The sequence below is a fragment of the Chryseobacterium sp. genome, from assembly GCF_029240215.1.
Lineage (GTDB): Bacteria > Bacteroidota > Bacteroidia > Flavobacteriales > Weeksellaceae > Chryseobacterium.
In genome coordinates this window covers 57672-115342 of record NZ_JARBTK010000004.1, presented here as the reverse complement: position 1 = coordinate 115342, position 57671 = coordinate 57672, and the positions used below count along the sequence as shown (strand labels likewise).

49 protein-coding genes, 1 tRNA gene and 1 riboswitch (1 of these 51 only partly in view) are annotated in these 57671 nt (G+C 34.3%); of the genes, 19 read left to right on the top strand and 31 right to left on the bottom strand.

Features of this window, described 5'->3' with window-relative positions:
* From K0R77_RS10170 to K0R77_RS10160, 3 genes are all read right to left on the bottom strand, one after another.
* Nucleotides 1–472: the 5' portion of a hypothetical protein gene (locus K0R77_RS10170; protein ID WP_300351927.1), read on the bottom strand. 119 nt of this gene lie to the left of the window's left edge; the window shows 472 of its 591 coding nt (coding positions 1–472); its start codon is at nucleotides 470–472; its stop codon lies beyond the left edge, outside the window.
* A gap of 151 nt (nucleotides 473–623) precedes the next feature.
* Nucleotides 624–1139, bottom strand: a complete 516-nt coding sequence (locus K0R77_RS10165) for a hypothetical protein (RefSeq protein WP_300351926.1) — start codon at nucleotides 1137–1139, stop codon at nucleotides 624–626.
* A 90-nt stretch (nucleotides 1140–1229) separates the two neighbouring features.
* Nucleotides 1230–3509, bottom strand: a complete 2280-nt coding sequence (locus tag K0R77_RS10160) for a TonB-dependent receptor (protein WP_300351925.1) — start codon at nucleotides 3507–3509, stop codon at nucleotides 1230–1232.
* Between the two features lie 185 nt (nucleotides 3510–3694).
* On the opposite strand from K0R77_RS10160, the gene K0R77_RS10155 reads away from it, so the two are divergent.
* Nucleotides 3695–4753, top strand: coding sequence for a Gfo/Idh/MocA family oxidoreductase (locus K0R77_RS10155; protein ID WP_300351924.1), 1059 nt, complete (start codon nucleotides 3695–3697; stop codon nucleotides 4751–4753).
* An 8-nt stretch (nucleotides 4754–4761) separates the two neighbouring features.
* The gene (locus tag K0R77_RS10150; protein WP_300351922.1) at nucleotides 4762–4920 is read left to right on the top strand and encodes a hypothetical protein; all 159 of its coding nucleotides are present in this window, start codon (nucleotides 4762–4764) and stop codon (nucleotides 4918–4920) included.
* A 69-nt stretch (nucleotides 4921–4989) separates the two neighbouring features.
* On the opposite strand, the gene K0R77_RS10145 is transcribed toward K0R77_RS10150, so the two are convergent.
* On the bottom strand, nucleotides 4990–6888 hold the full coding sequence (locus tag K0R77_RS10145; RefSeq protein WP_300351920.1) for an ABC-F family ATP-binding cassette domain-containing protein: 1899 nt from the start codon (nucleotides 6886–6888) through the stop codon (nucleotides 4990–4992).
* A 115-nt stretch (nucleotides 6889–7003) separates the two neighbouring features.
* On the opposite strand from K0R77_RS10145, the gene K0R77_RS10140 reads away from it, so the two are divergent.
* Together K0R77_RS10140 and K0R77_RS10135 are read left to right on the top strand one after the other, a co-directional pair.
* Nucleotides 7004–7522, top strand: a complete 519-nt coding sequence (locus tag K0R77_RS10140) for a DUF1761 domain-containing protein (protein ID WP_367182728.1) — start codon at nucleotides 7004–7006, stop codon at nucleotides 7520–7522.
* A gap of 44 nt (nucleotides 7523–7566) precedes the next feature.
* On the top strand, nucleotides 7567–8697 hold the full coding sequence (locus K0R77_RS10135; RefSeq protein WP_300351918.1) for a GNAT family N-acetyltransferase: 1131 nt from the start codon (nucleotides 7567–7569) through the stop codon (nucleotides 8695–8697).
* Between the two features lie 98 nt (nucleotides 8698–8795).
* Here the strand turns inward: K0R77_RS10135 and K0R77_RS10130 are convergent, their stop codons facing one another.
* On the bottom strand, nucleotides 8796–9659 hold the full coding sequence (locus tag K0R77_RS10130; protein WP_300351916.1) for a GH25 family lysozyme: 864 nt from the start codon (nucleotides 9657–9659) through the stop codon (nucleotides 8796–8798).
* Between the two features lie 65 nt (nucleotides 9660–9724).
* Between K0R77_RS10130 and K0R77_RS10125 the strand changes: the two genes are divergently transcribed.
* The 6 genes from K0R77_RS10125 (at nucleotide 9725) to K0R77_RS10100 (ending at nucleotide 14614) form a co-directional block, all read left to right on the top strand.
* Nucleotides 9725–10987: an NAD(P)/FAD-dependent oxidoreductase gene (locus K0R77_RS10125; protein ID WP_300351915.1), complete on the top strand. Its 1263-nt coding sequence runs from the start codon at nucleotides 9725–9727 to the stop codon at nucleotides 10985–10987.
* Nucleotides 10984–11658, top strand: coding sequence for a tRNA (guanosine(37)-N1)-methyltransferase TrmD (gene trmD, locus K0R77_RS10120; RefSeq protein ID WP_300351913.1), 675 nt, complete (start codon nucleotides 10984–10986; stop codon nucleotides 11656–11658). Before K0R77_RS10125 ends, trmD begins: the two co-directional genes overlap by 4 nt.
* Nucleotides 11659–11928: 270 nt before the next feature.
* The gene (locus K0R77_RS10115; RefSeq protein ID WP_300351911.1) at nucleotides 11929–12861 is read left to right on the top strand and encodes an endonuclease; all 933 of its coding nucleotides are present in this window, start codon (nucleotides 11929–11931) and stop codon (nucleotides 12859–12861) included.
* 29 nt (nucleotides 12862–12890) lie between these two features.
* Nucleotides 12891–13361, top strand: a complete 471-nt coding sequence (locus K0R77_RS10110; protein ID WP_263003582.1) for an Lrp/AsnC ligand binding domain-containing protein — start codon at nucleotides 12891–12893, stop codon at nucleotides 13359–13361.
* Nucleotides 13362–13367: 6 nt separating this feature from the next.
* Nucleotides 13368–14111: a deoxyribose-phosphate aldolase gene (deoC, locus tag K0R77_RS10105; protein WP_300351910.1), complete on the top strand. Its 744-nt coding sequence runs from the start codon at nucleotides 13368–13370 to the stop codon at nucleotides 14109–14111.
* Nucleotides 14112–14311: 200 nt separating this feature from the next.
* On the top strand, nucleotides 14312–14614 hold the full coding sequence (locus K0R77_RS10100; RefSeq protein WP_300351909.1) for a hypothetical protein: 303 nt from the start codon (nucleotides 14312–14314) through the stop codon (nucleotides 14612–14614).
* A 108-nt stretch (nucleotides 14615–14722) separates the two neighbouring features.
* Here K0R77_RS10100 and dusB read toward each other — a convergent pair whose 3' ends face one another.
* From dusB to K0R77_RS10070, 6 genes are all read right to left on the bottom strand, one after another.
* Nucleotides 14723–15718, bottom strand: a complete 996-nt coding sequence (dusB, locus tag K0R77_RS10095; RefSeq protein ID WP_300351907.1) for a tRNA dihydrouridine synthase DusB — start codon at nucleotides 15716–15718, stop codon at nucleotides 14723–14725.
* A gap of 60 nt (nucleotides 15719–15778) precedes the next feature.
* On the bottom strand, nucleotides 15779–16045 hold the full coding sequence (locus K0R77_RS10090; RefSeq protein ID WP_300351905.1) for a Trm112 family protein: 267 nt from the start codon (nucleotides 16043–16045) through the stop codon (nucleotides 15779–15781).
* A gap of 4 nt (nucleotides 16046–16049) precedes the next feature.
* A complete protein-coding gene (locus K0R77_RS10085; protein ID WP_300351904.1) occupies nucleotides 16050–16679 on the bottom strand; it encodes a thiamine phosphate synthase in 630 nt (209 codons plus the stop codon).
* On the bottom strand, nucleotides 16679–17728 hold the full coding sequence (locus K0R77_RS10080; protein WP_300351902.1) for an AIR synthase family protein: 1050 nt from the start codon (nucleotides 17726–17728) through the stop codon (nucleotides 16679–16681). Before K0R77_RS10080 ends, K0R77_RS10085 begins: the two co-directional genes overlap by 1 nt.
* Nucleotides 17725–18447, bottom strand: a complete 723-nt coding sequence (locus K0R77_RS10075) for a class I SAM-dependent methyltransferase (protein ID WP_300351901.1) — start codon at nucleotides 18445–18447, stop codon at nucleotides 17725–17727. Before K0R77_RS10075 ends, K0R77_RS10080 begins: the two co-directional genes overlap by 4 nt.
* Before the next feature lie 69 nt (nucleotides 18448–18516).
* A riboswitch (TPP riboswitch) is annotated at nucleotides 18517–18606 on the bottom strand.
* A 299-nt stretch (nucleotides 18607–18905) separates the two neighbouring features.
* Nucleotides 18906–22091, bottom strand: a complete 3186-nt coding sequence (locus K0R77_RS10070) for a hypothetical protein (protein ID WP_300351899.1) — start codon at nucleotides 22089–22091, stop codon at nucleotides 18906–18908.
* Nucleotides 22092–22289: 198 nt separating this feature from the next.
* Here K0R77_RS10070 and K0R77_RS10065 point away from each other — a divergent pair, with 198 nt between their 5' ends.
* The 4 genes from K0R77_RS10065 (at nucleotide 22290) to K0R77_RS10050 (ending at nucleotide 26859) form a co-directional block, all read left to right on the top strand.
* Nucleotides 22290–23210 (top strand): T9SS type A sorting domain-containing protein, encoded by a 921-nt coding sequence (locus K0R77_RS10065; protein ID WP_300351898.1) that lies wholly within the window; start codon nucleotides 22290–22292, stop codon nucleotides 23208–23210.
* Nucleotides 23211–23334: 124 nt separating this feature from the next.
* Nucleotides 23335–24048 (top strand): hypothetical protein, encoded by a 714-nt coding sequence (locus K0R77_RS10060; RefSeq protein ID WP_300351897.1) that lies wholly within the window; start codon nucleotides 23335–23337, stop codon nucleotides 24046–24048.
* 19 nt (nucleotides 24049–24067) lie between these two features.
* Complete coding sequence (locus tag K0R77_RS10055) at nucleotides 24068–25798, top strand: T9SS type A sorting domain-containing protein (protein WP_300351895.1); 1731 nt, start codon at nucleotides 24068–24070, stop codon at nucleotides 25796–25798.
* Between the two features lie 200 nt (nucleotides 25799–25998).
* A complete protein-coding gene (locus K0R77_RS10050; protein WP_300351893.1) occupies nucleotides 25999–26859 on the top strand; it encodes a lamin tail domain-containing protein in 861 nt (286 codons plus the stop codon).
* Nucleotides 26860–26912: 53 nt separating this feature from the next.
* On the opposite strand, the gene K0R77_RS10045 is transcribed toward K0R77_RS10050, so the two are convergent.
* The 15 genes from K0R77_RS10045 to K0R77_RS09975 form a co-directional block, all read right to left on the bottom strand.
* Nucleotides 26913–29735: an aminopeptidase gene (locus K0R77_RS10045; RefSeq protein WP_300351891.1), complete on the bottom strand. Its 2823-nt coding sequence runs from the start codon at nucleotides 29733–29735 to the stop codon at nucleotides 26913–26915.
* Between the two features lie 73 nt (nucleotides 29736–29808).
* The gene (pyrF, locus tag K0R77_RS10040; protein WP_300351889.1) at nucleotides 29809–31167 is read right to left on the bottom strand and encodes an orotidine-5'-phosphate decarboxylase; all 1359 of its coding nucleotides are present in this window, start codon (nucleotides 31165–31167) and stop codon (nucleotides 29809–29811) included.
* A gap of 157 nt (nucleotides 31168–31324) precedes the next feature.
* Complete coding sequence (locus tag K0R77_RS10035; protein WP_300351887.1) at nucleotides 31325–31669, bottom strand: DUF1232 domain-containing protein; 345 nt, start codon at nucleotides 31667–31669, stop codon at nucleotides 31325–31327.
* A gap of 79 nt (nucleotides 31670–31748) precedes the next feature.
* On the bottom strand, nucleotides 31749–32288 hold the full coding sequence (locus K0R77_RS10030; protein WP_300351886.1) for a TlpA disulfide reductase family protein: 540 nt from the start codon (nucleotides 32286–32288) through the stop codon (nucleotides 31749–31751).
* Nucleotides 32289–32460: 172 nt separating this feature from the next.
* Nucleotides 32461–33024, bottom strand: a complete 564-nt coding sequence (locus K0R77_RS10025) for a thioredoxin family protein (protein ID WP_300351885.1) — start codon at nucleotides 33022–33024, stop codon at nucleotides 32461–32463.
* An 18-nt stretch (nucleotides 33025–33042) separates the two neighbouring features.
* A complete protein-coding gene (gene aroC / locus K0R77_RS10020) occupies nucleotides 33043–34113 on the bottom strand; it encodes a chorismate synthase (protein WP_300351883.1) in 1071 nt (356 codons plus the stop codon).
* A gap of 50 nt (nucleotides 34114–34163) precedes the next feature.
* Nucleotides 34164–35801, bottom strand: a complete 1638-nt coding sequence (locus K0R77_RS10015) for a hypothetical protein (RefSeq protein WP_300351882.1) — start codon at nucleotides 35799–35801, stop codon at nucleotides 34164–34166.
* Between the two features lie 56 nt (nucleotides 35802–35857).
* Nucleotides 35858–36394, bottom strand: coding sequence for a YMGG-like glycine zipper-containing protein (locus K0R77_RS10010; protein ID WP_300351880.1), 537 nt, complete (start codon nucleotides 36392–36394; stop codon nucleotides 35858–35860).
* Between the two features lie 356 nt (nucleotides 36395–36750).
* A tRNA-Cys gene (locus tag K0R77_RS10005) sits at nucleotides 36751–36821 on the bottom strand.
* 50 nt (nucleotides 36822–36871) lie between these two features.
* Nucleotides 36872–37381, bottom strand: coding sequence for an RDD family protein (locus K0R77_RS10000; protein WP_300351878.1), 510 nt, complete (start codon nucleotides 37379–37381; stop codon nucleotides 36872–36874).
* Nucleotides 37382–37414: 33 nt separating this feature from the next.
* Nucleotides 37415–38779: a DUF4403 family protein gene (locus K0R77_RS09995; protein ID WP_300351876.1), complete on the bottom strand. Its 1365-nt coding sequence runs from the start codon at nucleotides 38777–38779 to the stop codon at nucleotides 37415–37417.
* A gap of 26 nt (nucleotides 38780–38805) precedes the next feature.
* Nucleotides 38806–39189: a dihydroneopterin aldolase gene (gene folB / locus K0R77_RS09990; protein WP_300351874.1), complete on the bottom strand. Its 384-nt coding sequence runs from the start codon at nucleotides 39187–39189 to the stop codon at nucleotides 38806–38808.
* Between the two features lie 559 nt (nucleotides 39190–39748).
* The gene (gene nadA / locus K0R77_RS09985; RefSeq protein ID WP_300351872.1) at nucleotides 39749–40768 is read right to left on the bottom strand and encodes a quinolinate synthase NadA; all 1020 of its coding nucleotides are present in this window, start codon (nucleotides 40766–40768) and stop codon (nucleotides 39749–39751) included.
* Nucleotides 40769–40865: 97 nt separating this feature from the next.
* Nucleotides 40866–41438 (bottom strand): guanylate kinase, encoded by a 573-nt coding sequence (gene gmk / locus K0R77_RS09980; RefSeq protein WP_300351871.1) that lies wholly within the window; start codon nucleotides 41436–41438, stop codon nucleotides 40866–40868.
* A 92-nt stretch (nucleotides 41439–41530) separates the two neighbouring features.
* A complete protein-coding gene (locus K0R77_RS09975) occupies nucleotides 41531–42388 on the bottom strand; it encodes a DUF1732 domain-containing protein (protein ID WP_300351869.1) in 858 nt (285 codons plus the stop codon).
* A gap of 43 nt (nucleotides 42389–42431) precedes the next feature.
* On the opposite strand from K0R77_RS09975, the gene miaA reads away from it, so the two are divergent.
* Nucleotides 42432–43352: a tRNA (adenosine(37)-N6)-dimethylallyltransferase MiaA gene (miaA, locus tag K0R77_RS09970; RefSeq protein WP_300351868.1), complete on the top strand. Its 921-nt coding sequence runs from the start codon at nucleotides 42432–42434 to the stop codon at nucleotides 43350–43352.
* 215 nt (nucleotides 43353–43567) lie between these two features.
* Here the strand turns inward: miaA and K0R77_RS09965 are convergent, their stop codons facing one another.
* The 4 genes from K0R77_RS09965 to K0R77_RS09950 form a co-directional block, all read right to left on the bottom strand.
* The gene (locus K0R77_RS09965; protein WP_300351867.1) at nucleotides 43568–44980 is read right to left on the bottom strand and encodes an efflux transporter outer membrane subunit; all 1413 of its coding nucleotides are present in this window, start codon (nucleotides 44978–44980) and stop codon (nucleotides 43568–43570) included.
* A 159-nt stretch (nucleotides 44981–45139) separates the two neighbouring features.
* On the bottom strand, nucleotides 45140–48322 hold the full coding sequence (locus K0R77_RS09960; protein ID WP_300351865.1) for an efflux RND transporter permease subunit: 3183 nt from the start codon (nucleotides 48320–48322) through the stop codon (nucleotides 45140–45142).
* A 67-nt stretch (nucleotides 48323–48389) separates the two neighbouring features.
* Nucleotides 48390–49550 carry an efflux RND transporter periplasmic adaptor subunit gene (locus K0R77_RS09955; RefSeq protein WP_300351864.1) on the bottom strand — a complete coding sequence of 387 codons (1161 nt, stop codon included), beginning with the start codon at nucleotides 49548–49550 and terminating at the stop codon, nucleotides 48390–48392.
* 345 nt (nucleotides 49551–49895) lie between these two features.
* Complete coding sequence (locus K0R77_RS09950; RefSeq protein WP_300351862.1) at nucleotides 49896–50492, bottom strand: TetR/AcrR family transcriptional regulator; 597 nt, start codon at nucleotides 50490–50492, stop codon at nucleotides 49896–49898.
* A gap of 256 nt (nucleotides 50493–50748) precedes the next feature.
* On the opposite strand from K0R77_RS09950, the gene K0R77_RS09945 reads away from it, so the two are divergent.
* Nucleotides 50749–51303 carry a thioredoxin family protein gene (locus K0R77_RS09945; protein ID WP_300351860.1) on the top strand — a complete coding sequence of 185 codons (555 nt, stop codon included), beginning with the start codon at nucleotides 50749–50751 and terminating at the stop codon, nucleotides 51301–51303.
* Nucleotides 51304–51352: 49 nt separating this feature from the next.
* On the opposite strand, the gene K0R77_RS09940 is transcribed toward K0R77_RS09945, so the two are convergent.
* Nucleotides 51353–52252: an AraC family transcriptional regulator gene (locus tag K0R77_RS09940; protein WP_300351858.1), complete on the bottom strand. Its 900-nt coding sequence runs from the start codon at nucleotides 52250–52252 to the stop codon at nucleotides 51353–51355.
* Nucleotides 52253–52375: 123 nt separating this feature from the next.
* On the opposite strand from K0R77_RS09940, the gene K0R77_RS09935 reads away from it, so the two are divergent.
* The 3 genes from K0R77_RS09935 to K0R77_RS09925 are packed head-to-tail and all read left to right on the top strand — an operon-like array spanning nucleotide 52376 to nucleotide 57544.
* Complete coding sequence (locus tag K0R77_RS09935; protein WP_300351857.1) at nucleotides 52376–53605, top strand: sugar MFS transporter; 1230 nt, start codon at nucleotides 52376–52378, stop codon at nucleotides 53603–53605.
* 2 nt (nucleotides 53606–53607) lie between these two features.
* On the top strand, nucleotides 53608–55095 hold the full coding sequence (locus K0R77_RS09930) for a trehalase family glycosidase (protein ID WP_300351855.1): 1488 nt from the start codon (nucleotides 53608–53610) through the stop codon (nucleotides 55093–55095).
* Nucleotides 55096–55111: 16 nt separating this feature from the next.
* Complete coding sequence (locus K0R77_RS09925) at nucleotides 55112–57544, top strand: TonB-dependent receptor (protein WP_300351853.1); 2433 nt, start codon at nucleotides 55112–55114, stop codon at nucleotides 57542–57544.
* The last annotated feature ends 127 nt before the right edge of the window (nucleotides 57545–57671 follow it).

The following is a 57671-nucleotide window of genomic DNA, read 5'->3' as shown; positions in this document are numbered from 1 at the left end:
ATTTTACTAAACCTTCAACGCCGATATTCGGAGTGATAAAGTAAGAATATCCAGGACCTACACCAAAGTCTAAACCAGTTGTTGAGATACCATTTTCCACATTAAATCCACCTACTCCTACATTACCTTCCAAGAAGAATCTACCATGATTCAATAAATTGTCGACACCTTTTTCCCCCGGAGATAAGAAGTAACGACCTAGAGCTCCAACACCGTAATCAAATTGTGTTGATGCACCTGCACCTGGTTTAGAGAATCCTAAAGTAACGTAACCTCCTAATGCAACATTATCTTTGATAAAATATGCTGCTCTTGGCTGAAGTTTGATATCGTAACCTGCTCCTGTATTTAAACCAAAGTTGCTAGAAAGTAAGCTACTACCTACCATCCAGTTTCCTTCCTGAATTTGTGCATTTGCTGTTCCGGTCAATCCTGCAACAGCCAATATTCCTGTAAAAATTAGCTTTTTCATAAGTTTATAATTTTAATATTTAATGTTCATTATTTTGATAATGCAGTAAATTCAATAAATGTGCCACTAAATATATTTCAAATCAATTTTATGAATACTTGATAAATATCACAATACTCAGTTTAGGCTAAAATTATTACAGATATTACAATTAAATGAATAATAGTACGACTGAAATTACCAATCCCGCAATTGCAAATTTTATTCCTCTTTTAAAAGCTTTCGTCTTAGGATTAAACATCCAGAAACTTGAGATCACAAAGAAAAATAGGGATACACCGAAGAATGCATTAAGAGGTGATAAAGTATCTTTTGACTGTGACTTGTGAAGCTTCGTCATTTTATCCAACACAAAAGGAAGCTCTTTTTTAGTGTACTTTGCCTGTCCTGTTGATGTATTGTAAGTTCCCTGTTTGAATTTTAAAACATCACCTTCTTTTTTTTCAACTTCGAAATTTTTTATTTTCAGCTCTTTTCCAAGTTCTTTCTCTGAAAGGTTTATTGCGATTTTTTTATCAATCTTATTTTCTTTTTTCAAGAAGTCAGTGTCTCTGTAAATTAGCAAAACACCACTTATAGCATAAATCGCCATAATTCCGGCAAGAAAAAAGCCTAAATAACGGTGTGTAACTCTCATAAAACTTCTTGTGTCCTTGATCTTATCCATATATTATTTTTTCGTTTAAAATTTCAAAAGTGGAAACTGCAAAATTGCAACTTCCACTTTGAATTGAGAAATTATTAATGTTATAAAATTTTAAAGTCTGTATGTCAATGTAAAATAGTAATTTCTTGGTGTAATAGGGTTTACAGAGTAATTTTCGTGAACGTTGTAGTTTACAACATCAAACAAGTTACCCACTCTTCCTTGTAGAGAGATTTTTTTCCATTCGTATCCTAAAGATAATGAAACTGTTGTGTAATCTTTTAGTTCAAAACTTCTGCTCACATCTTTTCTGGTAATATTTGTAGATTTTGAATCATTCCAACCTGCAATTCTGTCTCCGATATAATAAACTCCTATTCCTGCTTTTAATCCCGGAACATAGTTTGTGAATTTGTAAAATACTGATGCATTGGCTGTCGTTGCAGGTGTTCTTACAAGTCTCTGCTTTTCTACATATCCTTTTTCAGGAGTATCTAAATAGACTGAGTTGTTATATGAAAAACCTCCGATGATAGAAAGGTTTTCTGTAGGATTTCCGGTAATATCCAATTCTACACCACGGCTTCTCATTTTTCCTGCAAATTCTTTTAAATTTGTATCTGGTGTTTGTACAGAACCTACATTGTCAACATAGAAAAAATTCTGATAAAAGTTATGATATAAAATTTGGTAAAGCGTAACGTTAACTGCTAAAGCGTTATTCCAAATATTTTTCTTAGCACCTATTTCATATTGATCTACTGTGGTAGGTTTTATTCCTTGTTTAGGTAAGGCATTTACTCTGTCTCTAACTTGTGAAATTGTTCCGGTAGTATTCAGATTGGTTATCATATCAGACATATAACCTGCATTTGTTGCGAATGAATTGGTATATGTTGCAAATGCTGAGAAATTATCATTTGGCATATATACAAAACCTACTTTTGGTGAAAAAGCGTTATCTGAAGTTGCCGAATTTGCCACTTCAAATTTTTCGTTTGCCGTAAAACGGGTTGTTAAGCTCGGCATATTTTCAAGATATGACCAACGAAGACCTGCGATTACTTTAAATTCTTTTGTTAAACTAACAAAATCCTGAGCGTAAACACCAATTCTTCTTGTCCTTGTTCTTGTCTTAGTATTTAAATTAGAGTCAGGCATTGCCAAGCTTCCATTATCCCAAGAACTTGGGTCATCCAAATACAATATGTTTGTAGGAGCTTGTATCAAATTATAAGCATTTGCGTCAGACTGACCATAATCTGCATCTGTGCCAATTAATACTTTATGATTGATTTTTCCTGTATTGAATTCTCCATTTACATTTACCTGTACAGAACCATAATTTTGTTCGTTATAAGTTTTGTTTAGTGGTGTGGTCCAAGATAATCGTGTCGCAGTAGGAGATGCATATGCCCATTGTATACGTTCCGTTGAGAAATAATCTTTAGTATAATTTTGATATGATGTAGAGGCATTCAACGCCCATTTGTCATTAATTTGATGATTAAATGTTACGTTTGTTGAAGCTTGCTGAACATTTTGATATTGCCAGTCGGTTCCAAAAAAAGTATTTCTAGGTAACCAGTCAATAAGCGAATAGCTTTGATCTTTGTTGGTAATTGACCCAATCCCGAAATCAGGAGTAAGATCATTTTTAAGATAATCAGCTTCTACAATTAGTTGAGACTTTTCGCTTAAATTAAACAAGAAAGAAGGATTAAAATAATACTTTTCAGATTTTACCACATCTCTGAAACTCTCTGCATACTCGTAAGTTCCATTCATTCTGAAAGCTACATTTTTAGAAATCGGACCATAAATATCAACCATTGGCTTGTAAGAATTCCAGCTTCCTGCGTTCATTCCTACACTTCCTCCAAAATTAAACTTTGGCTTTTTTGTAACTAAATTAATAATTCCTCCGGCTGCTGCATTTCCGTAAAGCATTGCGGTGGCTCCTTTTAAAACTTCCACTCTTTCAAGTCCGCTCACTTCAGGAAAAACGCCGCTATTCACTCTCGCTCCGTTTTTATAAATATTATCGTTTCCGAAAATAAAACCACGACCTCCGAAACTGTCTTGAGAACCACCTCTTGCGGAAGTAAGGTAAACTCCGTTTACATTTTGAAGAACATCACTCAGTTGTTTTGCCTGCTGTTGTTCGATAATCTCATGGGTAACTATAGAAATCGCCTGGGGATTTTCCATTACCGTAAGATTTGATTTTGTCGTTGCCGGTTTTGCTGTATTTGGATTTCCTGTTTTATGAAGATTTACATCTTCAATGCTTTGGATTCTGATAGTATCAGATTCAGAATTGTTTCTCATTTGAGCACTTACAGATACTGTAATAGCTAAAAAACTCAGTGAGATAAAATTTCTCTTCATTTTACTTTATTTGGAATGGATTTAAATAATGTCGCAAAAGTAAGTATTAAGTTTTGTGTTATTTAGAATTAATAAAAATAATTATTGTGATTTTTGTCATATTCAAACATAATAGATTATAGATATTCACTCTATGTTTTTCATAGAAGAGTTTTTTATAAATATATTTGTTGAAAATTAAATGTATGCAATTGATAAAAGTGGGTCTTTGCGCCTTTGGAATGAGCGGAAAAATTTTTCACGCTCCATTTTTAAAAGAACATCCCGGATTTTTTATGTCGGCGATTGTAGAAAGAACGAAAGAAGAATCAAAAGAAAAATATCACGATGCAACAATTTACCATTCAGTAGAAGAAATGCTACAGAATGCTGATATAGAAGTTGTGGTTGTCAATACGCCGGTTCAGACCCATTTTGAATATGCAAAAATGGCTTTGGAAGCCGGGAAAAACGTGATCGTAGAAAAACCATTTACGGTAAACGTCACAGAAGCTGAAGAATTGGTAAGATTGGCAGAAAGTAAAAATCTGTTTCTAAGTGTTTACCAAAATAGAAGATTTGATCGTGATTATCTCCAGGTACAGAAAATTATTTCAGAAGGAAAACTTGGAAATATCAAGGAAGTTGAGATCCGATTTGATAGATTCAGAACTGAACCAAGTGCAAAAGAGCATAAAGAAAATCCCGAATTAGATGGTTCAGGATCAGTTCATGATTTAGGTTCTCATTTGATTGATCAGGCAACTCAGCTTTTTGGTTTTCCTGAAAAACTTTTTGCAGACATATTTTCGATGAAAGGAGAAGAGTTTGCCAATGATTATTTTGAAATTTTGCTTTATTATAAAAATGATTTAAGAGTAAGATTGAAATCTTCAGTTTTTACCAAAGAGGATCATTATGCTTATAAAATTTTCGGAGATAAAGGAAGCTTTTTGCAGGAAAGAACTGATGATCAGGAAAATGAATTGGCTGCCGGAGCAATTCCAACTTACGGAAAAGACTGGATGAAACCTTTAAAAGAATCTGACGGAATTTTAAATTATTCAAATGAAAATTCTGAATCTGAAAGAATTTTAACTTCAAGCGAATCCGGAAATTACATGAATTATTATCAGCAGATCTATGAACATATCGTTTTTGGATACGCTTTGCCGTCTTTAGGAAATGAAGTTGTTCAGAATATGAAAATTATTGAAGCTGCACTGGAAAGTTCTAAGAAAGGTAAAGTTATTGAGTTAAATTAAAATTAAATATGAAAAAAAGAAGCTCAAGTTTTACAGTGATCGGTCTTTTGTTTGTAGGAATCGGTTTGACTTTGGTGAATGACAATATGTATTTGAAATACGGTTTTCTTATTCTGGGAACTGCTTTTCTCTTGTACAGTATTTCTACAATGATTAAAAATAAATAATCCTTCATATCATCATAAAAAAAGAGCTGCTCAAATTATTGAACAGCTCTTTTTTAGTATTTAAATCTTTTAATCTTGAAGTTCAAGCCATCTCATTTCGTGATTTTCGAGTTTTTCAGATAGACTTTCCAGTTCTGCAGAAAGTTTTGCGATTTTCTCGTATTCTGTTTCGTTGTTTAGCTGATCAAGAATTTTGGCTCTTTTTTCTTCAAACTCAGGAATTTCTTTTTCAATTGTTTCCAACTCGCGTTGTTCTTTGAAAGAGAGTTTCTTTTTCGGAGCTTGTGGTTTTGAAACGGTTGCTACTACAGGTGTTTCAATCGCTTTTTCAACTGCAGGTTTGCCTTTTTTCTCTTCATTCTTCTGACTTCCATCTTCCAACTTTTTATTTTCTCTGTATTCTGAGAAGTTTCCGATAAAATCTTTGATTTTTCCTTCACCTTCAAATGCCAAAATATGATCAACAATTCTGTCCATAAAATATCTGTCGTGGGAAACGATAATCAGACTTCCCTGAAAGTTTAACAGGAAATTTTCCAAAACCGTCAAAGTTGGAAGATCAAGATCGTTTGTAGGCTCATCAAAAATCAAAAAGTTTGGATTCTGATATAAAATATACATCAAATGCAGTCTTCTTTTTTCTCCACCCGAAAGTTTAGAAATCGGAGAATATTGCGTTTGATCATCAAACAAGAATAGTCTCAAAAATTGTGATGCAGAAATGGTTTTTCCATTAGCTAAAGGAAAGTTTTCAGAAATATCTTTGATGAAATCAATTACTCTTTCGTCTTCTTTATATTTTAAACCTTTCTGAGAAAAATATCCGAATTTGATGGTTTCTCCCGTTTCGATCTCTCCGGAATCTTTAGGTTCAAAACCTTGGATGATATTTAATAAAGTAGATTTTCCGGCACCATTTTTTCCTACAATTCCTACTTTTTCACCACGTTGAAACGAGTAACTGAAATCTTTCAGCAACAATTTATCACCATAACTTTTAGAAATATCTTTAAGTTCAAGAATTTTGTTACCTAATCTCTTCATTTCAAAATCGAGTTCCAAAGATTCTTTACGGGTATCGGTTTTTGCTACTTTTTCAGTTTCGTAAAAATCGTCTTGTCTGGATTTGGATTTTGTGGTTCTCGCTTTAGGTTGTCTTCGCATCCACTCCAACTCTTTTCTGTAAAGATTTTGTGCTTTGTCGATGGTAGAGTTCATATTATCCTCGCGAATCATTTTATTCTCCAGATAAGTTGCATAAGAGCCATTGTGGAAATACAGATTCTGATCTTCCATTTCCCAGATAATTCCGCAAACTGCATCAAGAAAATAACGGTCGTGTGTTACAAGAAGCAAAGTGATTTTTGCTTTATTTAAGTAGCTTTCAAGCCATTCAACCATTTCCACATCAAGGTGGTTGGTCGGCTCATCCATGATCAGGAGGGTGTGACGATGTTCGGCTCTAGTTTCTGTTAAAAGTTTGGCTAATGCAACACGTTTTATTTGTCCACCGGAAAGCATTCCCATTTTGGCGGTCAAGTCTGTGATTTTAAGCTGAGAAAGAATCTGGCTCATTTCATTTTCAAGATCCCAGGCTTTATGAATCTCCATTTCAGCTAATGCAATTTCCATTTCATCTGGATTTCCCGATAGCAATGCGTGATGATATTTTTTTAAAGCCAAAATTGGAGCAGAATCTAAAGTCATCATAAATTCTTCAATCGTCAGATCAGATTCAAAATCAATTTCCTGATCAAACAAAACCACCTGAATGTCTTTATTAATGATTACAGAGCCACTGTCTGCGATTTCTTTTCCCATTAAAATTTTCAGCAAAGTAGATTTTCCGCTTCCGTTTTTGGCAACAATGGCAATTTTGTCACCTTCATTGATGTTGAAAGAAATATTTTTAAAAAGAGTTTTAATCCCGTAAGACTTTGTAAGATTCTCTGCCGCAACGTAATTCATTGATATCCAAATTTTGTGGTGCAAAAATACGAAATATTAAAGCTTTTAATAGATAAATATATTTTTGTAAACTTTTTTAATGTAGATTTGGAAACATAAACAAAAACTTAAAATTATGATGCAAATTAACTTTTTAGCAATATTATTTGCTGCATTAGTGCCTTTGTTGATGGGATTTATTTGGTATAATCCAAAGGTTTTCGGAAAAATATGGATGAAGGAATCCGGATTGACAGAAGAGAAAATGAAAGATACAAGCATGGGAATGGTATTTATTGTTTCTATTATTTTATCAATAATGATTGGCTTTTTTCTGCAGATGGTGACCATCCATCAATTTGGCGCTTTGGGAATGGTGGGAGGAGATCCTGATTTGGCAAAACCCTCATTTGCTGCATTTATGCATGATTACGGAACTGCTTTCAGGTCTTTTGGTCATGGTGCTTTGCATTCTTTCATGACAGGAGTTTTCTTTGTGTTTCCTCTTATAGCAATTAATGCAATGTTTGAAAGAAAATCCTGGAAATATATTTTTATCAATACAGGATATTGGACGATTACGATTACCTTAATGGGAGGAATAATCTGCGGTTGGTACGCTATTGACGGATTTAATCTCGTGACTCCAAAATAAAATTTAAACCATTTAAAATATAGGCTACATTTGTAGCCTTTTTTATGTCTTATACTTTTAAAAAATACAAATTTTCGTCAGAAATTCCCAATGACTGGAACGATGTAATCGGGCAGCATAATATTATGTTGTCTAAAGAATACTTTGAGACTTTAGAAACTTCATGTCCCAAAAACATGGAGTGCTTTTATGTGGGATTTTTCTCAGCCGATGAATTGATTGGCGGTGCTTTGTTTCAATATTTAAATTTTATCCAACATAAAACTTTTCAGAGAGATGAAGTTTTGTGTGACGTAAAAAATTTTATTGCTAAAAAGTTCAGTAAAAATGTGATGATTCTGGGCAACAATATGCTCACCGGACAAAACGGGTTTTACTTTGATGCGTCAAAAATTACTATTGATCAGGTAATTCCGCTTTTGGATGAAGCTGTTCGGGAAATGCAGAAGCAGGAAGGAAAAACGTCACTCATTATTTACAAAGATTATCAGGCGAGTTTTATCAAATATTTTCAGGGTAAAAATCATCGTTCTTTTTTCAGATTTTCCGTTCAGCCGAATATGATTTTAAGGGTAAAGGAAAATTGGTTGACTTTTGAAGATTATCTCAACGCTTTTTCAACTAAATACAGAACCAGAGCCAAATCTGCCAAGAAAAAAAGAGACGGAATTTTAAAATCTGAAATGCATTTTGATGAAATTAAAAAACATCAGAAAGAAATGAATATTCTGTATCAGAATGTTGCTGAAAATGCAACCTTTAACACATTTTTCCTCACAGAAAATCATTTTGAAAGTATGAAAAAGTCTTTAAAAGAAAATTTCAGAGTTTTCGGATATTATTTGGATGAAAAACTGATCGGTTTTTATACTTTAGTTCTCAACAATAAAGATATTGATACCTATTTTCTTGGCTACGACAAAGAACTTCAAAAAGAAAAACAAATCTATCTTAATATGCTTTTAGATATGGTAGAGTTTGGAATTAATGAGAAATTCAGTCGAATTATTTTCGGAAGAACTGCTTTAGAAATAAAGTCTACGATTGGAGCAAAACCTGTTGAAATATTCGGATTGATAAAACATAGCAATCTCCTGATTAATCAATTTATAGAAAGAATCTTTACTTCACTAAATCCGGCAATAGAATGGATTCAAAGAAAGCCTTTTAAGTAGTTTTATTTATTTGGCTTACGTTATCCTTTAGAACGCTGAAAGGGTTTTAAACCCTTTCAGCGTTGAATATTAAATTTTTAAAAAATAATTATCTAAACTCAATCCAAAGTCAAACTCTTCAAAGACCAAACTCCGCCATTGTAAATATCCAGATCAACTTTGGTGTTGATGCCATACACAATTCCGTTTTCGCTGAACTGCCAGAAATCCCAGTCATCATCAGGAGAAGGAGTAGGAACATCATTGTAATTTGCTAACCAAAGCGGATAGTCGTCAAATTCGCCTTTCAGAAAGTCTTTGTAATAATGATAATACGTGTAAATGATTGGTTTTTCACCGTAAGTTTCTTCTACAATTTTGCACCAGATTTTCAGATCTTCAATCAGTTTTTTATTTGATTTTCTTCTCGGAATTTTTTCAATATCTAAAATGGGTGGCAGATCACCGCTTTCAAGTTTTACATTCTCCAGAAAATTATTTGCCTGAATGACAGGATCTTCATCAGCTCTGTAAAAATGATAAGCACCACGAATCAGTTTATGTTTCTGTGCCTGTTGCCAGAATTCGTCAAAATGTTTGTCTGCGCTTCTGTTTCCCATTGTTGCTCGCATTACAACAAATTCCAAAGGAATGGTCTTATTTCCGATACTTAAACTGTCCCAACTGATATCTTCTTTATTCTGATAATGTGAAATGTCAAAACCGTACGTTTTATCAAGATTGTTACTAAGAATTTTCTGTATTCTTAAAGTTTCATTTTCACTATTATGAAGCTTTTTATGACTGAATTTATTAAAATATAATGCGTAATAGTAACTTATTGACTGTTTGAGGTAAAAGCCTGTTCCGATAAGGGCAATGATCAATATTCCCAAAAGAATTTTTCGGCGTAAAAAATAATTCTTACGTCTTTTTTTATGGATGCTTTTGGCAGTTTTTTTGGTATACTTTTTTCTGGTCATAAAGTTTTGCAAAACTAACTTTTTGCTCCTGAAAATGCTAAATAAAATCAGTAAATTTGTGTATTATGGAAACACGCGAAAAGATCATCATCATCGGAGGAGGTTTTGCGGGGCTGCAGCTTGCGAAAACATTAAACAATAAAAACAAAAAAGTAATTGTTTTAGATAAAGTAAACCATCATATGTTTCAGCCGCTGTTTTATCAGGTTGCATGTGGCAGAATCGAACCCTCCAATATTTCTTTTCCCTTCCGGAAAATCTTTCAGAATTCCAGAAATACACAGTTTCGCTTAACGGAAGTTAAAGAGATTATTCCCTCCCAAAATAAAGTCATTACAGATGAGGCTGAATTCACTTACGATAAACTAATCATTGCAACAGGTTGCAAAACCAATTTTTTTGGAAATAAAGAACTTGAAAGTAAAGCTTTCGGGATGAAAAATACCCAGGAAGCGATCGGTATCAGAAATCACGTGCTGATGACTTTTGAAAAACTGATTCTTGAAAAAAGCCGTAGCGATGATGGAAACTGGAATATCGTCATCGTCGGAAGCGGACCGACCGGAGTAGAATTGGCAGGTGCTTTTTCTGAGATGAAGAAAGAAATTCTTCCGCGTGATTATCCGTACATGAATTTTAATAATCTTAAAATCAATTTGGTAAGTTCTACAGAAAAACCTTTGGCAGTAATGAGTCCTGAAGCTCAGGAAAAATCTGAAAAATATCTTAAAGAACTCGGCGTTAACTTTATGAGTGGAGAAGTGGTGACTGATTATGATGGTGATAAAGTATTTTTAAAAAGCGGAAAGCAGATTCCGTCGAATAATGTAATCTGGGCTGCGGGAGTTGTAGGAAATGTGGTTGAAGGTTTTCCTTCTGAAAAGCTGATCAGAAACAGATATATCGTTGATCGTTTTAATAAAGTAAAAGGATACGACAATATCTATGCTATAGGAGATATTGCCTACATGGAAACTCCGAAATATCCTCAAGGCCATCCTCAGGTTGCTAATGTTGCAATCAATCAGGCGAAAAATTTAGGAAAGAATTTTTTAAGAAAAAATCTTGCGGAATGGAACGAATATGAGTATAAAGATCAGGGTTCATTGGCAACAATCGGAAAGCACAGAGCAGTTGTAGATTTACCTTTTATAAAATTTCAGGGATTTTTAGCGTGGTATTTTTGGATGTTTTTACATTTAATGCTTATTTTGAGCGTTCGAAATAAGCTGGCGATATTTTTTAACTGGATGTGGAGCTATTTTAACAAAGATTCATCCTTGCGACTGATTATTTCGCCCAATAAAAAAAATAATATGGAACAATGAGAATTGATATAATAAGTGTATTGCCGGAACTGATGGAAAGCCCGTTTAGAACTTCTATTTTGAAAAGAGCAGTTGATAAAGGTCTGGTAGAAGTACACTTTCATCAGTTGAGAGACTGGTCGGTCAACAAACACAGGCAGATCGATGACGAACCTTACGGTGGCGGAGCAGGAATGGTGATGATGATTGAGCCTATAGATAAATGTATTTCTGAATTGAAATCTCAAAGAGAATACGATGAGGTGATTTATTTAACACCGGACGGAGTTACATTGAATCAGAAAATAGCAAACGCACTTTCCATAAAAAATAATCTTATTTTCCTTTGCGGACATTACAAAGGGATCGATCAGAGATTGAGAGATTTGCATATAACGAAAGAGATTTCGATAGGAGATTATGTATTGACAGGCGGTGAATTGGCAGCTTGTGTTTTGGCAGATTCTGTTATCCGTTTGCTTCCGGGAGTTTTGAATGATGAACAAAGTGCTTTGACGGACAGTTTTCAGGACGACCTTCTGTCACCTCCGATTTATACAAGGCCAGAGTCTTATAGAGGTTTGGAAGTTCCAAAAATTCTTTTAAGCGGAAATTCTGCAAAAATTGAAGAATGGAGACATGATGAAGCGGTGAGAATTACTCAGGAAAAACGTCCCGATCTTTTGCATTGAAAAGGTTATTTTTTGTGAAGAAAAAACAATTGTAATCGTTTTCAAACACAGTATTTTGACGTAATTCACAATGTAATGGAAAAATTTTCATGAAAATAATTTTAAATATATTAAAATTTTGATCGGAATAAATTCACAAGCTTACGATTATGGTAAATTTTATGCCTTTTACGTGGAAATTTAATTATTAAATGTGGTGTGGTACTGAAAAAAACAATAAATTTACACTCTGAAATTAAAATTTTAGACTGGTCAATACAAAAATGTTAGATGGAATTGTTTGCTTTTTATAATGTAGAAAATTTATTTTTGCCAGATCCTCCGTCTAATCATAGGCTAGATCCCACCAAATCAGGACTCAGGAATTGGGACGAAAGGAAATACAGAGATAAGTTATTCAAAATCTCTCACGTTTTCCAGCTGATGAAGGAAGAAACAGGTATTTTGCCATGTATGATTGGTCTTTCTGAGATCTCAGGAAGAAAGGTTTTGGAAGATCTTGTGGAAATGAGCCCATTCAATTCTCATTATGGCATTGTGCATTATAATTCGATGGATGAAAGAAAGGTAGATGTTGCCTTGCTGTATGATAAATCTAAAATTGAGATTCTTGATTCCGAAGCAATCACATTCTTTTTTGAAATTGTAGATAATAACCCGGAAAACTATGACACCACAAGAGATGTTTTGTTTTCAAAGATAAAGTATAAGGAAGAGATCATTAATGTTTTTGTGGCGCATCTGCCCTCCAAAAGGGAAAAAGATATCAATCAGCCAAAACGGAATTATATTTTGGGCGAGATCAGAAACAGAATTCTTCAGATCATAAATGTAGAAAAAGAAAATGTAATTTTGTGCGGGGATTTTAATGAAAATCCGGACGATGAAAATTTAGTGAAGATTCTTTTTGATGATAAAGGCAATAAAGTGATTCAAAATCCTTTTCAGGAACTTTATTCAACTAAGAATTATTCTGCATTTCATTATAAGTCTGGTTTATTATTTGATCAAATTCTGTTATCGCAGTCTTTCTTTGAGAATGACCGTCTTCTGTCTTTTTACGATGCCAGAATTTTTAAGCCGGAAAAGCTAAGGAGCCGCAATAAAATGTTTAATGAAAGACCATTCAGAACCTATGCAGGAACCCGTTATTTGGGAGGTTACAGTGATCATTTTCCTGTTTTTGTAGTATTAAAGAAATAAAATGACAATATAAAAAGTAATAATCAACGATGAAAAACTCAACAAGTACAAGCTATCACTTAGACCCTCTAGACAAAGAAATCATCTATATGTTGATGGATAATGCCAAAAGTTCATTAGCTTTCATTTCAAAGCAGGTAGGAATTTCAACTACAGCTGTACATCAAAGAATTAAAAAATTGGAACATGCAGGAGTGATAGAAAACTCTATTTCCTTCCTTAATCCGAGAAAAATAGGATATAAAGTGGTTTCCTATATCGGAATGTTTCTTGATCAGCCAAGTCATTACAATGACGTTGTAAAATCACTGAAAGAAGTAAATGAAGTGGTAGAAGCACATTATACTACAGGAAATTACACGATTTTCCTTAAAGTTTTATGCAAAGACAACGATCATTTGATGGAAATTTTAAATAAACTTCAGAAAATGAAAGGTGTTACCAGAACGGAAACTTTTATCTCATTGGAGCAAGGAATCTACAGACAGTTAAAAGTATAAGTTGTCATGAATATTGCTCGATATCTTGATTCAACATATCTGAAAACACCTGCTCAATCAGGTCTTTCGGAAGAAGAAACTTTACAGACGGATAAAGATCTTGCGCAGGTTGCTATTGATAATGGTATTTTTGCAATCATGATTCGCCCCGATTATGTTTCGGAGATCAAGAAATATATTCAGCAAAAGAATTCAGAGGTTGTCGTAGGAACGGTGATTGGTTTCCATGAAGGTACCAATTCTGTTGATGAAAAATTAGCAGAAGCTACAAAAGCAATCGAAGAAGGTGCAGACGAATTAGATTTTGTGATCAATTATTCTGAATATCTGAAAGGTAATTTAGATTTAGTAAAAGATGAATTTTTGCGATGCACAAAATTGTGTATCAATCATCATAAAGTTGCCAAATGGATCATCGAGATTGCAGCTTTAACGGATGAGCAAATTGCTGATTTGACTAAGAATATTTCCAATTGGGCAGAAGAAAATTTTTCTGAAAATGATTTATCTGAAATTTTTGTAAAATCTTCAACAGGTTTTTATGAAACCAAAAACGGAAAACCAAACGGAGCAACATTTGAAGGCATTAAAATAATGCTTGATAATGCCGGAAAACTTCCCGTAAAAGCAGCAGGCGGAGTAAGAACTCCCGAAGATGCCGAAAAGATGATCAATCTCGGTGTCAAAAGGATAGGAACCTCCTCGGCTTTAGCTTTAATTAAAAATGAATCTTCTTTGGAAGGATATTAAAATAACAAACCCATCAAAATCTGATGGGTTTGTTATTTTTATATTTTTTTTCTGACTATTTTACATTCAACCTTCCAGTGTTTCAAATGCTGGAAGGGTTTTAAGTATTAATATTTCAACCGGATACTTCTGGGAAATAAACCTTAAAAATTTATTTTAAATAAAATAAAGTAGTAATTTTAATCTAATTTTTAAATACAATGAAAAAAACAATTTCAATTCTGGCAATTTTATTGATTACATTATCTGCCAATGCACAAGAAAAGCAAACTGTAAAAGAAACAGTAAAAAAAGACGCTCAAGCTGTAGGAAATGCTGCTAAAAAAGGAGCCGACGCAACTAAAAAAGGTGTTAAGAAAGGAGCAAAATGGACAGGTAATACTGCAAAAAAAGGAGCCAAAGCTACAGAAAAAGGCGTTAAAAAAGGTGCTAATTGGGTAGGTGATAAAAGTAAAAAAGGCGCAAAAGCTGTAGAAAAAAACATATCAGGAGGTGAAAACTGATATCAAAAAATAATTTCTTTTTCCATGCATAGTAGAAATAAATAAACCCATCAGAATTTGATGGGTTTTGTTTTTATACTTAAAAGTTTAAATCAACATAAATATTGCTTAAACCTGCGCCTGATATTCTGCGTAAAATTCCTGAGTTTCTTTGATTACTTCATCCATTTCTTCCAGACTATACACTTCAAGAAATTTTCTTCTGAAATCTTTAAAATGAGGAATTCCACGGAAATAATTGCTGTAATGCTGTCTCATTTCGATCAGTCCCAATTTTTCACCTTTCCATTCTGCACTCCATTCTGCGTGTTGACGAACCGCCAAAAGTCGGTCTGAAATCGTCGGTGCATCAAGATGTTCTCCGGTTGCAAAGAAATGTTTGATTTCATTAAAAATCCAAGGATAACCAATCGCAGCACGGCCAATCATAATTCCGTCGCAGGCATATTTGTTTTTATATTCTAAAGCTTTTTCGGGAGAATCGATATCACCATTTCCAAAAATAGGAATTTCGATATTTGGGTTCTGCTTGATTCTTGAGATATGTTCCCAGTCAGCTTCTCCTTTATACATCTGTCCGCGGGTTCTTGCATGAATCGTCAAAGCTTTAATTCCCGTTTCCTGAAGACGTTCAGCAACTTCATCGATGTTGATTGAATTACTGTCCCATCCCAAACGGGTTTTCACTGTCACAGGAAGACTTGTAGAACTTACAACTGCTTTAGTCAGACGAACCATCATATCAACATCTTTCAAAACTCCAGCTCCTGCACCTTTGCAAACCACTTTTTTTACAGGACAACCAAAGTTAATGTCCACCAGATCAGGGTTTACGGTTTCTACGATTTTTGCAGACATCGACATTGCTTCTTCGTCACCCCCAAAAATCTGGATTCCCACAGGTCTTTCATAATCGAAAATATCCAGTTTTTTTCGGCTTTTCATTGCATCACGAATCAAGCCTTCAGAAGAGATAAATTCTGAATACATCAGATCTGCACCATGCAATTTACACAGTCGTCTGTATGGCGGATCACTTACATCTTCCATCGGAGCAAGCAAAAGCGGAAATTCCGGCAGTTCTATGTTGCCTATTTTTATCATGCCGCAAATTTACGAAATTCTAAACTTTCAGCATTTTGAAATTATCTATTGTTGTTATCGTCATGAAATCAACCTGAAATTCTCTATTTTTTTGCCTTCTAAATGCTTTTCCCAGCGTTGTAAAACGGGTTGTTCAAGTTTGAATTCACGGTATTCATCGGGTGACATGATGGGGATTCCGCTGATGATCGGGTAGACTCTTTTGCAATTGCCACAGATTAATAAACCTTCTGTGATATTTTCGGTTTCGTCTTGTAAAATGATCGTTAAATCTAAATCTGATCTGTCAAACGGACAGCACAGTTTTTCTATGGTTTTTATTCTCATTGCTTTACTTTTTAATTTTTTGATGATAATTTTTTATGCTTTCTGACGGATTTTCTGCACTCATTATTCCTGAAACAACAGCGATCCCGTCGTAATTTAATTCATCTAAATTTTTAAGATTATTTAAATCTATTCCGCCTGCTAAAAAGATTTTTCCATTGAAAATATTTTTAACTTTCTGAACCGTTTCAAAGTTGACCAATTCACAACTATTTGCTGTTTTTGAGGAAAACATCGAGCAGAAAGAAATATAATCGAACTGATTTTCTTCAGCGTATTTAATTGTTGAAGATTCATTATTGCAGGTGATTCCAACAATGAAGTCACGGTTGATCTCGTTTTTTATTTCATTAAAATTTTTAGGAATTTCATCGAAATGAATTCCGTTCAAAGGAATTTGCTTCAAATATTTCCAAAGGTTATTGATGATCAACGGAATGTTGTTTGACGAAGCAATCTCATAAATTTTTAAAAGCAGTTCTTCAATATTCTGATCTTCTTTAAAATTGTCCCAAATCTGAATAGCTGATATTTTTTCTTTTGCAATTAAATTTAATTTAGAAAATAGAATTTCCTCATCCATTGAAGGATCAATAATCAGATAAATTCCTGATTGTACAGTTTGCTTTTTCATTATTTCCAGCCGTTTTTATAAGCGTTAAAAAATGCTTTCCAATAAGGATCTTCTTCGAAATACATTAAATCATTTGCTTTTTCGTTTTCAATTAATTTAATTCCATTAGATTTTTCGGTCATCTTTCCCACTTCTGCGCAGGGAATTTGATTGGTTTCCAGTCTTGAAATAATCTCCGAAGCTTTTTCTTTTTTACAGGTAATAAGCATAGAACCTGCACCAATACAATATCTCGGATCTAACGAAAACAGATTGCAAACTGCTGACTGCACTTCTCCAATTGGAATTTTTTCGTTAATAATTTCAGCTCCGTTGCCTGATGCAATTGCCAATTCGTAAATCGCTCCCAAAATTCCGCCTTCCGTCACATCATGCATTGCTGTAACTCCGGAATTATCAATTTGCACTGCGGTTAAAGCATCTTTCAAAGATGAGGTTTCGTAAAAAGACGCTGAAGCAGAATAGTAAAATTCTTTACCGACTTTATTTTTTACTGTTTCTGGAAAGCTCATTGCGAGAATGGCTGTTGAAGAAAGTGCACTTGTTTTGGTCACTAAAATTGAGTCTCCAATGTCTGCATATTTTGAAACTAAAATTTTATCTTTCGGAGCAATCGTAATCAAAGTTCCGCCACCTGCGATTGTAGAATTTTGTCCTTCGATGAATCCCGTATGTCCGCCGGTAATGCTTACACCAATGTCTTTACAAAACTGATGAATGTAATTCCAATAGATTTCAAAATCATTTTTTGAAAGTTGTGCCGGAAGATTTAAAACAAACTGCCCAAACATCGGAGCAAAACCCGTCGTTGCCATATCGTTCGCCATCAGATGAACCGACAGCCACGCTGATTCTTCCAAACCCAAAGAAGGAATCAGAGACAAAGGATCACTCGTCAAAGCCATCGCTTTTCCGCCATGCAGATCTACAACGGAAACATCAACACCAAACTCAGGACCAATACGCACTTCATCACGTTTTTTTCCGCATCGCTGTTTCAGGAAATCTTCAAATTGGGAATGATTTATTTTTCCTAAAGTTTCACTCATTCCACGTCATTTAGCTGAATATACAAACCAAAAAAATCTCCAACCGGAACATTCCATTGTTGAACAGGAAACCATTTTGGTAATCCGGTACACGTCCATTCAATCGTATATTTTCTTCCGACTAAAGCTTTTTCGATAATTTCGGTCAGCATTTTCGGTGTGTAGAAAGTTGCCGTCACATAAAAAGGATTTTTTCCAAATAACTGCTGTATACGTCTTCGTGCAACTTTAGGAGAGTTTCTGTTCATCATCCCCATGGCGATTCCGTATTTGGCAACGCGAGCCGCCTCACAAATGACTTTTACAGGATCTTTGTAATATTCAAATGTTGTGATAAATGCCAATGAATCAAAAGTATGATCTTTAAAAGGCATAAAATGAGAATCTGCCATCACCAGATCGCCTTCAAAAAGATGAATCGCCTGTGAGAGCATTAGAGGCGAAATATCTCCGCCTGTTGCTTCGATCCCAATGTTTTTCCACCAACGGGTAAATCGGGTAGTGCCACAGCCGAATTCTAATAGTGTTTTTACTCTCTGATCTTTGGAAACGAGCTGTTCCATTACTTTTTTCTGCCAGATTTCGGCACGTTTGTATCGGCCTTCATACCACAATTCGTAGGTATCGGTATGTTCTCGGTTGAAAAACCATTCGGGTCTTCCTTGCCAGTTTTTGTCTTGTTGGGGAATAAGTTCTCCGGAATACTTTGTTACTTCCATTTTATTTTGAATTGATTTATTCGGTTCTGACCACAGATAAGCATGCGAACGAATAAAGCATAAAATGAAAATATTTTAAGCAGACATCCCTACGTTGGCATTATCCAAATCAGGTCATCGGGTATGATCTCAGCCTTGCGGGCACCCCGTGTATTTTATTACTGAACAAATATAGGAAATTTAAAATTTAATAATAACTAATACACTTTGTCATTCCACAGAATCTTGCCGCAATACTACTGAAATGTTGAGATTCCTCCGGAATGACAAACTTTACATTTATTTGCTTGATGATTAATTTTGACAATGAATTAATATTCTTTTGTTATTCATTACGTGGAATCTTTGATTTCCGTAGGAATCTAAATGCAGAAAAATAAAATATTAAGATTCTGCGAAATAACAAACTCGATGTTTTGATTAAAAAACAGGAATGATTACTAATTTTGTTTCTAATCTTAAAAACTAGCTTTCACCTGCATACTTCCAATATGAATCGTGCGGTCGCCTGAGTTTCTGCCTTCGTAATTTAAATTTAATTGTAAGAAAGAATTGATTGCCTGTTGAATAAACACACTCCAAACTTGGTTTTTTCCAGGTTTTAAGCCGTCAAGCATTTGATTTCCCACGATGCTGAAATTGTTTCCGGTAAAATCATTATTAATGAAAGAGAAATTTCCTCTGATCGAAGTTTTCTTACGTTCCCACTGAATTGTCCCGGTGATGTCAAAAGCTTTCAGAAGTTCTTCACCGTCTACTCTTTTCTTTTCACGATAAGCTGAAGAAAATTCGGCCTGTATGGCGTCGGTAAATTTGTAGGTTGCTTTGGGTTTGGTTTCAAAATTATTCAGTCGGTAATCTCTAGTTGCAAAAAGCTGTGAAGAGTTTTGCAAATCGTGAACAGAGTTTTCCCAATCTACCCTGAATTCTTTATTAAACCAATATCCAAGATTCACGAAATGCGAAGTCTGATTCCGTTCTTCGTTGCTGAAATTGGCATTGATGAGGTTGTCATTGGCGATGAAACGGTAATTTCCGTTCCAACCCGATTTTTCGGTAGGATTAAACTGTACGGATGCCAGAATATTCTGATTCTTGAGAATCTGGTCATCGCTTTTTTCAAACGGATTTAAAACCAAAACTTTATCTCTTTTAAAATATGAGTTTTGAGAATTTAATGAAACATTAAAATTCCACCGTTTTAAAAATTTATTTTCTGAGTTGAAAACAATTGCAGGATTAACAAATAATGCCAACTGCAGCTTGTTTTTATTGGAAGGAATATACCGGACGGAATTGGTGTAAATCCTAATGTATTGCGCCAAATCGGAATATTCTGCAATTTCAAATTCATCTAACTGCTGAACCCCGTCACCGTTGTAATCGGTCCATTTATAAATTCCCTGCCCATCGGTCACTTTAATATATTGAAATTCACGTTGCGCTTCCTGTCCGTTTCCTAATTCGTAAAATGCCTGCAGACGCATTCCGTTTTTAAATAACTGCTGGTTATAAAGAATGTTTCCTACTACAAAATCTTTATTCTGATTCATATCAACATCTTCATTTTTGTAGAAGAATTTTCTGTAATGAATTAAAGCATTTAAGGTGGTTTTTTCTGTCTTGATTAGCTGACTTTCCGCCATGAAACCTAAGATTCTGTTCATATTCTGAAGCCTGTTGTCACGTACAGAGTCATTATCTCTTACATAAACTTTAGACAAAAGTTTCGTTCTTGCGCTATCACCGATTTTTTTCTGAACAAACAATTCTTTCCAACTGAAGCTTGTGACATCCATTAATTGGGTGTCATTAAATTTCTTTTCGTTGTGCTCCATACTTCCGCCCAAAGACCAGCTTCCTTTTTTTCCTGTGTACTCCGTTGCAGCACCTCCACGGATGAATTTTGTATCCTGCAAAGTTGCATTGGTATCAAGGTATGATAAGTTTCCTTTGGTAAGGAATTTTCCTTTGATCCAGCTAAAATCTAAATCATTTTTAATTCCTTTATAAGAATCTTGTTCATCAAGGTAGTTTACACGATAGTTTAACGTTGATTTGTTGTTCCATTTATTAAGGAAATTGAATATAAATCTGTTCTGGGTTCTTCCGCTGAATTCCTGCGCCAAGTTGAAATCTCTGGAGAATTCTACATCATTAATACGGTCGAGAATATGAAATTGTTTGTCGATGTATTGATATTCAAAGCTCGGAGTTCCCTTCCAGCTGTTTTTCGTAAATGTTTTGTTCCCGAAAATTCTTGCGGCATATCCTAAATTCTGATCAGAATCTTTTGATGAAAACAAATTGAGATCATAGTTGCTTAAAGAAATGTCTGCTCCTATTTTCCCGTCTTTTAAAAGATACTCGGAATTTACGGTGTACACCTGTGATTTTTGTGGAGAAGGCAGTTTTCTAACTGCTCTGTAATCACCTGAGTTTGGACCAACGTACTCAAAAACACGTCCGTTATTTGTGGTTTGAGTGAGCTTATAATCTCCGAGATTAGCTCCGAAATAGGTGAAAGAAACAGTATATAAAGTCTGTGTAACATCCGTAGAGAATTGATAATGACTTCCATTGGTGTCTTGTACTAGGCTATAAAGTATTTTATTGACATCATATTCTGCTACAACTCCTGACGGAGCATACATCAGATTGGGATCATTGCCTGCATCTGCTAAAATCTGCTCGTCTTCTTTGGATAGATTTAAAGCTAAAGGCGCATTTTTGTTGTCATTCTCCATGAACCAGTTGAGTCCGATTTTGAATTTCTCGCGTTGATGTTCCAGTTTTCCGGTAAATAAATATCTTGAATAATTCCGGTTGGTATAATTGAAAGAAATAGTAATAAAATTCTGCTGGAAAATCGGACGGAAACTGGTAAAGGTAACTTCTCCTGTATTATAATTGATAACGTAATCCTGGTTTTCACCACGTTTCATCAAAATACCGTCAATAAAAACCTGCTCAGAACCGGAAATAAGTGTGATAAACTGCTCGCCGTTTTTTCCTGTTAAACGATAAGGTCCCTGATTTCCTTCTACTCCCTGAAAACGGATTCTGTGAAATTCACTTCGCGCTACACCCAAAGAAACATCTACAAAAGTTTTGTTTTCAGTTCCGAATTGCGTCTGAAACTGGAGTCCCATGCTTCGTCGCTGATACTTGGCGAAATAATTTTTGTCATCTAAAAGATCCAGATGTCCCGCTCGAAGAATTGATTTATCTTTAATGTTGAGCTGCATGTAGATTTTGTCAAATTCTTCAAGAGTCTGCGTATATCCATCTGCCTGAATCGGTAAGTTGTGATCAGAAATACTTGCTAAAATTGTTACATCTTTTGATAATCTTCCGGAAATCTGCAGATCCATCGAACTCTGTACAGATTGCCCCTGATTGTTCCCGAAAGTAATCCCGCGGATGATTGATCCTTTAGAATTCAATTCTCCTAAAAATCTTTTTTTATCATTTTTTGCTAATACTGCTTCGTCTACAATGATTCTGTTGCTGGTTTTCACAAAATCCATCGTGTCTTTTGCGAAAATGTCCTGTTCAAGCCTTGCCGCAAGGATACTGTCTTTTTTGATGCTGTCTTTCGGAATGTTGGGGTTTTTCCACGAGAAGATTTGAGCGTTATTCAATGATAAGCCCAAGAAAAAAAGTAAGAAAATCAGAACCGAATTCCGCAAATCTTTAAAAATAATTGGTAAAAATAACTAAAAAATGTGAGCGATAGGGCTTTTAGCGTTATTAACAGAAAATTAACCTTAATATTGTCTTAAATGAAAAAAATCCACTAATTTTGCAGTGTAAATTATTAATAATTAAAAATTTAAGTTATGAAAAAAATCTTTACTGTTTTAGGCGTTGTTGCGGTTGCAGCTTTTGCAAATGCACAAGCAACTCTACCTTATAATGAAACATTTACTTATCCAAACGGAGATCTTAATGGACAAGGTAACTGGGCGGTACAATCTGCAAATGCTACAGACAAAATTTTAGTTCAATCTGGTGTTGTAAAATTTGATGGAGCTGGTGAAGATTTGAAGCAAGCTATTACACCTGTAACTTCTGGGAGTGTTTTTTATTCAATGGATTTAAAAATAACTAATGTTACTGCTGCAACATTGGCAGATGGTGGGTATTTTGCTGGTTTTGGACAGGATAATACTACTTTTGGTGGTACTATATGGACGAAAAAAATCACTGATACTACATATAAATTAGGTATTGAGGTTAGAACTGCAGTAGGGGCAACTACAACGTGGACTACAGCGGACTATAATATCAATCAAACTTATCAGATTACCGTAGGGTATAACTTTAACCCAGGTACCTCTGATGATACAGTAAATTTATGGGTAAATAATTTATTAGCTACACCAATAGATACACATACTGGAACGGATTTAACATCAGCAAGTACTTTCTTTTTAAGACAAGATAGTGTAACTGAAACTCCATTTATTGAAATAGATAATTTAGTAGTAACAACCACGTCACCTATAGTTCTTGCTGTTTCAGATTTGAACAAAATTAAATCAAGCTTTGTAAAAAACACTTTTGTAAAAAACGAAGAAATCACTTTCGGAGCTGATGTGAAAGATGTTAAGATCTACACGCTTACAGGTCAGGTTGTGAAAACTGCTTCTGTAAAAGACGGTGCTGCTTTGAACGTTGCTGAATTAGCAAAAGGAAATTACATAGTAACAGGAACTGTAAATAACCAACCTGTTTCTCAGAAGATTTTGAAAGACTAAATAAATAACGATTGAAAATCGAATAAAAAAGCAGTTATCTCTTGGTAACTGTTTTTTTTGTTTGTAATACTAAAATTTTATTTAAATTTAAAAAAAATACATAACCTTTAAAATGAAAATTATTATGAAGAAAACTATTGTTTTACTTACAGTATTGAGCGGATTATTTGCAAATGCGCAAAATTGGTCTTTAACTGGAAATGCAGGAACAACGTCGGGAACAAACTTTATTGGAACTACTGATAATCAGGATTTAGTTTTTAAAACTAACAATATTGAGCGATTTAAAATTAGTAATCAAACTGGATTCAATGTTTCATATCCTGGTATAGGTTTTAATATTTTTGGAGGAAAGGCAAAATTCCAAATTGATGAGGTGACAAATGCTTTTACTGTCTTTAATGCTCCATGGGACTATTTTCCCATGAGAGTTGATGGAGAAAATCGGATAGTTTACTTAGAAGAGGATAGTCTTAATGATGGTAGAGTTGTTATAGGTTCCAAAACATTAGCTACCTGTTCAGATTGTAATCAATACAAACTTTTTGTAAAAGACGGCATTCGTACAGAAAAAGTAAAAGTAGATATTGCAGCCAATAATGGTTGGGCAGATTATGTATTCAAAAAAGATTATAAGCTAATGCCGTTAAAAGCTGTAGAAAACTTTATTAATGAAAATGGTCATCTACCCGAAGTTCCAACGACAGAAGAAGCTATGAAAAACGGGATAGAGCTAAAGGAAATGAACATTCTTCTTTTGAAGAAAATAGAAGAACTTACGCTATATACTATCGAGCAACAGAAAAGAATCGAAGCTTTAGAAAAAAGAATGAAATAATTTATATAAAATTGAATTTATGAAAAAATTTTATATAACATTTTTATTGATATTGCCATTGTTTGTTTTTTCTCAAGGAGAAAATAACAATTGGTATTTTGGGAATATGGCAGCTCTTAATTTCTCAAACTCCAATCCACAAATTATTACGAATAGTCAGATGTCTTCCATGATTTCATCTGGTTCGGTAAGCGATAGTAACGGAAATTTATTATTTTATACGGATGGTAATCAGGTCTGGAATAGGGATCATCAATTTATGTCAAATGGAGACATACAGCATGCAGGAAGTCAAACAGCTATTGTTAAACATCCAACTAATGCTGATTTATACTATATTTTTAGCTCAGATGTAACTACTAATAATGGTTATTTTGCATATTATTCAGTTGTCGATATGTCTTTAGGAGGTTTAATGAATGGTCAGCCATTAGGTGCCGTTTCAAATCTCAAAAAAATTCCTATATTGAATGAGTTCGGGAATATTTTTAATAATGCAAAGGGTGTAACAGTGGTTCCGCATGGAGATAATAATTCTTTTTGGGTTCTGGTGCTGACAGACTCTAAAGTCTACTCCTATAATTTAAATAGCCAAGGACTCAGCAATACTCCAATTGTTAATAATTTAATTACCTCTGGAAATAATACTTTTCCTCATATAAGTTTCATCAAAGCTTCACCTAATATAAATACCTGTAGTAATTTTACTAATTTTTTAAGTGTTTCAAATATTCAAGGATATAATGCGAATAATGAAAGCATAATTTATTCATTTAATAATTTTTCTGGATTAATAACTTCAGATTTTACCCTTTCAATAGCTAGTTTAGAGCCTTTATATTTGGAATTCAATCAATATGCAAACATACTTTACGCAGGTAAACTTCAAGGGAATCTAGTTGGGAGTATGTTTTATTCAGTAGATTTACTCAATTCAACAAATAATAATTTAATATATACGTCTGTACCGAATGCACAAGTTAATTTAGGAACAACTGGAATAATTACTTTGCAGAGAAATAAAAAAGGGGATATTTATTTTTATAAGCCATACAATGATACGGAAAAGTATTTAGGACAAATTATTAACCCGGATGTTTATGGACAGAGCTATGCAGATCTTTATGCAATTTATTTTTCAAACATGCCTTCAAATGCAATAAGCGTAGGATCTAGAAATGATCTTCCTCAATTAGTGCCAAATCTTTCAGAAAGCACCAGCTATTATTGTCTTGCTTCAATTAATTTATCTTCTCAAGAAAATAATAGCAGTCATACTTATCAAGCTAGTCAATCAATTGTAGCTGAATCAAATTATAGCATAAGTTCAGGTAAAAACATTATAATGAAGGCCGGAAATAATATTTCACTTTTACCCAATACGTATATTGAAAATGGTGCTAATTTTTTAGCAAAAATAGAAGACTGTAATTGCTCAGAAAATGTTGGTAAAAGTAAAAATACAGCTCAGAGAGACAATATGTTTTTAGATTTACGAAATTCACAAAAGTTGTACGAAGAAAAAAACATAATGGGAGTAGAGATTTATCCTAACCCTACATCAGATATATTAAACATTAAGACAAATTCGAAAATTGAAAGTATTTCTGTGGTTGGTGTTGATGGGAAAACTTTTAATGTAGTGTTAAACGAGAATAAAATAGATGTAATTGATCTTCCATCAGGTGTTTATATCATTAATATTGAAACAAAACATGGCATTTTTAAGAAGAAATTTATCAAGAAATAAATAACCAACCAATTTCTCAGAAGATTTTGAAAGACTAATCTTTAAAACAATTTCAGCATATATAGCCACTTCATTGAAGTGGCTTTTTTGTGTTATTTTAGTTAGTTTGATTTTAAGATAATTTAACAAAATTTTGATATTTTTAAGTATCTGGTATTGTTTTTGTTTTTATTTTATTAACCAAACAAAATATTATCGTTATGAAAAAAGTATTTACTTTTATCGGGCTTGTCTCGATAGCTGCATTTTTTAATGCTCAGATTGTAATAAATGAAGTCTATACCGGTGGCGGAATTTTAGGCGCAGCCATTACAAATGATTTCATAGAATTGAAAAACATTGGTACTTCTGCTGCTTCTCTTAATGGAGCGACCATTCAGTATGCATCTTCAACAGGAGCTTTTACTCAGTACAATACTTTGCCCAATATCAGTCTGGCTCCGGGGCAAACGTATTTAATTCAGCAAGGATCTGATGGATTAGGTGGACTGATTAATTTAGTCAATCCTAATCTTATTGTAAATGTTCTCTTGAATTTTGATGGTTCTCCCAGTGTTGGAGTAGGAGTTGGTCTTGCACTTACTTCAGGAAAAATTGCTTTGGCAAGCAATGCAACGCAGGTTACTGGGCCTACTTCAGCTAATGTCTTAGACTTTGTAGGATATGGCTTAGCGAATCAGTTTGAAGGGGCCGGAGCTGCTCCGTCGCCGACGATTCTAAATTCAATTACCAGAACAAACGGCGATACCAATAATAACAACATTGATTTTACTGTGACACTGCCAACTCCGCAGTCATCAGGAACTTTAGCGGTAAATGATATTACTGATGTCTCTAAGAAACCAGGATTTATTAAAAATTCGTTGGTAAAAACTGATGAGATTGTTTTCGCTTCTGATGTAGAAAACATTAAAGTGTATACATTATCGGGTCAGTTAGTGAAAACTGCTTCAGTAAAAGGAGGGTCTGCTTTAAATGTTGCCGAATTACAAAAAGGAAATTATATTGTTACAGGAACAGTCAATAATCAACCGGTTTCTCAGAAAATTTTAAAAGATTAATTTAAACTTAATTAAGATAAAAGTAAAACAGTTGTCGAGAGGCAGCTGTTTTTTTAATACCAACCTCTTCTTGCTGCATTAATAATTGTACTCAGATTCAGAATTAAAGTATATCTGATCCTTTTTCCATAATCTTTAAAACCGGGCTCAAAGCCCAGAGAAGACTGTACAGGGAAGTAGATTTCAAGAAAATCAGGAATCACTCTTACTTTTACACCACTGTCCCAGATAAACTGTGTAGGATTATTTTTGTTTTTATAAATTCCGGCATCTGCGTAGATATGAAAAATTTTCCAGACACTCGTGTCAACATTCAAGGAAGTGATCCATCGATTAACCGTTCCGGGGATAAAAGATTTAAAACCACCGTCTGCCAAAACGAATTGCTGAGACAAAATCCCGCCGGTTGCACTTTGTCCCAAAAGATTGTAAGAAAAAGAATAGTCGGAAACTCTTGAAATTCCGTAATCGAAAGTGTTGTTTCTCGTTTCATTTCTGGCAAAATATCCTCCAAATAATCTCAGACTCAGCTTTTGTCTCGGTGCAAATTCCCACCTATAGAAAGCTTCTGCGGTAATTTTATTAAAATCGTGCATTCCCTGGGTACTGATGCTAAAGCTTTTCTCGTGAATCATCTGGTTATCGGCATATCCATATCCAAGTGTCCAGAGATTGTATTTTTCGTAATCGCGATCTGCAATCATTTTTGCGTTCAGATCTCTCTGAAAATAGTTATAAGAAAAACTGGCGCCACGACTAACCGTGCTTCTCGGATTTTTCCTAAATCTGATAGCAGAATATAGCGAAGCTTTTTGATAAGCAAGATCATAATCATAATGGAAATATGATCCTGAAACTCCAAAAGTCAGACTTTGAATAATGCTTTCTGCGGGAAGAAATGAATATTCAACTGCTCCTGATCCAGTCAATTTTCCTGTTCCCGTACTGAAAGACGGAGTAATGGAATAAAGAAATTTCTGATCAAAAAGAGACTGGTTTTTAAAATTTATTCCAATCAAAAACTTGTCATACGTATTGGTGAATCTGATTCGCGGATTCAGATAAATTTCATTGAACTCAGGATTAGGAATATCTTTGATCAGTTTAAATTTAATTTTTTTTGAATTTGAAAATAAACCTTTTGTATATAAAAAATTGTCACGATAATTGGCTTCCGGGAAAATATAATCATCATTCAAAGTGATCTTGTAAATATTTTCAGCAGGAAGGTTCACGGTTTTCAGTCTTTCGTTTTCGGTTGTTTCTATCCAATAAGAATTTTTTTCGCCATCTCTGGTTTGGGTTTCCAGCTTTACAGGGATCGCTTTGTCTGTATTTTTTGCAATCCTGATTTCCAATGAGTCATCTTTAGTTTTAAATTTTTTCAATTTAAAATTGACCCTGTTCTTTTGTTTGAAAAACTCAGTTAAATAATCAGTTGACGGTTCTTTTTGTGAAAGTTGTTTCAGAAAATCTTCAGGGTTGATTTTCTTGTCTCTGTTTTCGGCAATGTAAGTTTTAACTAAAGTATTAAAATTTTCTTCACCCATTTTATTGGCAGAAAAACTGAAAAGACTTCCTGTTTCAAAGCTGCTGATTGCCATATCATTGAAATTACTTAATGCAGAAAAAGGCTCATCAATTTTCTGATCAAGATTTTGCGACATGATGTATTGGTAAGCCAAACCATAACGGTCGAGCAATTTAACATCTGAGGCATGGAACCATTTTAAAGGTTTAATTCCTATAATACTTGTTTCGGGTAATTTTCCCAAAAGCTTTGTTTCTCCGTAGAATCTTTTTAAATATTGAATTTCGAGATACGATTTCAGACCATTTTTAAACCAATGATCATCCTGTTTGTCGGCGATGATGCTCTGATCAAGAATTTTCTTGGTGATGATTCCGAAATAATCGAGATCAACTTTTTCAGCGTCTGTGAAAAGTTTAAACCTGAATTTCCAGAAACTTATATCATTATTTCCAAAAAAATCTTCTTTTGCCCTGAATTTATCTGAAATGAAAATTCTTTCAGGTACATAACCTATTTTTTCTTTGATAAATCTAAGTTGAAGCGGGAGGAAAAATTCCAAATTCTGAATTTCCTGCGGACTGATAGGATACCCAAATTTAATTTCGGTCTGAATGTCTTCTGAATTTATTTTTATTGTCTGAAATTGATTTTGAGAAATTACAAATTCAGGATCGGTATCTAAATATCCGTTGAAAGAATTGGTATTGGTTTGCTGGAGATTTCCTTCAGTAAAATAATTTTTTCCGGGAAGATCAAAATTGACTGTCCAATAAGTGTTGAAATTAATCGATTCTTCAATATCAAGATAATTTTTTGAAAAAATATTGTCCGGATCAAAATGATCCGGAACAATAAAGAAATATTTTAAAGCAATATTGTTTTCAGAAGTTCCGTATCCTGTAAATTTCTTATCAGGAAGCTGAATCTGATAGTGCAATTGTAATTTTATACTTTCGCCAACCGGTAAAGGTTTATTTAAAACAAAAAATAAATTCTCCTCAGATAAGCTATTTTTGGTGACCAGTTGATTATCATCGTTGCTGATCTTCAGATCAAAAGTTTTACCCAACAATTCAGGTTTTGCAAAATGGAGACTGTTGTTTCGGTCTTCAAGTTTTCGGTAAACCAAAGAAGTTCCTCTCTTGTTGTAAGCTGCTACCCAATTGAGAAGTTTTATGCTGTCTAAAGGTTTTTCAGAATAATTATGATAAATAATTTCCTGTTTTACCTCAAGAATTTTTTTGTTCTGAGATAGTTTTGCCACAACAAAAACGCTGTCTTTCTGTGCAGAAACCTGCACAACTCCCCAAAACAAAATAAAACAAATACTAAACTTTTTCAATTTGATGATAAAGCATCAAATATAACTTTTTTTAAATACAATAAAGATGATTTTTCTGTTGAATTACTATTTGTTACAAAGAATTCAAATAGGCTTTCCAACCTTTATTTTTATAAGTTATAGCAGCTTCTCCAGGGTTATCAGATTTGTAAATTCCTCTTCCTACGATGATGAAATCGGTATGAAGCGTTTTGAAAACATGATCCGGAGTATTGTATTGCTGACCTTTTCCGTCACCTGAATCTGCCAGGTTGACTCCAGGTGTAAATAACAGCATTTCTTCAGGAAGAATGTTCTGGGAAACTCCGCCAATAACGTTCGGATGTGATAAAGCAACTTTCAAAGCTTCTTCTCTGTAGCTGTTCGTCGTTAAAGTTCCTTTTGAAGACATACCGATAATTGCCACAACGCCTACATTTTTGAAACAGTCTAAAGACTCAAAACCTCCGATAACCTGAGAAGTCACAAAATCTGCCCAATCTGTAATTTTGAAAACACCACTTGTGAATTGTAGTTCCTGTGTATTTCCGATGTCGGCAAATTTTCTGTCTTCCATTAATAAAAACTTGTGCTTTGAAGCCAATTCTTTCAACGGAACAATCGTATTTTGGTAATCAAAATCAGAAATAATATCGATATGTGTTTTTAAAGCAATAATATGTGGTCCCACTTTTTCTGCCAGTTCCAATAATTCCTGAGTTGTAGTAACGTCAGCAGAAGCGATAAGATTTGATTCTTTTGCCAAAGCAATTTCTAATAATTTTTTTGAAACGGAATGCTGTGCAGTTTCAAATTTTTCCTGATAAGAAAGTCTGGTAATCTCTTCAAACTGAATATGATTTCCGGCAAGAAAATCCTGAATTCTCTTTACTTCATCATCAGAAAGTTCGCCTTCTTCCTGAAGAATGGTACAAACTTCTGAAATATTGAAAAGAGTATGAACTCTGTATCCTTTGCTTTCCAAAAGCTGTTTCCCACCTTGCTCTCTGTCAAGAACGACAACGATGTCGGCAACTTTAAGATCTTCCTGCTCAACTTCTGCAATGGTTTCAATCAAAGATTTTCCGGAAGTGATCACGTCTTCTACCAAAAGGCAGTTTTGCCCTTTCTGGTAAATTCCTTCGATCAGTTTTTTTGTACCGTAATTTTTTGCTTCTTTTCTTTTAATAATTAATGGAATATAGCTTTCCAGAGACATTGCCGTAGCCATTGGAAGTGCAGCATAAGGAACTCCGCAGATCAGATCGAAATTATCCAATGGAAGCATTTCCAATAAATAATTTGCCAAATTTTTCAAAATTTTAGGATCTGAAGCTAAAGGTCTTAAGTCTACATAAAACGGACTTTCAATTCCGCTTTTTAAGGTAAATCTTCCGAATTTAATGATGCCCAATTTGTAGCACTCCAAAAAGAATTCTTTTTTACTTTCCATTATTTTTTATTAGATATTGCAAATTTAAGGAAATGATGTTAAAAGTCAATTGTGAATTTTGCTTCGCAGGTGAAAATGTGAATTCGTATTTTGAAATTAACTAGAAGCAACTGATCATTTACAAAAAAAAACCATCCCGAAAAGGAATGGTTTAATTTTATTTTATAATTTCAGCATCAATTATCTTCGAGCCGTCTGTGCTGTATTTTCGTTCGGCTTCCCAAAGTAGAAATTTATCTACTTCACGGATCAGTTTTGGAATTGCTAAAGATAAGACAGCAATGTCATCTAAAACTCCTGCAACAATAATGAAATCAGGAATGATATCTATGGGAGAAATAACATAAAGAAGACCGACTAACGGTAGAATAAGATCTATCGATTTTACAGGATATTCTCCTCTTTTCCACATTTTTACCATTCTGAAAATGTCAGGTATTTTTTTTACGAAGCCTTTGTGACTGATTGCTTCTTTAGCCAAATTAAGTTTTGAATATTTCATTTTGTGTTTGTTTTAAAATAATTTCAACTCTCTAAACTTCGCAAATTCTGTACCAACAAATTATAATTTAAGTTAAAACTTATTTAATGATGTTATCTATAAACTGATGAATAGATTCTGAATCCCAGTCTGTTGCTGCGTCTTCTTTAATGAGGATTCTTCCGTTTTCGTCAAGCAGGAACGTTGTAGGGAATGCTTTTGGAAGTATTTTTTCTGAGATCGGGCTTTGTGCAATATATACGGGAACGGTATAATTATTTTCTTTAAGAAATTTTCTTACAGCTGGCTCCTCATCTTTCATCGCAATCAAAACGAAATCTATATTGTCTTTTCTCCGGTCATACAATCTTTGAATTGATGGCCATTCTTTTCTGCATGGAGGACACCATGTTCCCCAAAAATTCAAAAAAACAGGTTTGTTTCTGAAATTCTTCATATTGGTACTTGGAACGTTGATTCCCTGCAGGTCTACATCATAATCATCTGCTTCAATATGTACGGCACTTTCTATCGTTGCAACCGGGAAGAATACATCTTTCAACTTGTCTTTTACTCCGGGAACAAAAACGATTACTCCGATAATGGCAATTAATACGATATAAATTATATTTTTTTTCATTTTTACTGTTTAATAAAAATTGTTTTAAATGGAAAAAATTAAACTGCATTTTTGTCATTCCGTAGGAATCTCAACAAATTATTGACAGAATAAATTTTATAAATTCAGCTTAGATTCCTACGGAATGACAAACTAAATGTAATATTATTGATAACTAAATTATTAATAAAAACTACAACAACTCCAATATTTCCTGAACCGCGTCTTTTCCTCTGTTTTTCGCATAATACAATTGCAAATCATTATAAAAATGATCTTTTGTATAATTTTCAGGATCAGCTTTGTATTTCATCAACAATTCTTTACCATATTTTGGACGTGGTCCCCAGGAATTTTTTACGTTAAAATCCTTATCCAGAATAATAACTTTAGGGATAGATTCTGTTCCGTTGGTCAAGAATTGATTGATTAAGCTTTTATCACTGTCTCTAAGGAAAATTCTAACCTCATTTTTACCTTCGAAAAATTTCACCAAAGCAGGAACGGTTGAGCTTGCGTCGCCACACCAAACTTCGGAAATAATTAAAATTTTTCCGTCAAAGTTTTTGGTTTCTAATTCTTTTAACTGATCTTCATTAGGAACATACTTTTTTAATGTTCTGTCGATTCTCTGAAGTCCCAGTTCGTAATATTGTCTATAATCGATTTCCTGTTGATTGGCAGGATTTTCTAATCTATGTTTTCCGATTTCAAGATACTCTTCAAAAGAGATACTTTTTTCCCAGTAATTTTGCATTACCTAAAATATTTATGTTTAAAATTGATTGATATTTCTTGTTTTATTGATCAAAAACAGGTCGGCCAATACGAAAGCTGCCAAGCTTTCCACCACCGGAACAGCTCTCGGAACGACACATGGATCATGTCTTCCTTTTCCTTCTACGGTAACGGCATTTCCGTCTTTATCAACACTTTCCTGAGGTCTTAAAATAGTTGCGACAGGTTTAAAAGCTACACGGAAATAAATATCCATTCCGTTTGAAATTCCACCCTGAATTCCGCCTGAAAGATTTGATTTTGTGGTAAAATCTGTATTGAAAGCATCGTTATGTTCGCTTCCTGTCATTTTAGCACCACAAAAACCGCTCCCATATTCAAAACCTTTGCAGGCATTAATGTTGAGCATTGCTTTTGCCAATTCTGCCTGTAATTTAGAAAAAACAGGTTCGCCAATTCCGACAGGAACTTTTTTGATCACACAAGTTATCGTTCCACCAATTGTGTTGCCTTCTTTTTTGATTTCTTTGATTTTTGAAATCATTTTTTCGGCAGTTTCCGTATCGGGGCAACGAACTTCATTGCTTTCGGTTTTAGAAAAATCTAAATCCTGATAGGGTTTTTCACAGAAAATTTCGCCTACGGAAGAAACGTAAGCATTAATTTCGATATCTGATAAAAGCTGTTTTGCCAAAGCTCCCGCAACCACCCAATTGATGGTTTCACGTGCAGAAGATTTTCCGCCACCGCGATAATCTCTGATTCCGAATTTCTGATCGTAGGTAAAATCTGCATGACTCGGACGATATGATTGTGCAATGTGATCGTAATCTTTCGACTTTTGATTTTCATTTTCAATCATAAAACCGATTGGAGTTCCGGTGGTTTTTCCTTCAAAAATTCCTGAAAGAAATTTCACAGTATCACTTTCTTTACGTTGTGTCACGATAGCTGACTGACCAGGTTTTCTTCGGCCAAGCTCGTGTTGGATTTTTTCTAAATCAATTTCCAGACCAGCCGGAAAATTATTGATGATTCCGCCATATGCAAGACCATGACTTTCACCGAAAGTCGTCAGGCTGAGCAGATTCCCTAAAGTATTGAACATACTACAAAATTACCGTTTTTTATTCAGATAATAAAGTCTTTGAATTGATACTATTTATAAGAGTTTGTGATTTTATCAGTTATTTTTTCGACCTGTTTTTGCTCACTTTCCGTCATTTCTTTTGAAATAAAACCTTTTCGGATATTATTTTTATCAATCAACTGAGGGAAGATTCCTGCTTTTTGATAGTCGAAAATGAAGCTTTCAGAAATTGCGGGAATTGGCGTATCAAAGTTAAAGGGATATTTCTCTGAGACATTAAATTTCAAATTTCCTGTTTCGAAAGAGTGGTATTTTTTATATTCGTAAACTGAAGGTTTGTATAATTGTTCAGATTTAAATTTTCCCATGAATGATGACATTCTGTAACTTGGAATGAATTGAGCTGCAACAGAAGGAAAAGTTATAAAACTGACGAAAAATATCATTAATACTGAATAAATTAAGAACGATTTCTTTTCATTCAAATAAGTAAAAAGCATTACAAAAATGATCACAAAAAATACATCGATGAAAAACCTGTATTGTGCTGAAAATAGTAAAACTAAAATACTTTTTATGATCAATGAAATATAAATAAAAGTGATGATTTTATTTTTTTTAATAAAAGTGAAAATGATGAAAATAAGTAAACTTAAAACAAATAAAATATTGATGACAGATTTAATTCCATCTAAAAACAGCCAGTTTTTAATGTAGTCGAATGTTGAGAATTTTTGTATTTCCGGATAAGAATACTGATTGTCGAAAGTTTTTAAAATTGCAAATTGAGAAGAGGATTTTAATAACTCCTGATTGGGTTTCCAAATAAATCCTAAGTCAATAATCGGGATGGGGAAAATTGGGTATCCGAATGTCCAGATGTTTTTTAAACAAAATAAAAAGAAGATTAGAATTCCTGGGATTGCACTTTTAAATTGAGATTTGATAATGAAAATAGAGTGGAGAAAAGTAAAGATCGGTAACCAGATCATTGTTGGCTTTATCGCAAAAACAAAGACAGAAAAAGCAAAGAGGATTGCTGTGTTTTTGTTGTTGGAAAGAGTTTCGTTTAAAACAATCAAAGAAAAAATAATTACAGGCAAATCAGGACTTGGGGATTGCGAAAACAGAAGTAGAACGGGAAGAAAGCATAGTTGAATCCAACTTTTTTTCTCAATAATGTAAAGTAAATATACAATCAGTAAAACTGTGTTTATTCTTAAGAAAGGATCAGTAAAATTTGAAAATCCTGCCTGGAAAATATGCCACATCGACATTTGACCAAGTACAAGATCAAGGTTTGAAATTCCTTTTACCAGACCGTATTCTTTCAGCCATTGTATGCTTGGTAGGTAGTATCCGAAATGGTCTAAAATGTAAGGATGAAATGATCCGCAAAATAAAATAAATAGGGAGCTTATTGTTAATAGCCAATAGTTCTTTCGAGAAAAATGATCCAGATGAAGATGTAATTTTTCCTTAAAAAAGTAGAGTAGACCTATTAAGATTGTGGGAACCTCAACATATAAATTTATCGGAATAAAAAAAGCCAAAACAGTCCAGGCAATTGAGATTCCAAAAATTCCAAAAATAATTTTCCCTGAAATCTCTTTACTTAACTGGGTTTTAAAGATGGTCTCAAATAATTTTCCCCAACCTGAAAGAGCGGGAACAATAACAATTATGGTGAGTAGAATTAAAAGCATAAAAAAAGATTGCCTAAAAATAAGCAATCTTTTATTGTTTTCTGAAATGATTTTATTTATCTCGGCTGTACTCGTCCGCTTTTTCTATCCTGTGATCTACCTAATGTATAACCTGTAGCACCACCAATAATACCGCCAACTACAGCACCACCACCACGGTTTTTCTTGTTGACAAGGGCGCCAAGAGCAGCTCCACTTACAACACCTATCGCAGTACCTTTTGCGGCCTCACTGATTCCTTTTTTCTTAGCTGTTGTACCTTGTGATGAGCTTCCTCCATTGTTGGCAACGCTGTTGTTAGATGATGAAGGGTTGTCTCTGTAGATTGTTTTTGTTTCTCTTATCACCTGCGGCTTTGCGGCGGCTGCAGCTTCTTTTGCTTTTTGAACTTCAGCAATACTGTCTGTTCTTTTCTGAGCCTCGTAAGCAAATCTTTCTTTTTCAATTGCTAATTTTTGCTTTTCTATTTCAAGTTGTCTTGCCTGAAACTCTATTTTTTGCTGTTCAAGAGATTTCTCTGCAACTTGGTCATCTTTTTTGCAGGCTGTCAGCACCATGACTGATAAAAAACCTGTTAACAATATGTTTTTCATAACTCAAATTTTTAATTTTTAAACAAACTTTTCAGCTTTACAATGTGGTACGTTCAATTATGAAGCCAAGTTTTAGTTAAGAAAATGTTAAAATTAATTCTGTTTTGTATTTGGTGTTCAATTTTATTTGATAAATACTTAATAATAATGAATTTATTAAATGTATTTATTCATAATCAGTTATTATTGATTTGATTATTATGTTCTTAAGTTGCAACGATACATTAAGTCAAGATTTTACTAATAATCTTGCTTGGGTTCATATAAGATATATTTTTATTCCAGAAAGTAAAAATTAAATATTCCGATGAATAATAAGTAAAAAAAACTCCGATCAAAAGATCGGAGTTTTTGTGAGGTACCTAGCGGATTCGAACCGCTGTAGATGGTGTTGCAGACCACTGCCTAGCCGCTCGGCCAAAGTACCATTTTTAAGTGGTGCAAATATAGAAGATTTTATAATTCAAAACAAAGTTTTTATGCGATTTCTTGCTTTCCCAGACTTTCGATATCGCTTTTAGCCTGTTTTTCAGCTTCATAATTTTTGATATTAATTACTCTTGTGTCGCTCCAGGTGTCGTGCCATCCGTTTTCTCCTAAAAAAGATAAAGCATCGAAAGGAACCAGCCTGGCAATATTTCGGATAAAATAATCCCGTACCGTTGGCTCTTCGCCGTCAATCATAATCACTTTGGTGCCTGTCACAAATTTTCCGAGACTTCTTCCCTTTGTAAGATATTCAACAAAGAAAATATAAAAGAAAAAGATAATACTCGTTATAATAATATCTGCAACCCTTCCCAAATCTGCTAACTGATCAAAAAATTTGGTAAAATAATATATTCCAAAAATTCCGTCTACGATTCCTCCTGCGAGACCAAGCGCAAAAAATAGTAAATTAAAAACAATTCTGTCAATAACAATGTTAGCAACTCTTGCCCATTTTGTAGCTCTTTGTCTGTCAATAATTTGTAAATATTTTCTCATGTTTTTATTAATGTTTTTAGTTTTATAGTTGGTCTAAAATCCTTTTAAAGTAAATCTTAAATTTGCGTTGGTGTCAATAACAGCCGTAATTCCGGAATTGTTTAAAAGAATCTGATGAGGTTTCAGATTGAAAACCTTGCCGCTCATTTTCAAGCCTTTGTAATATTCTTTGTTAAATGCTTCTTCTATGCTTTTTTTAGACGAATTTTCCAGATCAGAAGTAGGAATTCCGTATTCATCTTCGATCATTTTTACGATTTTTCCTTTGAATAGAAGCGTAGCAGTTTTTTGTAAAATATTGGAGGTTTTTAATTTGAATTTTGTATCAGACAAAACGATTTTCTTTTTCAGTTCATCATATACAGGAATTCCGGAAATAAATGCGGTTCCGTTGATGTAATCTTCCATTTCTGCTTCAATCATGATTCGGTTTGCTTCACCGTAAACTTTGATATCTGTAATTTTTACTTTAGAATCTCTTATATCGTATTCTTTGTTCAGAAACATTTTTCTGGCAATGCCAGTCGCTTCAGAAAATGGAATGTTCGCAGTAGTCTGCAAAACAAATTGATCCGCTAAAAGCGGAATAAAATTAAAGTTCATCACAGCTTTTGCCGGTTGTGAAGCTTCGGGTTTTGTTCCTGTGTAGGTTTCAGAAAAAATGTCGATACCTATATTGGTATCAATTTGATTTCCATAGAATTTTAAAGGAGTGATATTGACATTAATTGGAGTGATTTTTAACCATGTATTATATTCTTCCGAAATATTGAATGGCTGCGAAAAAGCGTTCCAAGCCAAAACAGCGTATTGCTGAAAATTAAGCTGAGATGCCATTTGCTGATCGATCGTTTTGCAAAACTTGTATTGCTGTTCTTTTAAGCTTTTTTCTACTAAAGAAGTTATAGGAATTTGAATTTTCCCAAAATCCAGAACAGGTTTTTTGACCCATTTGAAACCCATTGGTTGTGTAAAAGTGCTGATCGTCCAGTTATTTTTGAAGCTTAATGCTGTTTTAAAATACATCACCGTTTCAAAAGTCGTTTCCTGATACGTGTAAACTCCCAACGTTCCGATTCCTTTTTCTGCCCATATTTTTAAAGGAACTTCGATAAAAATATTCTGGTTGGCATTTCCGATTAATCGTATCGGGCGTGTTTTCCAGACTTTTACTTTGAATTGGTCATTATCGTTGTCACTATAAGAATCATCCTGAAAAATCAGATCTTTTACCGAAGCATTGATCATATTGCTGATTTCCGACAACGGAATTGTAACCGGCATCGTAATGCTCGATTTTATTTTTGGGAAATTGTAAATAGGATCACCTGAAGTCGTGTTGCTCTGCCCAAAAATTCCAATGGAAAGAAACAGAGATACTATGCTGAATATTTTCACTTGATTCTGATTTTTTAAACTGAAAATTACTCATTTCCTTTAATTCCACCTAATAAAAAACTTTTTTCAAGCTCGATACTTGCGCCTTTCATTTCACCTTTCATTGGTGGGCTTGTTTTGGTGATTCTTAGTTTGATATAAGAAATCTGATTAAATTTCTCGTTGATCTTAGTAATAATTCTTCCTGCAACATGCTCCAATAATTTAGATGAGATCTTCATTTCATTATGAATGATCTCGTTGATGTCTGCATAACTTATTGTATCATTCAAATCATCAGAAACTGCCGCTTCCCACAAATCTGTGTGGATTTCTGTGTTTAAAATATAATAGGTTCCGATGATGTTTTCTTCCGGAAGAACACCGTGGTAAGCGTAGATTTTTACATCTTCTAAGAATATTTTGCTCATGGTTTGATATTTAAATTGTATAAACTGCTTATTTTAAATTCAATTTGTAAATATATGGTTTGTTATTCCGTAGGAATTTTGGCTTAGCTTTAAAAATGATGGCTTAGATTCCTACGGAATGACAAACTTAATGGATTAGTTGTAAGCTAAAAAAGCGAGTGAAAACCCGCTGTTAAGTTTATCTACACTATCAAAAGATTAACTATTGTCTCTATTGGTGTTAAAGCTTTTCGCAACAACCTTTGATAAACATAAATTTTTATGCTTCCATAAAAAATAAATAAAAAATCATCTTGTTTCTTTGGTGTAAAAATCAAGAATAATAGTAATCGAAGTTATTAACCAAAACCAGCACGAAAAAATGAATGCATAAAAAATAACCAAAGCCATCACATAAAATAGTGTCATAGTTGAGTAAGAACTATTGATAACTAAGTCATAATCATCTACTAGAAAATAAATTAAAAAGACAACTATAAATATTGAAACCAAATATTTATAGATTTTGAATGCCTTTTTAAATGCACTATTCATTTCTTATATTTTTCGTTGTTGTACTTTATTTGATGCTTTTCGAAAGATCAAGCATTGCTTCAATCGGTTTCAAAGCTCTTAACCTTAATTCTTCATCGATAATGATCTCAGGAAGCTCATATTTCATGCATAAATACAGTTTTTCCATTGTATTTCGTTTCATGTAGAAACATTCTGAGCAGTTACAGCTTTCGTCAAAAACCAAAGCAGGAATCAATTCTTTATGAGGAGCACGTTTTCTCATTTCGTGAAGAATTCCTTCCTCTGTTGCGATGATAAATTTCTGACAATCTTCTTTTTCAACGTAGTTTAAAAGAGCAGAAGTAGAACCAATAAAATGAGCCAACTTCAACACTGATTCCTCACTTTCCGGGTGTGCAATTAATTTAGCATCAGGATTATCAGCCAACTGCTGCGCAATTCTCTCCATTGAAAATGCTTCGTGAACGATGCAGCTTCCATCCCAAAGAATCATATCACGACCCGTTTTTTGAGATAAATATCTTCCTAAATTTTTATCCGGAGCGAAAATAATCGGTCTGTCTTTCGGTAAAGCTTCGATTACCGTTTCAGCGTTTGAACTGGTTACAATGATGTCACTTTCTGCTTTTGTTTCAGCATTACAGTTGATGTAGGTTGCTATCAAAGCATTTGGATGTTGCTCTCGCATCTTTCTCAAACCTTCCCCTGAACATCCGTCTGCCAAAGAGCATCCCGCCATAGTATCAGGAAGAACTACTTTTTTCGTGGGATTCAAAATCTTCGCTGCTTCTGCCATGAAATGGACTCCGCAGAATACGATCATATCAGCATTCGTGTCTTTTGCCTGTCTTGCCAGCTGAAGGGAATCTCCAAGGAAATCCGCAATATCCTGAATTTCTCCAGGTTGGTAATAATGCGCCAATATTACCGCATTTTTCTCTTCTTTCAATTGAAGAATCGCTTTTACCAATTCTTCTCCTTGAGGAATTACCAAATCTTTTATATCTAAAAATCCTCTAACAGGAATCGCAGATTTAGCTTTTTCTAATGTTTCGGTACTCATATCAACCTCAATGTTTTTTGATGATAGAAGTTAGATTTTAGAAATTAGAAGTTAGATTTGATCCGGAATTTGCCGGTGTTTTACTAACTTCTAATCTCTAACTTCTGGTTTCTTCTATGAATTTTTTTATTAAACTTTCTATTTCTCTTTTTGCAATATCTAAATCGGAGTTAATCACGATTTTATCAAATTCTTTCGCATAAGACATTTCTTCTTCTGCTTTTGCTACCCGGGTTTTGATGGTTTCCGCATCATCCGTTCCTCTGGAGATCAATCTTCGTTCCAATTCCTCAATGGAAGGTGGTTCTATGAAAATTGACAAAGCTTTTTCACCAAAATATTTTTTTAAGGAAACCCCGCCTTTCACATCAACGTCAAAAATAACAACTTTCCCCAAGTTCCAGATCTTTTCGACTTCAGATTTTAAAGTACCGTAATATTTATCAGTATACACTTCTTCAAATTCTACAAAAGCATCTTCCGAAATTTTTTGCCTGAATTCGTCAGGACTCAAAAAATGATAATCTACGGCATGAACTTCACTTCCTCTCGGTTGTCTCGTTGTGCATGATATGGAAAATTCCAATTCCGGAATTGCTTCCAACGAATGTTTTACTAATGTCGTTTTCCCGCTTCCCGATGGCGCTGAAAATATGATAACCTTATTCATTTTTGTTATTGGTGTTTAGTTTTTAGTATTTAGCTTTTGAAGAGTATTTTAGTAAACATTTTTCATCCAAAAACTAAAAACTAACAACTAAATTATAATACGTTTAAAGTCTGTTCTTTAATTTTTTCCAAATCATCTTTCATCATCACCACCAATTTCTGAATTTCGGCGTGATTGGCTTTTGAACCTAAAGTATTGATTTCTCTTCCGATTTCCTGTGAAATAAAACCTAGTTTTTTTCCGTTAAAATCTTCGTTTTCCATCACTTCAGAATAATATTTCAAGTGTTGGGAAAGTCTTACTTTTTCTTCCTGAATGTCTAATTTTTCAGTAAAATAAGCCATTTCCTGATAGAATCTTGTTTCGTCAACGTTTTCAAACTCTTTTAAAGTTTTCATGTAACGTTCTTTCACTGCATTAATTCTTACTTCCTCATAAGGAACGACTTCTGCCAAAGATTTATCGATATTTTTGATATTTCTTTCCAGTTCTTCGTGAAGAATTTTCCCTTCAGTTTTTCTAAATTCCTGGAATTTATCAACAGCATTATTGACAATTTTAGCCAAAGATTCCCATTCGCCTTCCGTTAATTCGTCAGGTCGTGAAGTGATTGCATCCGGAAGTCTAACCGCCATTTTCAGGTATTCAAAATCGGGTCCGTCAGAAGCTATATTTTTAAGCTCATTCATGTAAGAATCAATCAGGCTTCTGTTGATTTTTACATCATTTGTTTCTTCAAGATTCTCAATATTGATATAGCAATCTACCTTTCCGCGGATGATTCTATCGTTCAGAATTTTTCTTACTTCAAATTCTTTTTCTTTGTAACGCAAAGGAATTTTGATATTCAAATCAAAGCTCTTGCTGTTCAGTGATTTAATATCGATAGAAATCTTTTTTCCTTCAAAAACACCTTCGGCTCTACCGAAGCCGGTCATTGATAAAATCATACTTTTTTATTGTTGTACAAAGATAAACATTTAAATTAGCACTGTGAAAGCGAAAAATTTGATTTCTGTTGTAGGACCTACCGGAATTGGAAAAACGAGATTGGCAATTGATTTGGCAAAACATTTCAATACAGAAATTGTTTCCTGCGATTCGCGTCAGTTTTTTAAAGAAATGATCATCGGAACCGCTTCTCCGTCTGCAGAAGAATTGGCAGAAGCAACTCACCATTTTATAGGAAATCTTTCTGTTCAGGAATATTATTCGATTGGACAATACGAGGAAGATGCTTTAAATAAACTCAACGAACTTTTTGAAAAATACGATACCGTCATTTTAGTTGGCGGAAGTATGATGTACGAAAAAGCGGTTATTGAAGGTCTGAATGATTTGCCGGAAGCCAGTGAAAAAAATCAGAATAAATTACAGGAAATTCTGGATCATGAAGGAATTGAAAAACTTCAGGAAATATTGAAAGAACTCGACCCTGAATATTTTTCTGTTGTAGATTTTCATAATCACAGAAGGCTTTTGCGTGCAATAGATGTTATTTGGCAAACGGATAAAAAATACTCTGAATTGATTGCTGTTTCTCAAGACTCAAGAGATTTTAACGTTATTCGGATCGGAATTGAAGCTGCGAGAGAAGAATTATACGACAGAATCAACCGACGCGTTGATATCATGATTGAGAAAGGCTTGTTGGATGAAGCAAAAGGTTTGGAAAAATTTAAAGGTTTGACAGCTTTGAATACAGTGGGTTATTCAGAATTATTTAAATATTTTGAAGGTGAATGGGAATTGGATTTTGCTATTTCTGAAATTAAGAAAAATAGCAGAAGATATGCAAAGCGACAATTGACCTGGTATCGAAAAGCGGATGATATTCATTATTTGAAGTTGGGATATTCTCAGAAGGATTTTGATGGATTGATTGAATATATTAATGAAGAATTTCAAAAATAATACAACGTACACTTTGCCATTGACTCCGTCGAATCTTCGATTTCCGTAGGAATCTCGGCAACAATATTGCAAAATAAATCTCTAAAAATATAACTTAGATTCCACGCTTCACTGCGTTTCGCTCTGAAAGACAATTCGGATGCTAAAAATGTTTTTACTTTAAACAAAAAAATGCGATCCCGAAAGACCGCACTTCAAACAATATAATTAATTTACTACTTCCATCCTCCACCTAAAGCACGGTACAAGTCTACAATACTGCTCAACCTCTGTCTTTTTACGGACGCAAGATTCAGTTCAGCCTGTAAAGAATTTCCCTGAGCTGTAATCACTTCTAAGTAATTGGCCATTCCGCCTTTATAAAGCATTTCGGCACTTTTTATTCCGTTTTTTAAGGTTGTCACTTGTTCGCTGGCTTTTTGTTCCTGAACTTTTAAACTTTCATTGGAAACCAATGCATCAGAAACTTCGCCTACTGCATTCAAGACAGACTGACGAAAAGCCAAAACGTTTTTTTCTCTCTGAATTTTGGCAACATTTAAATCTGTTTTCAATTGTCTTTTCTGAAAAATAGGCTGAGTCAATCCTCCTAAAACAGAACCGAACAAAGAAGCCGGAATTGAAAACCAGTTATCAACTTTAAATGAATTAACTCCACCAGCTGCTGTAATTTTCAATGAAGGATACATATTTGCCTGAGCAATTCCTACGATTGAATTTGATTCCAGTAAAACCAATTCCTGCTGACGAACATCGGGACGACGGCTCACCATCGCTGCAGGAAGTCCGGCAGAAATTTCCTGTGGTAAAGAAGTGTCGGACATTTCAATTGTTCTGTTGACTTTGTTTGGATTTTCACCAACTAAAATGCTCAATGCATTTTCCTGAATCGCAATATTTTGTTCTAATTGAGTAATCAAAAGCTCTGTAGATTGTTTCTGAGCTGTAGCTTGCTGAACTCCCAACGAAGTCGTGTCGCCGCTTTGCCATAATTTTTCTGTGAGAGAAAGGGTGTTGGTGCTTAAATCTAAATTTGATTTTGCAATCTGCAATTGTTTATCAAGCATCAATAAATTATAATAGCCCTGAGCAATCGCCGCAACAACCTGTGTCTGAATTGCTTTTGTCGCTTCATAAGTCTGCAGATACTGCATTTTTGAAACTTCCTGCTGATTTTTGATTTTGCCCCAAATATCTGCTTCCCAAGATAAATTAAATGCTGCATTATAATCTTCGACATGACTTTGCCCTAAAAATAAATTTAAGCTTTGCCCGTTCATGCTGTTTTTTGAAGGCTTTGAAATCTGCGCAGAAACTCCGAAACCTACATCGGGATATTGAAGATATTTTGCCTGTTTCAGTTTTTCCTGTGAAGAAGCAACTTGTTTTAAAGCAATCTGTAAATCGAAATTATTTTTAATTCCTTTTTCAATTAAATTTTGCAACATCGGGTCGTTGAAAAACTGTTTCCATTCTAAGTTGGCAACGCTTGCAGTATCTGCAGTCGCAGTATATTTGAATGTTTCGGGAAGTTCGGGTTTCGTTTCCTGATATGCCAATTTCGGCACACAAGAAACTGCACCTAATGCAATCCCAAAAGCGATGATTATATTTTTTACTCTTTTCATAAGTCTATATATTTAAATTGATCACAAAACTTTGAGCGGTAAGCAAAGAAGTCTTTAGTAGGAGAAAATACTTTGCTTAGTTTGGAAAATCTTACAAATTAAATTGAAGAAAAATTTTGCGCGATTTTCATCTCTCAAAGTTTTGTTAATCATTTATTATTAGTGTGCTGTTGCTAGAAGTTCTTCCTGTTGTTTTTGTTTTAGAAGTCTTTTATTTTTTCTGCTTGGCATTTTTTCATGTAAATACTGGAAGATCACATACATTACCGGAATGATGAAAATTCCGAAGACAACTCCTGTGAACATTCCGCCAACGGTACTGATTCCGATGGAGTGATTTCCTTTTGCTGCTGCACCTTGCGTCCAAACTAATGGTAACATACCGATGATGAAAGCAAATGAAGTCATCAAAATTGGTCTTAAACGTAATCTTGAAGCCTGAAGAGCTGATTCAATCAATGTTTTTCCTGCTTTTCTTCGCTGAACAGCAAATTCTACAATCAGAATCGCATTTTTCGCCAACAATCCGACGAGCATAATTAATCCGACCTGAACATAAATATTGTTATCAATTCCGGCCAATCCTGTGAAAGCAAATACTCCGAAAATCCCTGTAGGAATGGTCAAAATAACCGCAAATGGAAGAATATAACTTTCATATTGAGCTGCCAGTAAGAAATACACAAACAAGATACTTAACATGAATACAAAAGCAGTTTGTCCACCGGTTTTGATTTCTTCACGGGTAATTCCTGTCCATTCGTAACCGTAACCTCTAGGAAGTGATTTCTGAGCAACTTCTTCTACGGCTTTGATGGCGTCTCCGGTACTGTAACCAGGTTTTGGAGTTCCATTAATTGTTACAGCGTTGAATAAGTTGTTTCTTGAAACTGTTTCAGGTCCGAAAGTTCTTTTTAATGTCACCAAAGTCTTTACAGGAACCATTTCGCCAGTTTTATTTTTAACATAAATTCCTTCCATAGAATTCGCATCGGTTCTGTAAGGAATATCTGCCTGAGCCATCACTCTGTAATATTTTCCGAATCTGTTGAAATCTGAAACAAAGCTACTTCCATAATAAATCTGCATCGTCTGCATCAATTCTGTCACAGAAACGCCCAACTGATTGGCTTTATCCGTATCTACATCAATTGTGTACTGAGGATTTCCTGCTGCGTAAGTTGTAAAGGCAAAAGCAATTTCCGGACGCTTCATCAATTCCCCGATAAATGTCTGAGTGGTTGTTCCCAACTGCTCAAATGAACCGTTGGTTTTATCCTGCAACATAAATTCAAATCCTGAAACGTTACCAAAACCTTGTACCGTCGGAAAGTTGAAGAAGAATGCATTGGCATCTTTTACCTGTGCCACTTTTCCTGTCAAGGCTGCTGCTATCTGATCGGGATCTTTCACTTCGCCACGATCTTCAAAATCTTTAAGCTTGATGAAACCTGCAGCATAAGGAGACGCGTTAGAATTACTTATAAAGTTCATTCCGTCGGCAACCCAAAGGTGGTTTTTGGCTTTTTCACCGTTGATGATTTTATCAATCTGTTCAGTGGCTCTGTGCGTTCTGTCTAATGAACTTCCTGGAGGCGTATTCACTGCGTATAAAACAAATCCCTGATCTTCTGTTGGAATAAATCCTGTAGGAGCTTTGTTAATTAAGAAAACACTTGCAGCCGTGATCAACGCTAAACCAGTAACGGCAACCCATTTATTTTTAATTAAAAATTTAAGGCTGTAAATATATTTTTTGGTCATGTTGTTGAAGCTTTTGTTGAAAGCATTGAAAAACTTCGCTCCAAAACCTTTTTTCTGACCGTGTTCGCCATGTTCTCCTTGTGGATCATTTAATAATAAAGCACATAAAGCCGGACTTAAAGTCAATGCATTAACGGCTGAAATCATAATGGCAATCACCAAAGTAAAGGCAAATTGTCTGTAGAAAACTCCAGCCGGACCCTGCATAAAACCAACCGGAATAAACACCGCACACATCACCAACGTAATGGAAATAATGGCTCCGGAAATTTCACTCATTGAATGCGTAGTTGCCTGTTCAACTGGCATTCCTGTTTGTTCCATTTTTGAATGGACGGCTTCAACGACGACAATCGCATCATCCACCACAATTCCAATAGCGAGAACCAAAGCAAACAAGGTCAACATGTTGATACTGAAACCAAACATTTGAAGGAAGAAAAATGTACCAATGATCGCAACCGGAACAGCAATCGCAGGAATTAATGTAGATCTGAAATCCTGAAGGAAAATAAATACTACAATAAATACCAGAACGAATGCAATTACTAATGTTTCTACAACCTGATGAATTGACGCATCCAAAAAGTCTTTTGAATTATACATGATGATGGGTTCAACTCCCTTAGGTAGGGTAGTTTTCATTTGCTCAACCTGCTTTTCAATATCAGTTAGAATTTCATTTGCATTAGAACCTGCAGTCTGTAAAATGGCAAATCCTGCTACAGGTTTACCATCCATTCTGTTGGCTGCGGTATAAGTGTAAGAACCGAATTCTACTCTCGCAACATCTTTTAATCTTAAAAACGAACCGTCACTGTTTGATTTGATGGCAATGTTTTCGTAGTCTGCATTTTTATTTAATTTACCTTTATATTTTAAGATATATTCGTAAGTTTCCTTGCTTCCTTGTCCTAAACGTCCTGGTGCAGCTTCTAAATTGTGATCTTTAACTGCTGCTAAAACTTCCTGCGGAGAAAGATTATTGGCTGCTAATCTATCTGGTTTCAGCCAAAGTCTCATTGAATAATCTCTCGTTCCGAAAACCTGAGCCTGAGCAACTCCCGGAATACGCTGGATTTGTGGAATAACGTTGATTTTCAAATAGTTTTGTAAGAAAAGTTCGTCATATTGTTTTGGATCATCACTTGACAATCCCATAAACATAATCATACTGTTCTGAACTTTCTGAGTCGAAATTCCCGCCTGTACAACCTCCTGCGGAAGCTGGCTCATCGCTTTAGAAACACGGTTTTGAACGTTTACTGCTGCGTTATCCGGATCTGAACCTTGCTTGAAAAATACGCTCAAAGTCATGGATCCGTCGTTACTTGAGTTGGAGGTCATGTACGTCATGTTCTCAACACCGTTCACAGCTTCCTCAATAGGAACTGCAACAGAACGGGCAACAACTTCTGCATTCGCTCCCGGATAAAATGCCGTCACCTGCACACTCGGTGGTGCAATATCGGGAAACAGCGTAATCGGAAGGTTAAAAACCGACATCGCTCCCAACAGCAATAGTATAATGGAGATAACCGTAGAAAGTACCGGTCTATCTATGAATTTTTTTAACATAAGAAATTTATTTTTTAATGTTGTTTAAACGCTTTTCTGACTTTTGTATTAAAAGTTTAAACGCTTTTTACAAAGGTCTTGCTCTTAAAAGACTGTCAGATGAAATCGCTTTCGGCTGAATCATTACTCCATCTTTCAAAGCCCCGATTCCTGTGTAAACGATCTTCTCACCAACAGCAAGTCCTTCAGAAATAAAGTAATAGCTGTCTGTTTTTCCTGAGATCGTTACAGGTTTTGAGGTTACTTTTTTATCCTTTCCAACTACATAAACGTAGACTTTATCTTGTATTTCAAAGGTCGATTCCTGAGGAATAACAAGTGTGTTGGCAAATAGTTGCGGCATACGAACTCTACCTGTATTTCCTGTTCTCAATGCTCCGTTTGCATTTGGGAAAACTGCACGAACGCTTATTGCACCTGTGGTTTTGTCAAACTGTCCGTCAACGATGCTCATTTTACCTTTTTCAGGATAGGTGGTGTTATCTGCGATAACTAAATCTACCATCGGCATGTTTTTCAGTTTCTCGTTTAAGGTCGCTCCCGGATATTTTTTCTGGAAACCAATAAAATCCAGTTCGCTTAGAGAGAAGTATGCATAAATTTCGCTGATGTCCGATAATAAAGTCAAAGGACTTGGATCTGTTCTTGAAATTAAACTTCCCTTTTTGTAAGGAATTCTCCCAATGTATCCGCTTACTGGCGCAGTAATGGTTGTAAATCCTACGTTGATTCTTGCTCCACCGACTGAAGCTTTTGCCTGTGATGCTGCTGCAACTGCTGCTGCATAATTCGCTTTTGCAGTTCTCAATTGTACATCAGAAACTACCTTTGCAGCAACCAATGGCTGAAGTCTGTCAACTTCTACTTTTGCTTTCTGAATATTGGCGTTGGCAACCTGTAAATTGGCATTGGCCATATTCATTTGCTCTCCGTAAGCTCTTGAATCTATTTTAAATAATGCTTGTCCGGCTCTCACATAAGCACCTTCTTCTACATAAATTTTATCTAAATATCCGTCAACTTGTGATCTGATTTCTACGTTATTTTTTCCTTCTAGTGCAGTTGGGAATTCCTGATAAACTGTAGCAGGAGAGGTGATCACAGTATATACAGGCAATTCTGGTGCAGGTGGTGCAGCGTTTGTGCCTTCTGCTGCTTTAGTACAACTTTGTAAAAGAATAATACTCGATATAAGTACGATAATCTTTGTTTTTGCTGTTATTTTCATTTTAGTTTATTTTTAATAAAATGTTAGATTAAGTAATGTTGTTTTTAATTTAATTGATGTAATATTTTCTAACGGTGTTAAGTTTTGGTTAAAAAAAATAAAACATTTTTAATGTTGAGTTAATGTGTAATTTTCATGTTTACAATTTTTAAATATAAATTTGGGTGAGTTGTTTTTGTGTGTTATTTTTCTTAACAGTGTTAATGATAAGGGAAAAAAATTGCCAGAAATAATGTAAAGAAGTTATGTTTCATTTTAAAGTTTTTTATTTTTAATTTAATTGAATAATGTTAATTATTCTATGTTACTTTTCCTAACGGTGTTAATTTTTAGTTCAAAAAAAATTTACAATGATTTAATAAAAGCCGAAACTGTTTCGTCCAAAGTTGTTTTATTCATTGTAGAAGGGATGTCATCGTTTCTCATCATCATAATCGAAATCAATCCGTGAACTGCTGAAAACAGAGCATGAGAAGAGTGACAAGCATTGTTCTCATTTGAGCCTTTTTTCTTGATAATTTCGTAAGTACAGTCGTAAAGCATATCCTGGAAAGACGAAAATTCTTCTTTCATCAAACCTTTTCCGCTACACTGCATTCCAAGACCAAACATCAATTGGTAATATTCTTTATTCTTAAAAGCAAAATTCCAGTAGGCATCTACAATTGCCGTCAACTGATCTTCAGGTGTTTCGTGTTTTTTCTGAGCTTTCAATAATTCTATCTGCAAACAGTGAAAACCATTTATTGAGATTTCATATAAAATTGCTTCTTTGTTTTCGAAGTGATCATAAACAACGGGAGCACTGTATTCAATAGCATCTGCAATTTTACGGATAGAAAGAGATGCCCAACCGTCAGTTTTAGCCAAAGAGAATGCTGCCTGCAAAATATTTGCACGGATAGATTCTTTTTCTCTTTGACGACGTTCATGTAAGCCCATGATTTTATTTTACTAACAGTGTTAGCAAAAATACAAACATTTGACTATACGAACCAAATAATTTTTGAAATTTAACTTATAAAGAAAGACTTTGAAGAACTTTATGATTTGCAGTTTGCTGACGGGATGGGAGTTGAAGTAAGTTATTCTTTAATTATTGTAAAAATTAATAGATTAAATAGCCTAACTCAATTAGATTATTGTTTTAGTAACTACTAAAAGAAATCTTTATCTTTGTGGACAAAATAAAAAAGATATGAATACTCCCTCAAATATGTTGGCATTAGGTACAAAAGCACCTTTTTTTGAACTTCCTAATCCTTCAAAAAGCAATGAAGTTCAGTCATTAGATGATCTGAAAGGTGAAAAAGGCACTTTGGTGATTTTTATGTGCAATCATTGTCCGTTTGTACTTCACATCATTGATAAGTTGACAGAATTATATGAAGATTATAATGAAGCAGGGATTGAATTTGTTGCGATCAACTCAAATAATGTTGAAAAATATCCCGCAGATTCTCCTGAAAAAATGATTGAATTCCAGATCGAGAGAAATTTTGATTTTCCTTATTTATATGACGAAAGCCAGGCGATTGCGAAAGCTTATGACGCAGCTTGTACTCCGGATTTCTTTTTCTTTGATGATAAATTAGACCTTATTTACAGAGGGCAGATGGATGATTCAAGACCGGGAAATCATAAAGAAGTGACTGGTGAAGATTTGATTATTGCTTTTGAAAACCTTTTGATTGGTGAGCCACAGGAAGAAATTCAAAGACCAAGTATGGGTTGCAATATTAAATGGAAATAACTTTTCATTATTTAAAATATATCAGCTGTTCAATTTTGAGCAGCTTTTTTTATTCTAAAAATGTAGCTTTAGCCTCAACTTTCAAATCTACATTAACTTTGTTGTGTGAGAAATTCTTAATAAACTCTGAGGGTGTTTTTTCTGTATATTTTTTAAACATTCTATTGAAGTAAGTTACATTGTTAAAGCCGCAATTGTAACTGCATTCTGAAATGCTTTTATCCTGCGCCATTAATAAACAAGCTTTGTTAATGCGGTATCGATTTACGAATTCTGTAAACGTGATTTGGGTTGCTTTTTTAAAAAAATTACAGAATGCGGGAAGCGTTAGGTTTGCCAATTTTGCTACATCTTCAATATTAATTTCTTTGTCGTAGTTGCGTTCTACAAAGGTGAAAATATTTTCCAGTCTTGTTTTGTTTTTTGAAATGATGGTGTAAGGCATAATTTCGTTATTCAACAGTTCGTAATCTTTAGACTTTGAAAGTTCGAAGAGGATTTCCAGCAGCAATAAATATCTTTTATAACCTTCAGATTCCAGCATCAGTCTCAGTTTTGGAATCATCACTTTTTTTATTTTTCTGTGAAATTTTATACCGTATTTCGAAAGTTCTAATAAATCTTTAATAGATCTTGCTTCCACTTCCTGTTCAGGAAACTGCAAAATTTCCTGTCTGAATTGTAGAACAATTTCTTCATGCGGATCAATCGAATTTAAACCAAATCCCGAATGTGGAATATTGGAACCAATTAATACCAAATCGCCACTCGTATAATTGCTTTTGTGGTAGCCAACGTGTCGTGTTCCACTCCCGGAAATTACGCACACGAGCTCAATTTCCGGGTGATAATGATATTCCCATTTGAATTCTGAGATGGGTGAGTTGTTGTGAATCGTGCGAAAAGAGCTCTTTTCATCAGGAATTACTCTTTCAAAAGTAACTTTCATTTAGTTAATGATATTTAGGTTATAAAAATAGCAATTATATTAATATAGTTCAAATATTGATTTACTATGTTAAATTAACGTTAACTGAAATGCTTCTATCTTAGCCACCAAGAAATTAACTCCATGAAAAATTTCAACATAAAAGCAGCTTTGTTTTTAAATTATTTCGTCTTTGCAATCCTTCTCAATTCTGTTGGGACAGTGATTTTGCAGATGCAGCAGAATTTTGATGTCTCAAAATCTCAGGCGAGCGTCTTGGAAGGTTTCAAAGATCTTCCGATTGCAATCTGCTCATTTATTTTAGCCTCATTTTTACCTAAAATAGGAATCAAAAATTCAATGCTTATCGCACTTTTTTTGGTAAGCTGTATGTGTTTTGTAATGCCGTTTGCCAATGAGTTCTGGTTCTTTAAATTGTTATTTGCCATTGTAGGGATTTCTTTTGCCCTAATCAAAATTTCAGTTTTCACATCGATAGGTCTGGTTACAGAAACTGATAAAGAACACTCCAGTTTTATGGGATTTCTTGAAGGGTTTTTCATGGTTGGTGTTTTGATGGGAAATGTACTTTTCAGCCTTTTTATGGATGACAATAATCCTAAATCTACTTATTGGCTGAATGCATATTGGGTTTTGGGAGGTCTGTCGGTTTTGTCTTTTCTTTTTCTCTTTTTTTCCAAACTAAATGAAAACGATGCTAAAAGTGAAGAGACAAGTTTGCTTGGAGATCTCAAAAACAGTATCAGTTTATTCAGTTACAAAAAAGTTTTATTCTTTTTATTGTGTGCTTTTTTATTCGTTTTGGTTGAACAAAGTTTCCAGACCTGGACGCCGACTTTTTATAAAGAAATTTTAAAAGTTCCTACGTCGATGAGTATTCAGGCAGGTGCAGTTTTGGCGGGAGCTTTTGCTCTGGGAAGATTCTTGTCAGGATTTTTCTCAAAGAAATTCAGCTGGATATATGTTGTTTCATTCTGTGTAGTTGGTTTTGCCATAAGTATTTTACTGGTTCTTCCATTGACGCACGATATTGTGATCAGCACCAATACAAACTGGTTGAATGCACCGCTTGTCGTTTACCTTTTTCCTTTAATGGGAGGTTTGTTGGCACCGATTTATCCAAGTATCAATTCTGTTATTCTGGCTTCAATTCCGAAATATTTACATAGTGCAATGTCTGGTCTTATCGTCGTTTTTTCTGCAATAGGAGGAACAATCGGATCAATTATCACAGGTTTTGTCTTTCAGGAATTCAGCGGACAACAGGCTTTTTATCTGTCTTTAATTCCTTTGACTTTGCTTATTGTTTCGGCAATAATCATGAATAAATTAAAAATAAATCCTAAAAAATAAAAATGAGTACTCAGCTATATATAAAAGATATTGAGTCTTTGTTTGACGATGTTCAGAGATCAGAAATTTTTGACGATCAGAAAACAATGACAGATGCAGTTCCGTTATTTCCTGTTTCGGAAATCAATGAAAAATATGAGAAAGAAAAAAATAATGAGGATTTTGATCTTAAATCTTTCGTTTTATCAAATTTCGATTTTTTGGGATCTAAAATTACTATCGAAAGAGAAAAACAGTTACCGATTGATCAGCATATTGAAAAACTTTGGGACGAACTTACAAGAACTGCTCCTGAAGAAAAAGGAACGCTTCTGAAACTACCAAAACCGTACATTGTTCCCGGAGGACGATTTAATGAGTTTTTCTATTGGGACAGCTATTATGTAATGTTGGGATTGCAGGCTTCCGGACGAATTGAAATGATGGAAAACATTGTTGAGAACTGCTCATACCTTATTCAGACATTCGGATTTGTTCCAAATGCAAGCAGAACCCATTTTCTGAGTCGCTCACAGCCGCCTTACTTTTCTTTAATGCTTGATTTACTTGCTGAAAGCACAAATGATAGAGAAATCTACAGTAAGCATTATGATACTCTTGAAAAGGAATATCAATTCTGGATGGATGGCGAAACAGGCTTGGAAAATGATTCTGCAACTAAAAGAGTCATCAAAACAAAAGAAGGAGCAACTTTAAACAGATATTACGATGCTGAAAATACGCCTCGACCTGAAAGTTATTTAATCGATATTGAAGATTATAAAGAACCTGCAGGAAAAGATTTTTATAGAAATATAAGAGCTGCCTGTGAATCGGGATGGGATTTTTCCAGCAGATGGTTTGCAGACGGAGATCAAATTCAAACCATTGAAACTTTAAATCTTGCTCAGGTTGATCTTAACTGTCTCTTATGGCATTTAGAAAAAACTTTAGCTCAATCTTCTGAGCTTAAAAATCTTTTAGAAAAACAAGAGTATTATAGTCAGCGAGCTGAGAACAGAAAAAAAGCAATCGATCAATATTTTTGGGATGCAAAAGGAAAAATCTATAGAGATTATCACATAAAAAATTATCAGCAGACTTCATCAGAAAGCGTTGCAACAATTTATCCTTTGTTTTTAAAATTAGCAAATTTAGGTCAGGCAAAAGCGGTGATAGAAACCATTGAAGAGAAATTTCTTTATCAGGGAGGAATTGTTACCACGACTAAAAATTCAGGACAACAATGGGATCTTCCAAATGCATGGGCTCCTTATCAATGGTTAGGATTTTTATCTTCAAAAAATTACGGCTTTGATGATCTCGCTGAAAAAATAAAAAACAACTGGTGTTCAAATGTAGAAAGAGTTTACAACAACACCGGAAAACTCATGGAAAAATATAATGCTCTCGATACAGAAACCATTGCGGGAGGTGGAGAATACCCCAATCAGGACGGTTTTGGCTGGACGAACGGGGTTTATTTAAAATTAAAACAAACTAACATATAATAAAAATCAAAAAGCTATGAAAAAAAAATCAATTCTGTTGCTTACAGGTATAGCAACGTTTTATTTTAACAACACTTATGCCCAGGAAACTGTTCAGGATTCTACAAGAACAAGATCTATTGATCAGGTAGTAATCACTGGTAACTCCCGACCAAAACCAAAAATTGAATCAAGTACAGCAATTTCAACGTTTACTGCAAAAGAAATACAGAAACAGAATCCGATCAGTGCTGCAGCTTTGTTGCAGAGAGTTCCTGGTTTTGCGGTTGAAACTTCAGGAGGTGAAGTAGGGAATAACCTTTTTGCCAGAGGTATTCCTTCTGCGGGAGCTTACGAATTTACTCAGGTTCAGGAAGATGGTTTGCCTGTTTTTGAAGACGGAGCATTGCAATTTGCTAATGCAGATAATTTTTTTCGAGTAGATAACACTACTGGAAGATTGGAAGCGTTAAGAGGGGGTTCAGGTTCTATTTTTGCAACCAATTCTCCTGGTGGTTTGATTAACTTTATTTCTAAAGAAGGAAGTAATGATTTTAAAGGAACTGCTAAATTAGAAACAAGTACATACGGATTGATGCGTACTGATGTGAATCTTGGCGGAGCATTAATTCAGGATAAATTATTCTTCAATGTTGGTGGTTTTTACAGAACAGATGACGGTATCAGAAAAACAGATTTTAAAGCAAACAACGGAGGACAAATCAGAATGAATCTGAAATATGTTTTCGACAAAGGTTATGCTAAAATATATTATAAAAAACTTGATGATAGAAACACATTTTATCTACCAATTCCTTTGACACAAAACGGAAATGATTTAAAAGAATTTCCTGGCTTTGATGCTAATTATGGAACGTACAGTTACAGATCAATCAGTCAGCTAAATATTCCACAAGCAGGTGGAGGTTTCTTCAAAAGAAATTTAGAAGACGGAATTCATCCGAAAGTTGACGTTGTGGGTGCAGAATTTAAATATGATTTGGGAGATAATTTAAGTGTAACCAATAAAACAAGATACACAAACATCAATCTGAATTATACAGGTATTTTCCCTGCAGGAGGGCCCAAAACGGCAAAGGATTTCGCAAATACAAACGGTGGTATTACAGGAAATAATTTCCAGTATTCTTTAGTTGGTAGCGGGCAATTAGTAAATCCTGCTTACGTTCAGGAATTAGGATTCTGGGCAATTGATAAAAAGATGAACAATTTCGTCAATGATTTACAGTTCAGTTACAAGTTTGACAAAGGAAACGCAACAGCAGGTTTCTATAAATCAAACTGGAGATCAAACCAATATTGGAACTGGAGTAACGTTCTTGCAACAGCTACAGACAAACCAGAATTGCTAAATTTAGTTGATACATCTTTAACTCCGACTTCTACAGGTTATTCTAAAACGTATAATGGAGTTACGGCTATGTCATTCTTATTAAGAGAATCTCAGGTTCAGGGAAGTCTGAATGATGTTTATGCAAATTTAGATTTTAATATTACGGATAATTTAAGCTTAAATGCAGGAATTCGTTACAGCAGAGATTTCTATAAGGGGTATTCAGTTAACACAACTACCGGAAACCTCAATAACTCGGGATTAACAACAGATGGAACTCATAGTTTTGCAACAACAACTGCGGATGATAATATGAGTGTTTTGGGAAATAAATATTCTTACTGGAAGTATGATATTGATAAAGTTTCTTACACGTTAGCTGCAAATTATAAAATCAATACAAACAATGCAGTTTACGGACGTTTCTCTCATGGGTTCAGATCTCCAAATGAAGAAGCTTACTATAATTATTTTACTACAGTAAATCCTGATCAGCCATTAAAACCGGTAACTACAAATCAGATTGAAGTAGGTTATAAATATTATACCCGTAATTTTGATATTGGTGTGATCCCTTTCTATTCTACGCTTAAAAACCTTTCGTTTACAGATGTATTCTCTAACGGATCTTCTGAAAATACATTTGCTGACACTGAAAATTATGGTGTTGAAGTTGAAGGATTTGCACGTTTCTTTAATAATCTGGTTGAAGTTAGTTTCAATGGAACTATTCAGAATCCTAAATATACAGGACTTAGCGGAAGCAGCCTTTTAGAGGGGAATACGGTAAGAAGAATGCCAAAATTATACTTCAATATTTCTCCTGCAGTTAACATCACTAAAGAATGGAGAACTTATGTGAGCTACAATTATTACGGAGAACGTTTTCAGGATCAGTTAAATGTTCAGACTTTACCGGCATTTGGCGAGTTTGGAGCAGGAACTTCTTATCAGTTGGGCAAAATTCGTTTTGCAGTTGACGGAACCAATATCTTTAATACCATCGGGATTACAGAGGGTGATCCAAGAGCGGGATCTCCATCAGGAGACGGAACAATTATGGCAAGACCAATCATGGGCGCAGCGGTAAGAGCTTCAATTACTTTAGATTTCTAAGGATAATTTTTTAATAAATTGATAAAACCGCCAGATTTTTCTGGTGGTTTTTATTTTTAAAATTGTTAATCACTCACTCATTTTGTCATTCCGTAGGAATCTCAACACAAATGCTTTGATTACTTTC

What these genes read in the sequence shown, in the direction of transcription:
- K0R77_RS10075 (WP_300351901.1), bottom strand. Translation starts at nt 18,447, where the DNA reads ATGGAAGTAACAAAGTATTCCGGAGAACTTATTCCCCAACAAGACAAA.
- K0R77_RS09965 (WP_300351867.1), bottom strand. Translation starts at nt 44,980, where the DNA reads ATGAAAAGAGTAAAAAATATAATCATCGCTTTTGGGATTGCATTAGGT.
- K0R77_RS10165 (WP_300351926.1), bottom strand. Translation starts at nt 1,139, where the DNA reads ATGGATAAGATCAAGGACACAAGAAGTTTTATGAGAGTTACACACCGT.
- K0R77_RS10140 (WP_367182728.1), top strand. Translation starts at nt 7,004, where the DNA reads ATGATGCAAATTAACTTTTTAGCAATATTATTTGCTGCATTAGTGCCT.
- K0R77_RS10060 (WP_300351897.1), top strand. Translation starts at nt 23,335, where the DNA reads ATGAAGAAAACTATTGTTTTACTTACAGTATTGAGCGGATTATTTGCA.
- K0R77_RS10130 (WP_300351916.1), bottom strand. Translation starts at nt 9,659, where the DNA reads ATGACCAGAAAAAAGTATACCAAAAAAACTGCCAAAAGCATCCATAAA.
- pyrF (WP_300351889.1), bottom strand. Translation starts at nt 31,167, where the DNA reads ATGGAAAGTAAAAAAGAATTCTTTTTGGAGTGCTACAAATTGGGCATC.
- nadA (WP_300351872.1), bottom strand. Translation starts at nt 40,768, where the DNA reads ATGAGTACCGAAACATTAGAAAAAGCTAAATCTGCGATTCCTGTTAGA.
- folB (WP_300351874.1), bottom strand. Translation starts at nt 39,189, where the DNA reads ATGAGCAAAATATTCTTAGAAGATGTAAAAATCTACGCTTACCACGGT.
- K0R77_RS10115 (WP_300351911.1), top strand. Translation starts at nt 11,929, where the DNA reads ATGGAATTGTTTGCTTTTTATAATGTAGAAAATTTATTTTTGCCAGAT.
- K0R77_RS10025 (WP_300351885.1), bottom strand. Translation starts at nt 33,024, where the DNA reads ATGCAAAATTACTGGGAAAAAAGTATCTCTTTTGAAGAGTATCTTGAA.
- K0R77_RS10015 (WP_300351882.1), bottom strand. Translation starts at nt 35,801, where the DNA reads ATGCTTTTAATTCTACTCACCATAATTGTTATTGTTCCCGCTCTTTCA.
- K0R77_RS10150 (WP_300351922.1), top strand. Translation starts at nt 4,762, where the DNA reads ATGAAAAAAAGAAGCTCAAGTTTTACAGTGATCGGTCTTTTGTTTGTA.
- K0R77_RS10085 (WP_300351904.1), bottom strand. Translation starts at nt 16,679, where the DNA reads ATGAAAAAGCAAACTGTACAATCAGGAATTTATCTGATTATTGATCCT.
- K0R77_RS09940 (WP_300351858.1), bottom strand. Translation starts at nt 52,252, where the DNA reads ATGAAAGTTACTTTTGAAAGAGTAATTCCTGATGAAAAGAGCTCTTTT.
- K0R77_RS10160 (WP_300351925.1), bottom strand. Translation starts at nt 3,509, where the DNA reads ATGAAGAGAAATTTTATCTCACTGAGTTTTTTAGCTATTACAGTATCT.
- K0R77_RS09975 (WP_300351869.1), bottom strand. Translation starts at nt 42,388, where the DNA reads ATGATTTTATCAATGACCGGCTTCGGTAGAGCCGAAGGTGTTTTTGAA.
- K0R77_RS10090 (WP_300351905.1), bottom strand. Translation starts at nt 16,045, where the DNA reads ATGAGAATAAAAACCATAGAAAAACTGTGCTGTCCGTTTGACAGATCA.
- K0R77_RS09955 (WP_300351864.1), bottom strand. Translation starts at nt 49,550, where the DNA reads ATGAAAATAACAGCAAAAACAAAGATTATCGTACTTATATCGAGTATT.
- aroC (WP_300351883.1), bottom strand. Translation starts at nt 34,113, where the DNA reads ATGTTCAATACTTTAGGGAATCTGCTCAGCCTGACGACTTTCGGTGAA.
- K0R77_RS10010 (WP_300351880.1), bottom strand. Translation starts at nt 36,394, where the DNA reads ATGAAAAACATATTGTTAACAGGTTTTTTATCAGTCATGGTGCTGACA.
- gmk (WP_300351871.1), bottom strand. Translation starts at nt 41,438, where the DNA reads ATGAATAAGGTTATCATATTTTCAGCGCCATCGGGAAGCGGGAAAACG.
- K0R77_RS10050 (WP_300351893.1), top strand. Translation starts at nt 25,999, where the DNA reads ATGAAAAAAGTATTTACTTTTATCGGGCTTGTCTCGATAGCTGCATTT.
- K0R77_RS09960 (WP_300351865.1), bottom strand. Translation starts at nt 48,322, where the DNA reads ATGTTAAAAAAATTCATAGATAGACCGGTACTTTCTACGGTTATCTCC.
- K0R77_RS10065 (WP_300351898.1), top strand. Translation starts at nt 22,290, where the DNA reads ATGAAAAAAATCTTTACTGTTTTAGGCGTTGTTGCGGTTGCAGCTTTT.
- K0R77_RS09950 (WP_300351862.1), bottom strand. Translation starts at nt 50,492, where the DNA reads ATGGGCTTACATGAACGTCGTCAAAGAGAAAAAGAATCTATCCGTGCA.
- K0R77_RS10110 (WP_263003582.1), top strand. Translation starts at nt 12,891, where the DNA reads ATGAAAAACTCAACAAGTACAAGCTATCACTTAGACCCTCTAGACAAA.
- K0R77_RS09935 (WP_300351857.1), top strand. Translation starts at nt 52,376, where the DNA reads ATGAAAAATTTCAACATAAAAGCAGCTTTGTTTTTAAATTATTTCGTC.
- K0R77_RS10000 (WP_300351878.1), bottom strand. Translation starts at nt 37,381, where the DNA reads ATGAGAAAATATTTACAAATTATTGACAGACAAAGAGCTACAAAATGG.
- K0R77_RS10080 (WP_300351902.1), bottom strand. Translation starts at nt 17,728, where the DNA reads ATGAGTGAAACTTTAGGAAAAATAAATCATTCCCAATTTGAAGATTTC.
- K0R77_RS10055 (WP_300351895.1), top strand. Translation starts at nt 24,068, where the DNA reads ATGAAAAAATTTTATATAACATTTTTATTGATATTGCCATTGTTTGTT.
- K0R77_RS09945 (WP_300351860.1), top strand. Translation starts at nt 50,749, where the DNA reads ATGAATACTCCCTCAAATATGTTGGCATTAGGTACAAAAGCACCTTTT.
- K0R77_RS09925 (WP_300351853.1), top strand. Translation starts at nt 55,112, where the DNA reads ATGAAAAAAAAATCAATTCTGTTGCTTACAGGTATAGCAACGTTTTAT.
- K0R77_RS10035 (WP_300351887.1), bottom strand. Translation starts at nt 31,669, where the DNA reads ATGAAATATTCAAAACTTAATTTGGCTAAAGAAGCAATCAGTCACAAA.
- K0R77_RS10125 (WP_300351915.1), top strand. Translation starts at nt 9,725, where the DNA reads ATGGAAACACGCGAAAAGATCATCATCATCGGAGGAGGTTTTGCGGGG.
- K0R77_RS10155 (WP_300351924.1), top strand. Translation starts at nt 3,695, where the DNA reads ATGCAATTGATAAAAGTGGGTCTTTGCGCCTTTGGAATGAGCGGAAAA.
- K0R77_RS10030 (WP_300351886.1), bottom strand. Translation starts at nt 32,288, where the DNA reads ATGAAAAAAAATATAATTTATATCGTATTAATTGCCATTATCGGAGTA.
- dusB (WP_300351907.1), bottom strand. Translation starts at nt 15,718, where the DNA reads ATGATAAAAATAGGCAACATAGAACTGCCGGAATTTCCGCTTTTGCTT.
- K0R77_RS10135 (WP_300351918.1), top strand. Translation starts at nt 7,567, where the DNA reads ATGTCTTATACTTTTAAAAAATACAAATTTTCGTCAGAAATTCCCAAT.
- K0R77_RS09930 (WP_300351855.1), top strand. Translation starts at nt 53,608, where the DNA reads ATGAGTACTCAGCTATATATAAAAGATATTGAGTCTTTGTTTGACGAT.
- K0R77_RS10145 (WP_300351920.1), bottom strand. Translation starts at nt 6,888, where the DNA reads ATGAATTACGTTGCGGCAGAGAATCTTACAAAGTCTTACGGGATTAAA.
- trmD (WP_300351913.1), top strand. Translation starts at nt 10,984, where the DNA reads ATGAGAATTGATATAATAAGTGTATTGCCGGAACTGATGGAAAGCCCG.
- K0R77_RS10100 (WP_300351909.1), top strand. Translation starts at nt 14,312, where the DNA reads ATGAAAAAAACAATTTCAATTCTGGCAATTTTATTGATTACATTATCT.
- deoC (WP_300351910.1), top strand. Translation starts at nt 13,368, where the DNA reads ATGAATATTGCTCGATATCTTGATTCAACATATCTGAAAACACCTGCT.